The organism is Streptomyces sp. BPTC-684 (genome assembly GCF_030028635.1).
Classification (GTDB): domain Bacteria; phylum Actinomycetota; class Actinomycetes; order Streptomycetales; family Streptomycetaceae; genus Streptomyces; species Streptomyces noboritoensis.
This window is the reverse complement of sequence record NZ_CP124863.1, coordinates 398,214-453,463: the sequence shown is the minus strand read 5'-3', so window position 1 is coordinate 453,463 and position 55,250 is coordinate 398,214. Positions and strand designations below refer to the sequence as shown.

Here is a 55,250-nt window from a genome sequence, read left to right as displayed (position 1 = left end):
GATGACCGCGCTGGCCGCGATGAAGCTGCGGGCGGTCGTCATCCCCGCGACCCCGCTGCTCGGCCCGGCCGACCTGCGGGACCGGATCGAGCGCGGGCGCGCCCGGCACGTGATCGTGCGGGCCGAGGACGCGGCCAAGTTCGACGACGTGCCGGGGGACTACACCCGGATCGCCGTCAATCCGCAGGGTGCCGACCCCGTTCCCGGGTGGCTGGACTTCGACGGGGCGTTCGGGGCGGCCGCGCGGTTCGAGCCGGACGGGGTCACCCTGGCCGACGACCCGCTGATGCTCTACTTCACCTCCGGCACCACGGCCCGTCCCAAGCTCGTCGAGCACACCCATGTGTCGTACCCCGTGGGGCACTTGGCGACGATGTACTGGATCGGGCTGAAGCCCGGCGACGTGCATCTGAACATCTCCTCGCCCGGCTGGGCCAAGCACGCCTGGTCGAACCTCTTCGCCCCGTGGAACGCCGAGGCGACCGTCTTCATCTACAACTACACGCGTTTCGACGCGGCCCGGCTCATGTCCGCGATGGACGCGGCGGGCGTCACCAGCTTCTGCGCGCCGCCCACGGTGTGGCGGATGCTGATCCAGGCGGACCTGAGTGCGCTGCGGACCCCGCCCCGCGAGGTCGTCGCGGCCGGCGAGCCGCTCAACCCCGAGGTCATCGAGACGGTCCGGCGGGCGTGGGGCCGGGTCATCCGGGACGGCTTCGGACAGACCGAGACGGCCGTCCAAGTCGCCAACACACCCGGCCAGTTGCTCAAGACCGGCTCGATGGGCCGGCCCAGCCCCGGCTACAAGGTCGAGCTCCTGGACCCGGTGACGGGCGAGCCGGGCGCGACCGAGGGCGAGATCGCCCTCGACCTCTCGGCCCGGCCGGTCGGCCTGATGACCGGCTACCACGGCGACCCGGAGCGTACGGCCGAGTCGATGGCGGGCGGCTACTACCGCACCGGCGACATCGGATCGCGCGACGAGGACGGCTACATCACCTATGTCGGCCGCGCCGACGACGTCTTCAAGGCCTCCGACTACAAGATCTCGCCGTTCGAGCTGGAGAGCGCGCTCCTGGAGCACGAGGCGGTGGCCGAGGCGGCCGTCGTGCCCGCGCCCGACCCGCTGCGGCTCGCCGTGCCCAAGGCGTACATCGTGCTGGCGGCGGGCTGGGAGCCGGGCCCGGACACCGCGAAGGTGCTGTTCGAGCACTCGCGCGCGGTCCTCGCCCCGTACAAGCGCATCCGCCGGATCGAGTTCGGCGAGCTGCCCAAGACGGTCTCCGGGAAGATCCGCCGCATCGAGCTGCGCGAGGCCACGGCGGCGGGTTCGAAGGCCGAGTACGACGAGGGGGACCTGCGGTGACGGACCTCTCGTACGCCCACGGCACGAGCGGCACGCCGCTGCTCGGCGACACCATCGGGGCCAACCTGGACCGGGCGGTCGCCGCCTGGCCGGACCGCGAGGCGCTGGTCGACGTGGAGTCCGGGCGGCGCTGGACGTACGCGGAGTTCGCCGCGGCCGTCGACGAGCTGGCCCGCGGGCTGCTCGGCAGCGGGGTCCGCAAGGGCGACCGGGTCGGCATCTGGGCGGTGAACTGCCCGGAGTGGATGCTCGTGCAGTACGCCACGGCCCGGATCGGCGCGGTCATGGTGAACATCAACCCGGCGTACCGGGCGCACGAGCTCGCGTACGTACTGAAGCAGGCCGGGATCTCGCTCCTGGTCGCCTCGCAGAAGCACCGGACGAGCGACTACCGGGCGTTGGCGGAGCAGGCACGCCCCGAGTGTCCGGAGCTGCGGGCGGTGCACTACATCGGGGACGGGTCCTGGGACGAGCTCCTGGCGGCGGCTGCCATGGTGACGACCAGTCAATTTATCGACGCACAGGCCGAGTTGTCGTGCGACGACCCGATCAACATTCAGTACACCTCGGGGACCACCGGCTTCCCCAAGGGGGCGACGCTCTCCCACCACAACATCCTCAACAACGGCTATTTCGTGGGCGAGTCGATCTCGTACACCGAGCGGGACCGGATCTGTGTGCCGGTGCCGTTCTACCACTGCTTCGGCATGGTGATGGGCAACCTCGCGGCCACCTCGCACGGGGCCTGCGTGGTGATCCCGGCGCCGTCCTTCGACGCGGCGGCGACGCTGCGGGCGGTGGAGCGGGAGCGGTGCACCTCGCTGTACGGGGTGCCGACGATGTTCATCGCCGAGCTGAACCTGCCGGACTTCGGCTCGTACGACCTGTCCTCGCTGCGTACGGGGATCATGGCGGGGTCGCCGTGCCCGGTCGAGGTGATGAAGCGGGTCGTCGCCGAGATGAACATGGCCGAGGTGTCCATCTGCTACGGCATGACGGAGACGTCCCCGGTCTCCACCCAGACGCGCGTCGAGGACGACCTGGAGCGCAGGACCGGCACGGTGGGGCGGGTGCTGCCGCACATCGAGGTGAAGGTGGTGGACCCGGCCACCGGCGTCACGCTGCCGCGCGGCGAGGCGGGCGAGCTGTGCACCCGCGGCTACAGCGTGATGCTCGGCTACTGGGACGAGCCGGAGCGGACCGCCGAGGCGATCGACGCGGGGCGCTGGATGCACACGGGTGATCTGGCGGTGCTGCGCGAGGACGGGTACGTACAGATCGTCGGCCGGATCAAGGACATGATCATCCGGGGCGGCGAGAACGTCTATCCGCGAGAGATCGAGGAGTTCCTCTACGCCCACCCGAAGGTCGCGGACGTCCAGGTGGTGGGCGTGCCCGACGAGAAGTACGGCGAGGAGATCCTGGCCTGCGTGATCCCGCGCGACCCCGCGGACCCGCCCACGGTCGAGGACATCGGGTCGTTCTGCCGCGACCGCCTCGCGCACTACAAGGTGCCGCGGCGGCTGCGGATCCTGGCGGAGTTCCCGATGACGGTGAGCGGGAAGGTACGGAAGGTGGAGCTGAGGGAGGGGTACGGGGAGTAGGGGGCGGGGCGAGGGGGCCTTTGTGTTCGGCCCCCTCCGGCTCACGGGCCCGTGGCCACCAGCTCGTCCGCCGCGTCGTTGACCGGCTGGGGCGTACCCGTCAGATCCATCACGAACAGCGGGATGGACAGCTCGTCGCCACGGGCCCGGGCGTCCTTGGTGTACCCGGCGAGTGAGAAGTAGACGCCGGTGGACGAACTGCTGAGCGCGTTCAGCCACAGGCACTCCACCGCGCGCAGCGACGCCGGGCGGGTCGTCGGGTCGACCTGGGCGACCAGTCCGGGGCCGCGCAGATCGATCCCGGAGGCGGGGCGCGCCTCGGACTGCAGGACGTCGCGGAAGCCGAGCCATTTGAGGTAGAGCGCCGCCGCGGTCACCGCGTCCCGGGCGGTACGGATGGTCACCGGCCGGAACGCCGGGCGCGGGGGCGCGGCGGTCGGCGGAACCGGGATGTGGACCGGCAGCGGGGCGGGTGCCGCGCTGACCGGCCGTACCGGAATCCGCAGCACCGCGCCGCACGAGCACCCCAGCTCCGGCTGCGGCCACTGGTCCTGCCGCCCGCACGCGTCGCAGCGCACGACGACCCAGTCCTCGGTCCAGGTGCGGTGGGTGATCGGCTCGGGCGCGCCCCCGCGCTGGAGCGGCGGCGCGAGCGGGGCGCCGCAGGGGCAGGGGTAGGTGGTCGCGGCGTACCGGTGCTCACGCCGACATACGGGACACCGCACGGCGAGCGTCTCCCGCCCCAGCCCGGCCCTGGGGTATCCGGGGCCGGTGCGTTGCGTGGGGCCACTGGGGCCGCCGGGGTATCCGGCGCCGCCGGTCCCGCCCCCGGTCACCCCGCCGCGCCCCGCCGACCCACCGGGTCCTGGCGCCCCGCCGTACCTGCCGCCGACTCCACCGGCACTGTCGCCGATTCCGTCGATACCCATGTCGTCCACCCCGTGCTCGCCGCCCGTACGGTCCATCGTCCCCCACCTGCGGCCACCCGGGAGGCGACTTCGGGGATCCCTTGACGCGCCTGCGTACGCCCCCTATGTTACTTCCATATAGCAGAACTAAACTTCCGCATTACGGAATCAAGGCTCTCAGGTGGCGCGACAGAGCCCGATCCGCCAGGCCGAAGCAGGAGCACTCCATGCCTCGTATGACCGCTGCCCGAGCGGCAGTTGAGATCCTCAAGCGCGAAGGCGTCACCAACGCGTTCGGCGTGCCGGGCGCGGCGATCAACCCCTTCTACGCGGCCCTCAAGGCCGGTGGTGGCATCAAGCACACGCTGGCCCGCCACGTCGAGGGCGCGTCCCACATGGCCGAGGGGTACACCCGGGCCGACGCCGGGAACATCGGCGTCTGCATCGGTACGTCCGGCCCCGCCGGCACCGACATGATCACCGGGCTGTACTCGGCGATCGCCGACTCGATCCCGATCCTCTGCATCACGGGCCAGGCGCCGGTCGCCAAGCTCCACAAGGAGGACTTCCAGGCGGTCGACATCGCGAGCATCGCGAAGCCGGTCACCAAGGCGGCGACCACCGTTCTGGAGGCCGCGCAGGTCCCCGGCGTGTTCCAGCAGGCGTTCCACCTGATGCGCTCCGGCCGCCCCGGCCCGGTCCTCATCGACCTGCCGATCGACGTCCAGCTCACCGAGATCGACTTCGACCCGGACACGTACGAGCCGCTGCCGGTCTACAAGCCGTCGGCGACCCGCGCCCAGGTCGAGAAGGCGATCGGGTTCCTCCTGGAGTCCGAGCGCCCGCTGATCGTCGCGGGCGGCGGCGTCATCAACGCCGACGCGTCCGAACTGCTCGTGGAATTCGCCGAGTTGACGGGCACTCCGGTCATTCCGACCCTGATGGGCTGGGGCATCCTCGCCGACGACCACGAGCTGAACGCCGGCATGGTCGGCCTGCAGACCTCGCACCGCTACGGCAACGCGAACTTCCTGGAGTCCGACTTCGTCCTCGGCATCGGCAACCGCTGGGCCAACCGCCACACCGGCGAGCTGGACGTCTACACCAAGGGCCGCAAGTTCGTCCACGTCGACGTCGAGCCGACCCAGATCGGCAAGATCTTCGCGCCGGACTACGGCATCGCCTCCGACGCCAAGGCCGCGCTGACGCTCTTCGTCGAGGTGGCGAAGGAGCTGAAGGCCGCGGGCAGGCTCCCCGACCGCAGCGCCTGGGCGGCGTCCACGCAGGAGCGCAAGGCGCGGCTCCAGCGGCGTACGCACTTCGACAACGTCCCGCTGAAGCCGCAGCGCGTGTACGAGGAGATGAACCGCGCGTTCGGCCCGGAGACGCGGTACGTCACCACCATCGGCCTCTCCCAGATCGCCGGCGCGCAGATGCTGCACGTCTACAGGCCGCGCCACTGGATCAACTGCGGCCAGGCGGGCCCGCTCGGCTGGACCATCCCGGCCGCGCTCGGCGTCGCCACCGCCGACCCGGAGACCCCGGTCGTCGCGCTGTCGGGCGACTACGACTTCCAGTTCATGCTGGAGGAGCTGGCGGTCGGTGCGCAGCACAACATCCCGTACGTCCACGTCCTCGTGAACAACTCCTACCTGGGCCTGATCCGCCAGGCCCAGCGCGGCCTGGACATCAACTTCCAGGTCAACCTGGAGTTCGAGAACATCAACTCCCCGGAGCTGGGCGTCTACGGCGTCGACCACGTCAAGGTCGTCGAGGGCCTCGGCTGCAAGGCGATCCGCGTGACCGAGCCGGACCAGCTGCTGCCGGCCTTCGAGGAGGCCAAGAAGCTGGCCGCCGAGTACCGGGTCCCGGTCGTCGTCGAGGCGATCCTGGAGCGGATCACCAACATCTCGATGGGCGTCAAGATCGACGCGATCAACGAGTTCGAGGAGCTGGCGACGGAGCCGGGGCACGCGCCGACGGCGATCCGCCCGCTGCAGACGTCGTAGCGCGCTAGCCCGTACGAGACCGGCGGCTCCGGTGCTTCCCGTGGGGGGTGGCACCGGAGCCGTCGCCGTTCACTCGTTCGAGTTCATACGTCGGCGTTCCATCGGCGTTTCGGCGGCGTTCCGAGGGGCTCGCGGGCCAATCGTGTCGAATCCGAGACGGGGAGAGGCGGTGCGACCGGCCGCGACGGCGCATACTGGATAGACCATGACGCAGCCGTCCGCGCCGAGGCGCCACCTGCCCACCAGTCCCTTCAAAGCTCCGGTCGACCCGCAGGCCAAGACCTTCGCCTTGGGCGACCGGGTCTCCCACGACCAGTTCGGCCTGGGCAGGATCATCGGTGTCGAGGACGGAGTCGCCATGCTCGTCGACTTCGGCTCCCGCCGCGCCCGCATCCTGAGCCCCTACACCCGCATGCACCGTCTCTGACGACAGAGCCGCGCGCACTACAGCAAGGCCCCGCCCGCGAGCCGCGGACGGGGCCTTGAACATGTCTGGCGACGCGTTGCCGGAGGGCCCACAGCTGCCATGCCGGCAGCCTCGGCCCCGCACCAGGCGGCCACTCACCGGGACGCCGACTCCTTGTGCAAGGGGCTGCCTGGGGCCGGGCCACCCGGGCGAACGAGGTCACCAGTGCCCGGAAGCCGCCGTGGTCGTGGTGCCGGGCGGTGTGCCGGATCGCCCAGTCCTCCGGCCCGTCGCCGGTGTCGGAGGGCGGGGAGGTGTCGAGGCACGTGGTGCACTCCATCACGTAGATCGGGCCGGACGCGCCCGGAGTCGTGTCCGTGCCGAGCACCCATTCCGCGTAACGGATCACCGAGCGGGGGCTCACAGGGTTCGCTCCGTCTGCGGCATCTGCCGCAGCCTGGCCTGCCCCAGCGCCACCGGGTCGGCCACGGCCCGCGCAGAGCACATGCTGCCCACCGTGCTCGGTGGGAGTGCCCAGTACGGGCCGGGCCGGGCGGTCAGGTCGATGCGCGGCACCCCCAGCCGGGTTCCCGGCTGCAGACACTCCACGCCAGGCATCCGCCAGGCAGCATGTGTGCCCGGCGGGACCAGTGCGTAGTACCAGACGCCGACCCCGTACGCGTCGTGGATGACCGCCCCGTCATCGAGGACCTCGGCGAGGAACACGGCGACGGCGTCCGGGTCGTCGCTGCGGGCGGCCGCGTGGACCATCGGAGCCGGGAGGCGGAGCGCGTCGAACTTCGCGCCAGTCGGTAGCAGGGCGATGCCCACGTCGAACTCCCGCCGGGCTTGTGCGGGCACCTTGTGGGCTGAGGCGAGCCAGTCGGTGAGGGTTATCGCGGCCTGGTCGATCACGGCGTGATCACCTCGGCGCAGCCGCGGTGCGCGTAGCTGGTGTGGTCGCCACCGAAGTCGGCGACGAACATCCGGGTGGCGACGTCGGCGCCTGACTCGTGGCAGATCTCGCAGCGCCGGTACTGCGCCGGTTCGTCACTGGCTCGGGTGTCGGATCCTGCAGCTTCATCCATCGGGGCCTCCTCCGCCGTCGGCTACTGGCTGAGCGGCGCGTACGCATGGCCAGGGCGATGCGGCTGCCGCTGGTCATGAAGCTAGGAGCGCGGTCCGCACCACTTCCAGCAATGTGCATTGATGTTCATATCTATCTTTCGTCGTGTGGTGAACAACTGTGCGTTCTTGACGTGCTACCTGCTGCCATTGAAAGTGGTGTACATCCGTGCACACTTAGAGCGTCGGAGGCTGCGATGACCTTACGGTTCATCGGGATCGACCCCAACACGGGCACAGGCGAGAGCCCGACCGTGTGGGTTGACCAGACCAAGAGCGAGTTGGTCATTCAGGGATGGAAGGCCGGGCCGGAACTCGAAGCGGCCGTAGCCGCGTTCGACATGCCTGGGCACGCGGTTGGCATCCCCGAGCACGAGACCGTCGTCCGTATCCCGGCCCGCATGGTGCCGATCTTGAGGAAGGCGTGCGATGCCGCAGAACGTACCGAGCTTCGCTGAACTCCTGGACAGCGCCGAGCGCACCGCCGTCCACTTGGAGATGCGTGATGCCTACGGGGTCGCCGGTGAGGCTGCCGACTTCGCATGTTGGAAGAGAACCGGGGAGCGGGACATGGACCCCGGTTCGCCGGACTGGGCGCCATGGGTGGAGCTGATCCGCCGTACTGTCGCCCGCGGCGTGACCGTACGCCGGGCTCGCATCGTCTCCGAACCGGTCAGCGACTACATTCGCTTCGAGCACGCGGGCACTCCGGTCAATCTGGCGGCGGGCGAGCAAGTGCGATGGTTGCCCCGTCGCCGTGCATCCGACATCGCGCTCCCCGGCAACGACTTCTGGCTGATCGACGACCGGCGCATCCGGTGGAACCACTTCACCGGCGATGGCGCCTCCGGCGGAGGGGAGTTCAGCGAAGACCCGGCCGCTGCGACACTGTGTGCAAGCGCCTTCGAGGCAGTATGGGTGCGCGCGGTCCCGCACGAGGACTACAAGATCAGATGACGCGAAAGGCGCACAGGCCAGCTCATGCCCGCTTCTCCCTCATCCTCGGCGCAATTTGCGCGCGAACAAGTCGCGCAGCGTCTACGAGACTTGCGCGCCGATGCGGGGATCACCGGGACTGAGCTGGCCGTGCACTGCGGGTGGTCACATCCGAAGACCTCTCGCATCGAGAACGCACGCACGCCCCCGACGCCGGAGGACATCCGTCGCTGGTGCCGCGCCTGCGGAGCCGAAGACCAAGCCGCCGACATCATCGTCCAGTCCCGCGATGCCGAGTCGCAGTATGTCGAGTGGCGGCGGAAGGTCCGCGCCGGGTTGAAGCGTCTGCAAGACAGCTACGTGCAGCTCTACCGGTCGACGGCGCTCTTCCGCGTCTACTCGCCCACCTTGGTTCCCGGCCTGCTCCAGACAGAGGGGTACGCACGGGCTCTCCTGTCCGGCAGTGCTCGCCTCCTCGACCTCCCAGACGACGCTGAGGAGGCTGCAGCGGCGCGTCTCGAACGCTCCAAGATCATCCACGAGCCGGGGCGCCGATTCGTCATGCTGATCGAAGAAGGCGCCCTTCACTACCGGTTGGGTGACGACGACGCGATGGCCGCACAGTTGGGCTACCTGCTCACGGTCGGTGCCCTGCCGTCGGTCTCGCTGGGCATCATCCCGAGCGCGACCTCAGACAGGCTTCTGTGGCCACAGGAGCTGTTCCACGTCTATGACGACACTCTTGTGTCAGTTGAGCTGTTGTCCGCCCGCGTCCGCGTCACCCAGCCCAGCGAGATCGTCTTGTACCTCAAAGCCTTCGAGCAGCTTCAAAGCATGGCTGTGTACGGGGCTGAAGCGCGCGCCTTGATTGTGCGGGCCATCGATGCGCTGCACTGATCCTGAGTTGCGCGAGACGCTGTTCCCACGGTGTTCCCACGCCCCGAAACAGATCAAGGCCCCACCTGAAAGCACAGGCAGGGCCTTGATCATCGAGCGCTCGATTCGGGACCGTAAACCGAACCCAGCGCCCGGGCTCTGAAGTGGTGACCGCCCGACGGAACGAGGCTGGCGCGACAGGACGTTCGTGCCGCCGGGCGGAGCTTGGTGGGGGAGGGGAGCCGACGGACGGAGTCCGGCGCAGCCGGGCGAAGCCTGCGGAGCAGTGCGAGCGCGGCCGGAAGAAGTGGTCGTTCGTGCCGCCGGGCGGAGCTTGGTGGGGGAGGGGGTGCGGGCTCCCCGAAGCCCGTGCCCGGATTGCCGCGGGCCTCCAAGGCCCGTGGGCGGGATCGCGGCGGCGGGGCGATTGGTGTGTCCCGAAGTGTGCCCTTCTTTCAGGTCAAGAAGGGGCCGGGGCAGACCTTGACCACCGCACTGGCATCGTCGACGCCGCCGCGATCACCGTGTCGTCCGAAGCCACCGACCACCCCTCATCCGGGCCGGCGGTTCGGACAGCGCAGGGAATTTGACCTCCCGTCAGATTCCCTGCGCGGTATGGGAGGAGAAGAGGATCAGTCCTCGCGCAGGGCGCGGACCGCCTCCTCCACGCGCTTGCCGTATTCGGCGTCCGCCGCGTGGAAGTGGGCCAGGTTCTTCTCGATCACGTCGTCGCGGGAGACCTGGGAGAGGCCGCCGGCGATGTTGGCGATCAGGCGGGACTTCTCGTCGTCCGACATCAGGCGGTACAGCTCGCCCGCCTGGAAGAAGTCGTCGTCCTTGACGTGGGACGGGGCTGCGTGGGTGCCGGTCCAGCCCGCGATCGCGAGCGGGGCGGAGAGCGCCGCGTCCGTCTGGGACGGGCCCGCGTAGGAGTTGGGCTCGTAGTTCTTGTCCGAGCGGCGGCCGTTGCGGGTCGCCATCAGGCCGTCGCGGCCGTAGTTGTCGGCCTCCGTCGCCTTCGGGGCGTTCACCGCGAGCTGGGTGTGGTTGACGCCCAGGCGGTAGCGGTGCGCGTCCGCGTACGCGAACAGGCGGCCCTGGAGCATCTTGTCCGGCGAGGGGCCGATGCCCGGAACGAAGTTGTTCGGGGAGAACGCCGCCTGCTCGACCTCCTGGAACACGTTGTCCGGGTTGCGGTCCAGGACCAGGCGGCCCACCCGCTGGAGCGGGTAGTCGCTGTGCGGCCACACCTTCGTCAGGTCGAACGGGTTGAAGCGGTAGTCCGCGGCCTCGGCGGCCGGCATGACCTGGACGTACAGCGTCCAGGACGGGTTCACGCCCCGCTCGATCGCCTGGAGGAGGTCGGTCTGGTGGCTGTTCGCGTCCTTGCCGACCAGCTCGGCGGCCTGGTCCGAGGACAGGCTGCGGATGCCCTGGTTCGTCTTGAAGTGGTACTTGACGAAGAAGGCCTCGCCCTGCGCGTTCGTCCACTGGTAGGTGTGCGAGCCGTAGCCGTTCATGTGGCGGTACGACGCCGGGATGCCGCGGTCGCCCATCAGCCAGGTCACCTGGTGCGTCGCCTCGGGGGCGTGCGCCCAGAAGTCCCAGACGTTGTCCGGCTCCTGCTTGCCCGTGAACGGGTCGCGCTTCTGGGAGTGGATGAAGTCGGGGAACTTGATGGGGTCCTTGATGAAGAAGACCGGGGTGTTGTTGCCGACGAGGTCGTAGTTGCCCTCTTCGGTGTAGAACTTCAGCGCGAAGCCGCGCGGGTCCCGGACCGCGTCCGCGCCGCCGAGCGAGTCCGCCACCGTGGAGAAGCGGATGAACGTCTCGGTGCGCTTGCCGACCTGCGAGAGGAAGTCGGCCCTGGTGAAGCCGGTGACGTCGTCGGTCACCTCGAAGTAGCCGTACGCGCCGGAGCCGCGGGCGTGGACCACGCGCTCCGGGATCCGCTCACGGTTGAAGCGCGCGAGCTTCTCCAGCAGGTGCTGGTCCTGGAGGAGGATGGGGCCACCGACGCCGGCGGTGGCGGAGTTCTGGTTGTCGGCGACGGGGGCGCCGGACTCGGTCGTAAGCACGCGCTTCGACATCGTGACCTTCCGTACGGGAGCTGCACTGCTGAACGGTCTGCGGTGTCTGGAGCGTAGGTACGCCCCGAAGCGAACGTCAACAGTTTGTTGAAAATGAGGTGTGGTGTTCCGGGCGGCGGCGGCGCCTGGGCGCGACAGGACAGGTGTCAGCGCCACCGCCGCCCGGAAGTCGAGAGGAGCCCGAAGGCTCAGACCTGGGCGCCGGAGAGGCGCTCCACCGCGCGCAGCAGCGCCGAGTGGTCCAGGCCGCCGTCGCCCTGGGCGCGCAGCGAGGCCACCAGCTGGGCGACGACCGCGCCGACCGGGAGCGCCGCGCCGACGTTGCGGGCGGCGTCGGTGACGATGCCCATGTCCTTGTGGTGCAGGTCGATGCGGAAGCCCGGCGCGAAGTTCCGGTTGAGGAAGTTGTCCTTCTTGCGGGTCAGCACGGTCGAGCCGGCCAGACCGCCGTTGAGGACGTCGAGCGCGGCGGCGAGGTCCACCCCGGACTTCTCCAGGAAGACCACGGCCTCGGCGCACGCCTGGATGTTGACCGCCACGATCAGCTGGTTGGCGGCCTTCACCGTCTGGCCGGAGCCGTGCGGGCCGCAGAGCACGATGGTCTTGCCCAGCGCGTCGAAGATGCCCTTGGCCTCGTCGAAGTCGGCCTTGTCGCCGCCCACCATGATGGAGAGCACGGCCTCGATGGCGCCGGCCTCGCCGCCGGAGACCGGGGCGTCCAGGACGCGGACGCCCTTCTCCTTGGCGTTCTCGGCCAGGTCGACCGAGGTCTGCGGGGTGATCGAGGACATGTCGATCAGGAGGGCGCCCTGCTTGGCGTTGGCCAGGATGCCGGCCTCGCCGTAGGCGATCGCCTCGACCTGCGGGGACGCCGGGACCATGGTGATGATCACGTCCGCGTCCTTGACCGCGTCGGCGATCGAGGCGGCCGCGGTGCCACCGGCGGTGGCCAGGCGGTCCAGCTTGTCCTGCTCCAGGGTGAAGCCGATGACGGAGTAACCCGCCTTGATCAGGTTCTCGGACATGGGCGAGCCCATGATGCCGAGACCGATCCATGCGATCTTGGGAAGGTTGCTCATTGCGGTGCCTCTCTGACTGCGGTGTTACGTAAGGAAGTTCAGCGGGCCGCGCGGGCCTCGGCCGGGAGCCACTCGAAGGACGCGGCCGCGTCGGCGGCCTTGTACTCCAGGCCCACCCAGCCGTCGTAACCGGCCTTCGCGAGCTGGTCGAGCAGCGCCTCAAGGGGCAGCGAGCCGGTGCCCGGCGCGCCGCGGCCCGGGTTGTCGGCGATCTGCACGTGGCCGGTCTTGTCCGCGTAGGCCTCGATGACCTGGGAGACGTCCTCGCCGTTCATCGACAGGTGGTAGATGTCGAGGAGGAACTTGGCGTTGCCGAGGCCGGTCGCCGCGTTGACCTTGTCGACGACCTCGATCGCGGACGGGGCGCTCACCAGCGGGTAGAGCGGCGACTCCGGCTTGTTGAGGGCCTCGATCAGGAGGATCGCGCCGACCCGGTCGGCGGCGCGGGCGGCCAGCACCAGGTTCTCCAGCGCGAGCGCGTCCTGCACCTGCGGGTCGGCCCCCTCCACCCGGTTGCCGTAGAGCGCGTTGAGCGCCCCGCAGCCCACCGAGGCGGCGAAGTCCGCCGCGACCTCGATGTTGGCGCGGAAGCGGTCCGACTCCTCGCCGGGTACGGAGAGGGCTCCGCGGTCGGGGCCCGGCAGGGCGCCCGCGTAGAAGTTCAGCCCCACCAGCTGGGTGCCGGCGTCGTCGAGCGCCTTCTTCAGGGCGTCGAGCTCGGCCTGCGCCGGAGTGGGGGTTTCGATCCAGGGCCACCACAGCTCGACCGCCGTGAAGCCCGCCGCGGCGGCGGCCGCGGGGCGCTCCAGGAGCGGGAGTTCCGTGAAGAGGATCGAGAGGTTCACATCGAAGCGCTGGTCCGAGTATCCCATGAGGGTCGGCGCTCCTTCCGTATTGCGGAAGTTACTTTCTGCTTGATGGAAGGTTGCAGGGTGGGCGGCGAGCTTGTCAAGGGGGCCTCTCCGATTGGCCTGCCGGATTTCGGAATCCGCGCAGTAGGTTGTGCGCGTGCGATTGAGAGTGGAGTTCACGACCGAGCCCTTCGACCTGGACGAGGCGCCCCCGCATGCGGTGGTCGCCCGCGAGGTCCTGCAGACGGCGGCGCTCGACGCCGTGGACGTGGGCCCCTTCGGCAACACCGCCGAGGGCGGCGCCGACCAGGTGCTCACCGCCGTCGACGCGCTGCTGCGCAAGTCCCTGGCGGCCGGTGCCACCCGGGTGTCGCTCCAGGTCAACGTGGTCGGGGAGGGCGAGAAGTGACCGAACCTGCCGACCACCCGCTGGTCACGGCGGTCAAGCCGCTGGTGGACGCCATGGGCGCGGAGATACTCGGGCCCGACCAGGCCAAGGCCGACGACGTGGTGCTCAGCTGGGAGGGCGAGGACGTGATCGCGGTGCGGCTGCCGCAGCTGTCGGACTCCCTCGACCACATCCTGGCCGCCATGGAGCGCCGCCAGGGCAAGCCGCTGGCCGAGCTCGACCGCAAGGCCAAGCAGTCGGTCGTACGGACCCTGGAGGCGCGCGGCGCGTTCTCCGTACGCCATGGGGTGGAGACCGTCGCGTCCGCCCTCGGGGTCAGTCGCTTCACCGTGTACAACTACCTGAACAGGGAAAACGCCGCCAAAAGCGAGTGAGAACGCCCCTCTGTGAGCCGTGCTCGCGCCGCCGCCGTCCGGATCCCCGGGCGGCGGCTTTTTGTTGCTCCAAGTTTTCAACAAAGTGTTGACGGGATGTTTCCGAGGGCGTTAGCTATCCGCAGCCCGTCCAGCACCAAGGCCACGGAGGCCGTTCGTGACTTCGACCTCGACGCCGGGCCTCGCCCGGTTCAACACCTCCGACGACAGCACGGCGCTCGCCGCGCTCCACGAGGTGTGCGCCAGCTCGGTATGGGGGAGCAAGCTGCTCGCCCGGCGCCCCTACGCCACCGCCGACGAGCTCTTCGCCGCCGGCGACGCCGCCATGGCCGAGCTGACCGCGGCGGACCTCGAAGAGGCGATGGCCGGGCACCCGCCGATCGGGCGGCCGAAGCCGGGCGACCCGACCTCCGCCCGCGAGCAGCGGGGGATGGCCGGCGCCACGGAGGAGCTCAAGGCCGAGATGCTCGAACTCAACCTGGCCTACCAGGACAGGTTCGGCCACGTCTTCCTGATCTGCGCCACCGGGGCCACCGGTGAGCAGATGCGCGACGCGATGAAGGCCAGGATCGGCAACACCGCCGAGGCGGAGCGCGAGATCGTGCGCGCCGAACTCGGGAAGATCAACCGAATCCGGCTGACCCGTCTCGTAGAAGAGGACAACCACTGATGAGTACGGCCACGACCGCGTCGGTGTCGACGCACATCCTCGACACCAGCATCGGGCGCCCCGCCGAGGGCGTCGCCATCTCGCTCGCCGCCCGCTCGGGCCGCGACGCCGAGTGGGTGGCGCTCGGCGGCTCCGCGACCGACGCGGACGGGCGCTGCAAGGACCTTCCGGCGCTGCCGGAGGGCACGACCCACGTACGGCTCGACTTCGAGGTCGAGCAGTACTTCGAAAAGAAGCAAGCCGAGGCGCAGCAGGACGCCCCCCGCGTAAGGGACAGCGGTGCGTTCTTCCCGGAGGTGGCGATCACGTTCGCCGTCGTGCCGGGCGAGCACTTCCACGTACCGCTGCTGCTCAACCCGTTCGGCTACTCCGTTTACCGAGGGAGCTAGCAGACATGCCCACGATTCTCGGCCAGAACCAGTACGGCAAAGCAGAGAACCGCGTCGTCAAGATCACGCGGGACGGCGACACCCACCACATCAAGGACCTGAACGTCTCGGTCGCCCTCTCCGGCGACATGGACGACGTCCACTACTCCGGCTCGAACGCGAACGTCCTGCCGACGGACACCACCAAGAACACGGTGTACGCGTTCGCCAAGGAGCACGGCATCGAGTCCGCCGAGCAGTTCGGCATCCACCTCGCCCGTCACTTCGTGACGTCGCAGGAGCCGATCCACCGGGCGCGCATCCGCATCGAGGAGTACGCCTGGGAGCGGATCGCCACCTCCGACGCCAACTCCAGGTTCATCGGCTCGGACGAGGTACGCCACTCCTTCGCCCGCAAGGGCCAGGAGCTGCGCACCACCCAGATCACCTTCGACGGTGAGAACTGGGAGGTCATCTCGGGTCTGAAGGACCTGACGGTGATGAACTCGACCAACTCCGAGTTCTGGGGCTACGTCAAGGACAAGTACACGACGCTGAAGGAGGCGTACGACCGCATCCTGTGCACCGACGTCTCCGCCGCCTGGCGTTACAACTGGACCAGTGACGACGAGCGGATGCCCAACTGGGAGAAGTCGTACGAGCAGGCCAAGAAGCACATCCTGCAGGCCTTCGCCGAGACGTACTCCCTCTCCCTCCAGCAGACCCTGTACCAGATGGGTTCGCGGGTGATCAACAGCCGCAGTGAGATCGACGAGATCCGCTTCTCGCTGCCGAACAACCACCACTTCCTGGTCGACCTCGAACCGTTCGGGCTCAAGAACGACAACGAGGTCTACTTCGCGGCCGACCGGCCCTACGGTCTGATCGAGGCCACCATCCTGCGGGACGGCGTCGAGCCGCGGATCCCGGTCGACATGACCAACCTCTGATCCCGGAGCGCCCCCGGACCCCGCCGCCCGGGGGCGCTGTTCCACTCTCTCGGCACCCGTGGGTCACCCGGCCCCGGCACTCAAATCCTCTAGGGTCCTGCCGTGCCCACTCGTTTTTTCAGTGAAAGAAGAGGAAGCACGATGGCACCATCGGCAGCCCAGCGCACCGTCATCGAGAACTGTGCGATCGCGACCGTAGACGCCGACGACACCGAGTACGCCTCGGGGTACCTCGTCGTCGCCGGCAACAGGATCGAGTCGATCGGCGCGGGCAGGGCCCCGGAGGGCCTGGAGAACGTGGTCCGCCGCATCGACGGCACCGGCCACCTGGTGACCCCCGGCCTGGTCAACACGCACCACCACTTCTACCAGTGGATCACGCGCGGCCTGGCTACCGACCACAACCTCTTCAACTGGCTCGTGGCGCTCTACCCCACCTGGGCGCGCATCGACGAGCAGATGGGCCGCGTCGCCGCGCAGGGCTCGCTCGCCATGATGGCCCGCGGCGGTGTCACCACCGCGATGGACCACCACTACGTGTACCCGCACAACGCGGGCGACCTCTCGGGCGCCATCATCGGTGCCGCGAGCGAGATGGGCGTACGGTTCACCCTCGCCCGCGGCTCCATGGACCGCAGCAAGAAGGACGGTGGCCTGCCGCCGGACTTCGCGGTCGAGACCCTGGACGGAGCGCTCTCGGCGACCGCCGAGACCGTCGACCGGTTCCACGACGCCTCCTTCGGCTCGATGACCCAGGTCGCCGTCGCTCCCTGCTCGCCGTTCTCGGTCTCCACCGAACTCATGAAGCAGGGCGCCGAGTTGGCCCGCGCCAAGGGCGTACGGCTGCACACCCACGGCTCGGAGACCGTGGAGGAAGAGCAGTTCTGCAAGGAGCTGTTCGGCATGGGCCCCACCGACTACTTCGAGTCGACCGGCTGGCTCGGCCAGGACGTGTGGATGGCGCACTGCGTCCACATGAACGACTCGGACATCGCCGCGTTCGCCCGCACCGGCACCGGCGTTGCGCACTGCCCGTCCTCCAACGCGCGCCTCGCGGCCGGCATCGCCCGCGTCCCCGACATGCTCAAGGCGGGTGTCCCGGTCGGTCTCGGTGTCGACGGCACCGCCTCCAACGAGTCCGGCGAGCTCCACACCGAGCTGCGCAACGCGCTCCTGATCAACCGCCTCGGCGCCCACCGCGAGGCCGCGCTCAATGCCCGCCAGGCGCTGCGGCTCGGGACGTACGGCGGCGCCCAGGTACTCGGCCGCGCGGCCGAGATCGGCTCCCTCGAAGCCGGCAAGCTCGCCGACTTCGTGCTCTGGAAGCTCGACACCCTGGCCCACGCCTCCATCGCCGACCCGGTCACCGCCCTGGTCTTCGGCGCCGCCGCCCCCGTGACGGCGTCGTTCGTCAACGGCAAGCAGATCGTCAAGGACAACCGCCTCCTCACGGTCGACGAGGACGCCATCGCCCGCGCCACGCGGGACGAGGCGCAGCGCCTCGCGCGCATCGCCGCGCAGGGCTGATCCCGGCCCGGGATTCCCGCCCAGGAGTCCGGCCGAGGGGGACGGCCCTCGGCCGGTCGCCGTGGACCCGAGCGGGGTCCGCGGCAGCCGCGCCCGGGGGGTGCGCACCACATGGACGTGCGCACCCCCCGGGACGGTGACCCGTGCCCATCCCCGCACGGAGCACCGCCGTTCCGCCGCACCCCGTACCCGTACGAGACCCTGCCGTACGCCGTACGTAACACCGCCGCAGCACGCACGCGTCACACTGCACCACCTCCCTGACACCCGCGTCACCGCCGACGCGTAACCGACCGGAGGAACCGCCCGTGGCCCCGCAGCCCAGGTTTCGCAACGATGCAGTCACTCCCGACCCCGCCACTCAGAAGCACCCGGTCGACGAGACCCTGCCCCCGCTGAAGATGTTCACCAGCGGCCTCCAGCACGTGGCCGCGATGTACGCGGGCGTGGTGGCCCCGCCCATGGTCGTCGGGCCCGCCGTGGGGCTCACCCCCAAGGAGACCGCGTTCCTGATCGGCGCGAGCCTCTTCACCGCCGGGCTCGCCACCCTGCTCCAGACCCTCGGGTTCTGGAAGGTCGGCGCCCGCCTCCCGTTCGTCAACGGCGTCTCGTTCGCCGGGGTCACCCCGATGATCGCCATCGGCAAGGACCGCGGTCACGAGGGCATGGCCGTCATCTTCGGGGCGGTGATCGTCGCGAGTGTGCTCGGCTTCGTGCTCGCCCCGTACTTCAGCAGGCTGCTCCGCTTCTTCCCGCCCGTCGTCACCGGCACCGTGATCACCCTGATAGGCGTCTCGCTGCTGCCGGTCGCCTTCCGCTGGGCGCAGGGCGGCAACGCGGCCGCCCACGACTACGGTTCGATGAAGAACATCGGCATGGCCGCGCTCACCCTGGTGATCGTGCTGGCGCTGCGCAGGCTGCTGCGCGGGTTCCTCCAGCAGATCGCGATCCTGCTCGGCCTGGTCGTCGGCACCCTGATCGCCGTGCCGTTCGGCATGACCAGCCTCGACGCGCTCCGCGGCGCGGACGCGGTCGGCTTCCCCACGCCGTTCCACTTCGGCGCCCCGCACTTCGAGGCCGCCGCCATCGTCTCGATGTGCATCGTGATGCTGGTCTGCATGACCGAGTCGACCGCCGACATGCTGGCGCTCGGCAAGATCGTCGGACGCCCTGCCGACGAGCGGACCATCGAGGGCGGGCTGCGCGCCGACACCCTCGGCAGTGCGGTGAGCCCGCTCTTCAACGGCTTCATGGCCAGCGCCTTCGCGCAGAACATCGGCCTGGTCGCGATGACCAAGGTGCGCAGCCGCTTCGTGGTCGCCACCGGCGGCGGCATCCTCATCCTGCTCGGCCTGTGCCCGGTGGCCGCGTCCGTGATCGCGCTGGTGCCGCTGCCGGTGCTCGGCGGCGCGGGCATCGTGCTCTTCGGCTCGGTCGCGGCCAGCGGCATCCAGACGCTCTCCACGGCGGCCCTGGAGCAGGGCGAGAACGCCCTGATCGTCGCGGCCGCGCTCGGCATCGGGCTGATCCCGATCGCCGCGCCGACCTTCTACGACGCCTTCCCGGAGAACGTCCGGGTGGTCCTGGACTCCGGCATCTCCACCGGCTGCGTGGTCGCGATCGTCCTCAACCTGGCCTTCAACCACCTTGGTCGGAAGGCGAGTTCGGAGGATTCCGCCGTGCTCGCGGAACCCGTGGTGGCCGCGCACTGAGCCCGCCGCGCGCGAGCGGCGCGTACGACACCTGCCCGTGTCGTACGCGCCGCCGTGTCGTCCGGCCGGATCAGCCGATGTGGTACGGGTCGCCGTAGACGTGCCAGTCCAGCGGCGTGTTCAGGTTGAGGTTGCCCTTCTTCAGGAACACCCGCTGCTCGGTGTCGACGCGGCTGGTGTCGCTGTGCGCCTCCTCCTGCTTCATCGCCCAGACGCGGGCGTCGAGGAAGGCGCCCAGGTACTTCGTCTCGTCGCCGCCCTTGGCCGGCGGCTTCGCCTTGGCCAGCGCCTTCTTGCGGATGCTGCTGAAGCTGGTGGGGTCGGTGCCGTCGCCGTGCATGACGATGGCGTCGTAGTAGATGAACTGGCCGAGCGTGCCCACTCCGTCGGCCTTGCCCTGCTCGACGGCCGGGTCGAAGTAGACCCGGTCCCGCTCGTCGTTCTGGGCGTTCTTGAAGGCGGTCTCCGAGGCGGCCGTCTTCCAGTCCTTGGTGAAGTGGGGGTCGAGCCCGGCGTGCGAGTCGCTCCCGTTCACCTTGCGCAGCGCGGGCAGGTACTTCTGGAGCACGTTCCCCGGCTCGCGGGCCGCGTAGAGCTCGACGAGGTCGAGCATGTCGCCGGTGCCGGAGCAGAACCCGATGATGCCGGCGGTGTAGCCCCGGCCGTCGCCGATGTCCTCGATGTACTTGTACTGGGCCTTCCAGTTCAGTGAGGAGTTCTCCGCGCTGGAGACGAGCTCCATCGCTATTTCCTTCTTGGCCGGGTCGTCGAGCCCGGTCGCCGCTGCTGCCATGGGGGCATTGTGGCTGGTCGCGGCGGTGGCCGTGGCCGCGGGTACGGCGATCACGGCGGCGCCGAGCAGGACGGACGCGGTGATCCTGAGACGACGTGCGGTGGCGCTGAAGTGGGGGGTGAGCACCTGACCTCCTGGGGGGAGTTCGTCGTTCACTGTTTTGTTAGGAAACTTTCCTACCACTGGCCGAGCAGAGGCGTACAGCCTTGTGTCACAAGGAAGTTGAAGAATCCGGCCGCGTCCGGTTCAGTTCACCCGGTGAATGAATCGAGCCGGGTCGAGGCGTTCAGCGACGGCGTTTTCGCCATCGCGATCACTCTCCTGATCCTGGAAATCAAGGTGCCCCCGCACGCGGGCGACCACCTCTGGAGCGATCTGGGCCACCAGTGGCCCTCGTACGCCGCCTATGTGGTGAGCTTCCTGGTCATCGGCATCATGTGGGTCAACCACCACACGCTCTTCAGCTATGTGGCACGCGTCGACCGCACGCTGATGTTCCTCAATCTGCTGCTGCTCATGACCGTCGCGGCGATCCCCTGGCCGGCCGGGCTGATGGCCGAATACCTCAGGGAGGACAACGCGTCACATGTGGCCGCCGCCGTCTACAGCGGACTCATGGTCGTCATGGCCCTCAACTTCCAGGCGCTGTGGTGGCACGTGACCCGGACCGGCCGTCTCTTCGACGACCGCGTCGACTTCGCGGCCGCCCGGGCCACCCGCGCCCGCTTCGCGCTCGGCTCGCTCGCCTATCCGGCGACGGTGCTGCTCGCCTTCGTCTCGGCGCCGCTGACGCTCGCCGCGCACGGGGTGCTCGCGGTCTACTACGGCTTCAACCAGCTCAGGATCCCCACGAGGGAGGTGCGGGAGGCCGGTTGAGGTTCCCCGGACGGGAGGCCGCGGGCGCGAGCGGGCCCGCGGCCTTCACCCTGCGCAGCACCGGCGCGGTCTCCAGCGTGCGGATCGCCTCCAGCGCGCCGAGCCGGTGGGTGAGGTAGTGATGCAGCGCCGCCGGGTCGGGGCAGAGGGCCTGGGCGACCAGATTGCTCGGGCCGGTGGTCGCGGCGACGAAGGCGAGCTGGTCGTGGCGGGCGAGCTCGCGGGCCACCTCGTCGAGGTGCGCCGGGGTCACCGACATCCACAGCAGCGCCTGTGTGGTGGCGCCGAACAGCGTGTCGTCGATCTGGCGGGGAAGGTGATGCCGCCCGCCCGGGTGTCCCCGTCCCAATTGAGCAGGCCTGCCACGGCGCGGGCGGCGGGGCCGAGGTCGGGCCTGGGGGTCTGTGTCTGCGTATCCATGGCGGTGCAGACCGGACCGGCGACGGGAACTCATCGCGTCCGGCGGGATTTCCTTTACGGGGGCGGCGGGACCGGAACCGTCCGACCCCTTGCCGAGCGCGGCTACCTGTGCGATATAGGTCTGGACCATCTCGTACGGAGGGAGGGCCCGGCCGTGCAACGCCCCGCCGGATACGCCGTGTTGGTCTGTGCCGCCCTCGTCCTCGCCGCCTGCTCGGCGACCGCCGACGAGCGCGACGGACGGGCGCCGACGGTGCCGGGCGGGGTGACCGCGCAGGCGAGCAGCGCCACCTCCGTGCACGTCATGTGGGAGGCGTCGGCCGACGACAAGGGCGTCACCGGGTACGAGGTCCTCCAGCGGGGTACCCGGGTCAAGGCGGTGCCGGGCGAGAAGCACATGATCGACGTCGACGGGCTCGCCCCGGCGACCGCCTACAGCTTCACCGTGCGCGCCCGCGACGCCGCCGGGAACTTCTCGGCCCCCAGCGCCCCCGTGGCCGTCACCACGCCCGCGCCGAGCCCCGCCGACCACGGGCCGCCCACGGCGCCGGGCGCGCTGCGGGGCCGGGCCGACGGGAGCCGCGCGGCGACCCTGACGTGGCGGCGGGCGACGGACGACGTGGGCGTCACCTCGTACGACATCTACCAGGAGGACGTGCGGATCCACAGCGTCTCCGGGCACGAGACCAGTGCCCGCGTCACCGGACTGCGGCCCGGGACCGTCTACACCTTCACCGTGCGGGCGCGCGACGCCGCCGACAACTCCTCGCCGGACAGCGATGCCGTGGACCTGACCACCGCCTCGGCGCCGGGCGCGCCCGCCAGTACCGCGCCCACCGAACTGACCGCGCGTTACGGGAAGGTGGCGGGGGTGCCGACCGTCGAGCTGTCCTGGGTCCCGCCGGACACGGGCGGTCCGGTCACCTCGTACCAGCTCTTCCTCGACGGACGGCTCACCACCACGATCGTGTTCGGCGCGGCGCCGCCCCCGGGCCGGGCGTCGTACAGCCTCACCGTCTCGGCCGAGAAGCCGGGCACCCGCTACAGCGTCAAACTGCGCGCCCGGCTGCCCGACGGGAAGTGGGGCGACTTCTCGGCCCAGCGCACGGTCGTCATCGGCGGTTGACAGGCTACGAGTTGAGCTGGCGGCCGCCGAACGCGCCCGAGCCGTCCGCCTGTTGCCACCACTTCTCCAGACCGCTCTGGTCCATCGCGCTCCAGTCCGGCGTCCGCTCCACGAGGCCGATGCCGAGCTGGCGACCCAGCTCGACCATGGACCGGCCGCCGGCGGCCCGGCCCGAGTCGTACGCGCGCAGCGCCTCCTGCCAGTCCGGTGTGCTGGTGAGGCACGTCTCCAGAGCGGTGGCGTCCTGGAGCGCCTTGACCGCGCCGCCGCCGGTGTGCGGGCGGGCCACCGTCGCCGCGTCGCCCGCCAGGACCAGCCGGCCGGTGGCGTAGTGCGGCGCGGTGAAGTCGTACATCGGCTGGACGAAGAGCTCGTCGGCGGTGGTCGTGCGCACCAACTGGCCCCAATAGGGCGCCAGTTGGGTGTCGGCGATGTGGGCGAGCCTGGTGTGCAGGGTCGCGGCGAGGGTGCCGGGCGGCAGGCTGGTCGGGTTGTCGAAGCGCAGGTCGAGGTCCGGGGGAGGGGCGGTGTACAGCACCCAGTTGACCCGCAGCCCGCCCCGGCCGTCGGGGATGCGGTAGATGATGACGTGCCCGCCGGGGAACACGGCGTACACGCAGTCCTCGTCGGGCCACAGCTCCGGGGCCATCAGCCGGTCGGCCGCGAAGGCGCCCCGCCAGGCCAGATAGCCCGCGTAGCGCGGACGCACCTCGGGGCACGCGGCCGTGCGCACCGCCGAGCGGTAGCCGTCCGCGCCGATCACCAGGTCGAACCGCTCGCTCCCGGACCCGGTCGCCAGCTCCACGCCGTCCGGGGTGACCTCGACCGCGCCGACGGCCGTCCCGGACCGGAAGTCGGCCGACTCGGGCACCCGGCCGCGCAGTTCGTGCCACAGCGGTCCCCAGTTGTACGTGCGGAACGGGAACGGCAGCACCCCGATCCGCCGGCCCAGCGGCGCCGAGCCGTTCTTCACGTACCAGCACCGCCGGCCCAGCTGGAGCCACGGCATCGAGGCGTCCACATAGCCGGCCGCCTCCAGCTCCGCGTACCGGTCGTTGTGCATGGCGAGCCCCACGCCCCGGTCCGCCAGATGGCCCGAGGCCCGTTCGAACACGGTGACTTCCGCCGCGCCGCCCCGGTGTGCGGCCAGCGCCGCGGCACACCCGGCGATACTGCCGCCGACTACGGCGACCCTGCCTCCACGTAGCATCCGCTCATTCTGACAGGGCGGACACGGCGCGGGGCCGGAGGCGAAGGATTCGCCCCGGCCCCGCGTGGAGTGACGGTGGGTCAGCCGACCAGCTGCTCGTACGCGGGCAGCGTCAGGAAGTCCGCGTAGTCCGCGTCGAGGGAGACCTTCAGGAGCAGGTCGTGGGCCTGCTGCCAGCGGCCGGCCGCGAAGGCCTCCTCGCCGATCTCGGCGCGGATCGCGGCCAGTTCCTCGGCCGCGACCTCACGGGCCAGGTCGGCGGTGGCGAGCTCGCCGTTCTCGAACACCACACCCGCGTTGATCCACTGCCAGATCTGCGAGCGGGAGATCTCGGCGGTGGCCGCGTCCTCCATGAGGTTGAAGATGGCGACGGCGCCGAGGCCGCGCAGCCAGGCCTCGATGTAGCGGATGCCGACCTGGACGGCGTTGCGCAGCCCGTCGTAGGTGGGCTTGGCGTCGAGGGAGTCGATGGCGATCAGATCGCCCGGCGCCACCGAGACATCCTCGCGCAGCCGGTCCTTCTGGTTCGGCCTGTCGCCGAGGACCGCGTCGAAGGAGGCCATGGCGATCGGGACCAGGTCCGGGTGGGCGACCCAGGAGCCGTCGAAGCCGTCGCCCGCCTCGCGGTCCTTGTCGGCCTTGACCTTCTCGAACGCGACCTTGTTGACCTCGGCGTCCTTGCGGGACGGGATGAAGGCCGCCATGCCGCCGATGGCGTGCGCGCCGCGCTTGTGGCAGGTGCGGACGAGGAGTTCGGTGTACGCGCGCATGAACGGGGCCGTCATGGTCACCGCGTTGCGGTCCGGCAGGACGAACTTGGCGCCGCCGTCACGGAAGTTCTTGACGATCGAGAAGAGGTAGTCCCAGCGGCCCGCGTTCAGCCCGGCGGCGTGGTCGCGCAGCTCGTAGAGGATCTCCTCCATCTCGTACGCGGCCGTGATCGTCTCGATCAGGACGGTCGCGCGGACCGTGCCCTGCGGGATGCCGACGTAGTCCTGCGCGAAGACGAAGACGTCGTTCCAGAGGCGGGCCTCCAGGTACGACTCGGTCTTGGGGAGGTAGAAGTACGGGCCCTTGCCGAGCTCGATGAGGCGCTTGGCGTTGTGGAAGAAGTAGAGGCCGAAGTCGACCAGGGCGCCGGGCACCGGGCGGCCGTCGAAGCGCAGGTGGCGCTCCTCCAGGTGCCAGCCGCGCGGGCGCATCACGACGGTGGCGAGCTCGCCCGCGTCCTTGAGCGCGTACGACTTGCCGGACCTCGGATCGGTGAAGTCGATCCGGCGCTCGTACGCGTCGATCAGGTTGAGCTGGCCCGTGACGACGTTCTCCCAGGTGGGGGCGGAGGCGTCCTCGAAGTCGGCGAGCCACACCTTCGCGCCCGAGTTCAGCGCGTTGATGGTCATCTTGCGGTCGGTCGGGCCGGTGATCTCGACGCGGCGGTCGTTGAGCGCGGCGGGGGCCGGGGCGACCTTCCAGGAGTCGTCGGCGCGGATCGCGGCGGTCTCGGGGCGGAAGTCCAGCGTGGAGGTGCGGGCGATCTCGGCGCGGCGGTCCTGGCGGCGGAGCAGGAGCTCGTCACGGCGGGGCGTGAACAGCCGGTGCAGCTCGGCCACGAAGGCGAGGGCCGCGTCGGTGAGCACCTCGTCCTGCCGGGGCAGGGGCTCGGCGTCGACGATGGCCAGCGGGGACGGCGCTGGTGCGGACATGTGCTGTCACTCCTTCGCGGGCGGTGCCCTCACCGGCCGCCGGAAGTCAGAAAAGGCACTCAGTGCCAGGACCCCGGAATGCGACTGGGGGCGCCGTCTCAATCAATCGGGCGCTTCTGAACAGTGGATACTAGTTTCCTCATAGTGGAAGTTCAATGGTTTGTTGATGTCGAGATTCTCCGGGTCGACAGACCGTGGCGCTCGGTGCCACCACGTTCACTCCAGGTGTACCGGAGGATCAGTCCAGGCGCCCGAGATCCGCCGCCGTGTCGATGTCGTACGGCTCGGCCACGTCCCCGCACTCGACGAGCGTGATCTCCGGCTCGTGCTCCGCGAGATAGGCGCGCGCCCCGCGGTCGCCGCGCGCGCTCGCCGCGATCGGCTGCCAGCGGTCGGCGCCGAAGAGCACGGGGTGGCCGCGCTTTCCGTCGTACGCGGCCGCCGCGAGCGAGGACGGTGAGCGGTACGCGGCCCTGACGCGCCCGATCGCCTCCGCGCCGATGCCGGGCTGGTCCACCAGGCTGACCAGCGCGGCCCCCGCTCCCGTCCCGGCCAGTGAGGCGAGGCCCGCGCGCAGGGAGGAGCCCATGCCCTCGGTCCACTCCGGGTTGTCGACCAGCACGCAGCCGTCGAGGCGGGCGCGGGCGCGTACCTCGTCCGCGGCGGCGCCGAGCACCACGTGCACGGTGGCGCAGCCGCCCTCGCGCAGTACCCGTACCGCGTGCTCCACCAGCGGGCGGCCCCGGTGCGTCAACAGGGCCTTGGGCCGGCCGCCGAGGCGGCGTCCGCCGCCCGCGGCCAGCAGCAGGCCCACGACCTGCGCTTCGTCCTTCGTCGGTTGTGTCATGGCCCCACGTATACCGAATGCGCCCGCCGAATTCCGTCCACACGGTGGCGCGCGCCGGGCGCGATGGCGTTAACTGGCCCGCAACTCCCGTCAGTTGACCTTCGCTGACGGGCTGTGAGTACCGGCACGAAGATGTGCGTGGGGAAGGAATTTTGTTGCGACGCGTGGAGCAGTGGCCCGTGACCGGCAGTGCGGATCCCAGGGTGGCGGGGCTGCGGGTCGCCGTGGCGCGGCTGCGGCGGGAGCTGGCGGGGTACCCGGGGGAGTTTCCGGACCGGGCCGTCGCGGAGGACGAGCTCGCGGCGCTGGACGCGATGGCGGTGTCCGGGGCGCCGGAGGTGCTGCGCCTGCGGCGCTCGCTGCTGTTGATCGCGGGGTCCATCGGGTCGGTGAGCGCGCTTTCCGTCGCCGTGAAGGGGGTCCGGGAGGCGGTCGACTTATTCGGCGAGCCGACGCGCTGACGCGGTGCCCGGTCTTTGTCTGCGGGATGTCTGTGGCTGATCGCGCAGTTCCCCGCGCCCCTTTTGGCCCGGTGTTTGTCTGCGGGCCGGTGGGGGTTGCTCGCGCAGTTCCCCGCGCCCCTAGAAGCCCGTGGCTGAGCTGGGTTCTCCGGCTGCGGCGGACCACCTAAGGGGCGCGGGGAACTGCGCGAGCAACCCAGCACGGTCCGCAGACGAACACCGGCCCGATAAGGGGCGCGGGGAACTGCGCGACCAGCCACACACCACCCGCAGGGGGACGGCCCGGCTACGCCACCCAGTGGGGGCGGAGGGGCTCGCCCAGGGTTGTCGGCAGGCCTGCCGCCAGCGTGGCGGCGAGGCGGCGTACCGCCTCCCGGGTCACGTCCGGCGGCATGCAGTACGGGATCCGCAGACGGTGCTCGTGCGTGCCGGGGTCCGCCGCGAAGCGGGCCCCGCCCTGAAGGCGCACTCCATGGGCCAGCGCAGCCTCGCACAGCGCGCCCGCGATCGGACGGCCCAGGTCCACCCAGAGCGTCAGGCCGCCCGGAGGCAACTGCCAGCGCCACTCGGGAAGGTGGCGGGTCAGGGCGTCCGCCAGCGCCGCACGGCGCTCGCGCATCTGGGCCAGCCGTGACACCAGCACCTCGTCCATGCCGGGCAGCAGCTCGATCGCCACCAGCTGGTCCAGGACCGAGGACGCCATGTCCCGGTGGATCCGGGTCGCCGCCAGTTCGGTGATCAGCCGCGAACTCGCCCGCACCCAGCCGATCCGCAGTCCGCCCCAGTGCGTCTTGCTCAGCGAGCCGACCGTCACGACCTGCTCCCCCTCGCCGTGGCGCGCCAATGAGGCGAGCGGGGCGGGCGCCGGGACGTCCAGCGCCATCTCCGCCATCGTCTCGTCGACCAGCAGCCACGTCCCGGTGGCGCGCGCGGAGCGCAGCAGCCGGGCGCGCTGCTCGGCCTCCATCAGGGCGCCGGTCGGATTGTGGAAGTCCGGGATCAGATACGCGAGCCGGGGCGCGGTCTGCCGCAGCGCGCACTCCATCAGCTCGCCGTCCCAGCCCTCGTCCGTCACCGGCACGGGCGTCATGCGCAGCCCGGCGTACCGGATCGCGTCCAGGCCGTTGGCGTACGAGGGGCTCTCGACCAGGACGCGGTCGCCGGGGCGTCCGAGCAGCCCCATCACCAGGGAGAGGGCCTGCTGGGCGCCGGTGGTGACCAGGATCTGGTCGGGGAGCGTCGGCAGCCCCCGCCGGGTGTACCGCTCGGCGACGGCCGCGCGCAGCTCGGGCAGGCCGAGCGGGTGGTAGCCGGGGGTGCGCAGATGGCCGGGCAGCCGCGCCCCGGCGAGCGCCAGCGCCTCGGCGTACTCGGCCTCCGGCGCGGCGGGCGCCGCCATCGCCAGGTCGATGGTGTCCGCGCCGTCCGGGAAGCTGGCCACATTGGCCGGGCGCCGGCCGGCCGGCAGCTCGGTCCAGGTGCCCGCGCCCCGGCGGCTCACCGCGTACCCGCCCTCGCGCAGCAGGTCGTACGCGGCGGTCACGGTGGCCCGGCTCACCGCGAGCGCCCCGGCCAGCTCCCGCTCGGCGGGCAGCCTCGTGTGCAGCGGAATGCGCCCGTCCAGCAGGAGCGTTCGGACGCCCTGGGCGAGCGCGCGGTAGCCGGGGCGCTCCCCGGCGGTGGCGGCGACCAGGGTGGCCAGCTGACGGCTGCCCAGGGTCCGGCTGCTGTCGGCCACCCCGCCCAAGGAGTGGACCGATCCCATCCCCGCCATACCAACTCCCTTAGATTGGCCCTGCTGTCCAGGCCAATCACCCTACAGACTCCGGAGGTGTCAGCGCATTGGTCTGGAACGGCCGGAAAGGGCGAGAACCATGCAGGGCGAGGCGACGGTCACGGGCACGGTGACGGACCGGTTCGAGCGGGAGATGCAGCGGCGCCGCGAGGAGGGGCAAAGGCCCCTCTCCCTCGGCCGGCTGTGGGCCCTTCGGCCGTGGAAGGGGCGGGACAAGTGAACGGGCGGCACGGCGGGCCGGGCCCGGGGCGGGTGGTCGTGGGCGTCAGCGGGTCGCTCGGCAGCCTGGCCGCCCTGCGCGCGGCCGCCCAGGAGGCGCGGCGCAGCGGCCGCAGACTGGTCGCGGTGATCGCGTGGGAGCCGCCCGAGGGCGAGTACCTGTATCTGCGCCACCCCGACCCGGCGTGGGCGGCGCACTGGGAGCGGGACGCCCGGCAGCGCCTCGACGAGGCCTTCGCGGACGCGTTCGGCGGGCTGCCGCCCGGCGTCGAGGTCCGTAAGGCGGCGGTGCGCGGGCGGCCGGGGCCCGCGCTGTGCACGGTCGCGCACCGCCCGGACGACCTGCTGGTGGTGGGCGCGCGCACGGGCGCCTGGCGGGCCCGGGCGCGCCGGTACGTGCTGCGGCACGCGGAGTGCCCGCTGCTGACCGTACCGGCGCCGCGTGCCCCCAGGGGTGCGGCCCGGGAGCTGCGCCGGGCGACGGCGCAGGACTTCGCGCTGCGGGTGTGAGCCCCCGGCGGCCGGGGGCTCACGGGCGGTGTCCCGAAGGGCGTCAGCCCCCGCCCCGGTCGTCCTCCGCCTCGGGCGGCAGCACGTCCTGCGGGGCGTTCTCGGCGAGCAGCGCGAACAGCTCCGCCACCGGATACGAGCGGTCCGCCTCGACGCCCGGCGGGGCCGGGGCCGCCGGGACCAGGGTGTCCGAGGCGGGCGAGTGCAGCCAGACGGCGATCAGATGGACGGCCGGCAGGTGCAGCAGCCGCACCTCCGCGTCGCCCGGCTCACGCCCGGCGGCCGCCAGCGCGGCCGCCGTCCCGGCCACGAACGGCCCGTAGTTGAGCTGGCTGAAGACATGGCCGCCCGCCTCGTCCCGTACCGTCTCGGCGAGCGCCACCGGCCCCGAGTCGTGCTGGACGAGATAGCGCCAGGCGACCGGCCGGGCCCGGTCCAGGCCGCCCGGCAGATCGCCGAGGCCGATCACGTACATCTGGAGCGGATGCGCGAGCCGGAGCTCGTCGGCCGCGGCGGGCAGCAGCGTCGCGGTGCGGACCCGGCCGAGGCCCGCGAGGAGCTCGACCCCGGCCTCGGCGGCCGAGCGCGACTCCTGGGGTGGCTGCGGTACTTGAAGCGCCATGGTCCGTCCCTATGCCCGGGTGTAGTAGCTGTGGGTCCAGGTTCCACTGCCCTGGTAGTTGGTCGCGAGCGTGTTGTACACCTGGTCGGACCGGCCGTAGATCGGGTCGTCGACGGCCACGATCGCGTCCGAGCCGCTCAGCGGCGCGTCCACGCCCATCGCGGTGAAGAAGTGCCCGCCGCCGGTCGACCAGCCGACCCGGATGCACAGCGGACGGCCCGCCTTGATCTCGCCCTCGACGGCCGCGAAGTCCACCCGGTTGGAGACCATCCGGTCGAGGTGGCCGACGATCCTGAGCGGATTGTCCAGCGGCTGCTGCGAGTTGCAGCCCGCCCCGCTCGCTCCGCCGCCGCAGCAGTCGGTGCGCCCCGTCTGCGAGTTGGCCACCGCGCACTGGGTCCAGGTGCTGCCCGCGTTGTAGAAGAGCGCGATGCTGGTCGACACGGCCGCCCAGCACCAGTTGGTCTGCTGCTGCGCCTGCATCGCGAAGGCGAGGCGGCCGCCGTCCCACAGCCGGTAGACCGGCTTGTCGTCCAGGACCGTGATGTCGGTGACGATGTGCAGCGGCGCGCCCCAGTCGACGGTGACCACGAAGGTCACCCCGTGGTTGGGGTCGTACGGCGGGGAGTGCGGGCTGATGTTGCTGACCCGCACCGGCGCCGCGCCCACGAACCGGGGGCTGTGCTTGAGGTCGTTGGGGTCGACGCTGTACTCGGAGACCGTGACCACGACCGTCGAGTCGTGGTCGATGATGCCCCAGTTGAAGTTCAGCGCGGTACGGCCCTGGAGGCCGGCCCAGTACTGGCGTGCGGTACGCGGCATCGGCCCCCCTCAGCCGTTCTGGTACTCGATGGCGACCGGCGGGCCGTCCAGGACCGTGATGTCGGTGACGATGTGCAGCGGCGCGCCCCACTCCACGTTGACCGTGAACGTGACGCCGTGGTTGGGGTCGTAGGGCGGCGAGTGCGGGCTGATGTTCTCCACCGTGATCGTGGCGGCGCCGACGAACCGGGGGCTGTGCCGGGGATCGTTGTTGTCCACGCTGTACTCGGACGCGGTGACGATCACCGTCGAGTCGTGGTTGATGATGCCCCAGTTGAAGTTGAGTCTGGTGCGTCCTTGCAGATTCCACCAGTACTGGCGGGCTGTCTGTGGCATACGGGGCCTCCGCGCGGGTCAGGCCGGACACATGCCGCATGCATGCCCGTCCGGTGCGCCCGTGACGCGTGGGCGTAGCGGAAATCAGCCCGGCTGCCGGATCAGCCGGCGCGCGCCGGCCGCCGCGACCGCCGCCGTGCGCGACTCCACTCCCAGCTTTGCGTAAATATGCACGAGATGGGACTTGACGGTCGCCTGGCTCAGGAAGAGCCGTTTGCTGATCTGGAGGTTGGAGAGCCCGTCGCCGACCAGTTGCAGCACTTCGAGCTCCCGGCGGGTGAGGGCCTCGGCCGGGGTGCGCATCCGGTCCATCAGCCGGTGCGCCACCGCCGGGGCGAGCGCCGACTGCCCGGCCGCGGCCGTGCGCACGGCCGCCGCCAGCTCCTCCGGCGGCGCGTCCTTCAGCAGATACCCGGCCGCGCCCGCCTCCACGGCCGCCAGGATGTCGGCGTCCGTGTCGTACGTGGTGAGGACGAGCACCCGGGGCGCGCCCGGCCGCGCGGTGATCGCGGCGGTGGCGGCCGAGCCGTGCATCCCGGCGCCGAACTGAAGGTCCATCAGCACCACGTCGAAGCCGCCCGAGGCCGCCAGCTCCACCGCCCGCTCGGCGGTCGCGGCTTCCCCGGCCACCGTGAAGTCCGGCTCGGTGTCCAGGACGGCCCGCAGCCCCGCCCGTACGATCGGGTGGTCGTCGGCGAGCAGCAGCCTGATCGGTCCGGTGGTCACCGCGCCCCCGCTTCCCGTACCGGCAGCGGCAGGGTGATCGCGACCGCCGTGCCCTGGCCCGGCGCCGACTCGACGCTCAGGGTGCCGCCGAGCGAACGGGCCCGCGACCGCATCGCCGGGAGCCCGAAGCCGCCGGTTCCGGACGGGCGCTCGCGGCCCGGGTCGAAGCCCTTGCCGTCGTCGACGACATCCAGTGCCACCGAGGTGTCCATGAAGCTCAGCGTGATCTCCGCGCGCCCGGCCGCCGCGTGCTGGACCGTGTTGGCGAGTGCCGACTGGGCGATCCGCAGCAGCGCGACCTCGTACGGCGTGGGCAGCTCGACCGGGGTGCCGCTCACCCCGAACTGCACGGCGGGACCGGGCGTCGAGGCGCACAGCCGCTCCAGGGCGCCGGGCAGCGAGGCCCGCTCCAGACCGGGCGGGGTCAGCGCCCGGACGAACCGGCGGGCCTCCGCCAGGTTGTCCTGGGCGGCCGCGCGGGCCTGCTCGACGTGGGTACGGGCCGGGTCGTCCGGCGCGAGCGCGCGCTCGGCGGCCCGCAGCAGGAGCTGGATGGAGGACAGGCCCTGCGCCAGCGTGTCGTGGATCTCCCGGGCCAGGCGTTCGCGCTCGGCCAGCGTGCCCGCCGCGCGCTCCGCCTCGGCGAGCTCGGCGCGGGTCGACACCAGCTCCTCGATCAGCTCGCGCCGCCGCTCGCTCTCCCGGTACAGCGCGTCGTAGCCGAACACGGTCGCCACCGCCACGGCCGCGCCGAGCAGCGGCCCGATGAACGTGCCGGGCGTGACCTGCTCGCCGTGGAGCAGGAAGCTCGCGATGGCCGCGCCCGCCGTCGCCGCCACGGCGGGCAGGCCCCAGCGCTGCGGCAGCAGGTGCAGCTGGAGGAAGTAGAGGGGGAAGGCCACCCACAGGGCGTCCGGCGACAGGGCGAGCAGCACCAGCCAGACGGCGCAGAGCGCCCCGAGCCAGGCGGCGCCCGCGCGGGTGCGGGGCCGCACGGCGGGTGTTAGGGCCTGTCCGGCGGATCTGGTCGGCCTCGGCCCGGGAAGCGCTTCTCGGTGCTGGTGAGCGGGGGTCCGGTGCGTCCAGCTGCAAGGCGGAGGATCGAGTCGACGCGGAGCGTCGGCGATTGACGACAACGCGGCAGATGGGCGTGCCAGACCCCCGCGTGCCGACCAGATCCGCTGGACAGGCCCTAGCACCCCCGCCGCGTACACCGCCGCCATCGCGCCCGCCGCCGCCAGGACCGCCGCGTCGCCCACCGCCCGGGCCGCGACGAGCGCGAGCAGCCCGGCGAGCAGCGCGTGCAGACACAGGCGCAGCAGCCGGGCGACCGGGGTGTGGGGGCGGGAGTCCATAGGCCTTCCAGCGTAAGCGGGCCCGGCCCCGGCCCGGTCAACCGAAAGTTTGATGTGCGCGTCCGTCCTTCGATCCGGTCGATGTGTGCTGTGGCGCGATGTCCCGGCGGGCCCGGGCCGGAAGGCTGGAGCCATGTTCGTCGCATGGAGAGACCTCCGGTTCGCCAAGGGCCGGTTCGCGCTGATGGGCACGGTGGTGGTGCTCATCACCCTGCTCGTCGGCCTGTTGTCCGGGCTGACCGCCGGGCTCGCCCGGGACAACACCTCGGCCGTGGTGGGGCTGCCCGCCGACCGGCTCGCCTTCGCGGCGCCGCCCGGCGGCCGGGCGGTGTCGTTCACCAGCTCGGTGCTGCGCCCGTCCGTCTGGGAGGGGTGGGGCCGGACGCCCGGGGTGCGCGGCGCCGAGCCGATCGCGATCTCCACGGTGAACGCGAAGGCGGGGGAGCGGACGGAGGCGGTGTCGGTGTTCGCCGTCCGCCCCGGCTCGGTTCCGGCTCCGGTACGGGAGGGGGCCGTGGTCCTTTCGCGGGGCGCGGCGGACAGGCTGCGGGCGGCGGTCGGGGAAGCGGTCGTCGTCGACGGCCGGGCCCTGACGGTCTCGGCGGTGCGCGGCGAGGACTCGTACAGCCACACCCCGGTCGTCTGGACGGCGCTCGCGCCCGGGGCCCCGGCCACGGTGGTGGCCCTGACCCTCGGCGACGGCGTGGACCTCGCGGCGGCGGACCGGGCCCTGGGCACCACGACCCGCACCCCGGACGGCGCGCTCTCGGCGCTGCCGTCCTACCGGGCCGAGAACGGCTCGCTCCAGCTGATGCGCGGCTTCCTCTTCGTCATCTCGGCGCTGGTCGTGGGCGCGTTCTTCACCGTGTGGACGATCCAGCGCAGCGGGGACATCGCGGTCCTCAAGGCGCTCGGCGCGTCCACGCCCTACCTCCTGAGGGACGCGCTGGGGCAGGCCGTGCTGATGCTGTGCGCGGGGACGGCGGCGGGGACGGGGCTCGCGGCGGCGGTCGGCGGGCTGGTGGAGGGCGCGGTGCCGTTCGTCCTCGACGTACGGACCACGGTGATCCCCGCGCTCGTCCTGATCGTCCTCGGCGTGCTCGGCGCCGCCCTGTCCATCCGGCGGATCACCGCCGTCGACCCGCTGACCGCGCTGGGGAGTGCCCGATGACCGCGCCGCTGCTGCTGGACCGTGTGACGCTGACGTACCCGGACGGGGACGGGCGGCTGACCGCGCTCGACGAGGTGTCCCTGGCCGTGCCGCCCGGCACCCTGACGGCGTGCGTCGGGCCGTCCGGCTCGGGCAAGTCCAGCCTGCTCGCGGTGGCGGCGACGCTGATCGCGCCCGACCGGGGGCGGGTGGTGCTCGCCGGGGCCGAGACGGGGTCGCTGAGCGCGGCCGAGCGGGCGGTGCTGCGGCGGGAGCGCGTGGGGATCGTCTTCCAGCAGCCGAACCTGCTGCCGTCGCTGACGGCGGCGGAGCAGCTCCAGGTGATGGCGCATCTGGCGGGCCGGGGGCCCGGGGCGGCCCGGGCGCGGGCCCTCGACCTGCTGGACGCGGTCGGGCTCGCCGACCGGGCGGACCGGCGCCCGCACCAGCTGTCCGGGGGGCAGCGGCAGCGGGTCAACATCGCACGGGCGCTGATGAACTCGCCGTCGGTGCTGCTGGTGGACGAGCCGACGAGTGCGCTTGATTTTGTGCGGGGGGCGTCGGTGCTGGACCTTCTGGTCCGGCTCACCCGGGAGCGGGGCACGGCCACGGTGCTGGTCACCCATGACGTGGCCCACCTTTCGCGGGTGGATCACGTGGTGGAGATGGCGGACGGGAGGCTGGGTGTGGGGCGCGCGGTCGGCTGACGGTCGTCTGTGGCTGGTCGCGCAGTTCCCCGCGCCCCTGAAGATGCCGCTGCGCGGCAATCCCCTGGGCGCCCCGGAGGGGCGCACTTAGGGGCGCGGGGAACTGCGCGACCAGCCCCCACCGGCCCGCACCCGAAGCGCTCAGCCCTGGCCCGTGTTGGCCAGCGCGACGGACAGTTCCTCCGCGATGCCCTGCAGGATCGGGACGATCTTCTCCGTGGCCGCCTCCGTCACGCGGCCCGCCGGACCCGAGATGGAGATGGCCGCGGCCGTGGGGGAGTTCGGTACCGACACCGCGAGGCAGCGGACTCCTATTTCCTGCTCGTTGTCGTCGACCGCGTACCCCGCGTGCCGCACCTGCTCCAGCGCGTCGAGGAAGCCCTCCGGCGTGGTGATCGTCTTCTCGGTCGCGGCGGGCATGCCGGTGCGGGCGAGCAGCGCCCGGACCTCCTCCGGCGGGGTGTGCGCGAGGAGCGCCTTGCCCACGCCCGTGGAGTGCGGCAGCACCCGTCGGCCCACCTCGGTGAACATCCGCATGGAGTGCTTGGAGGGGACCTGGGCGACGTACACGATCTCGTCGCCGTCCAGCAGCGCCATGTTCGCCGTCTCGCCGGTCTCCTCGACCAGGCGGGCCAGATACGGCCGCGCCCAGGTGCCGAGCAGCCGCGACGCGGACTCGCCGAGGCGGATCAGGCGCGGGCCCAGCGCGTACCGCCGGTTGGCCTGCTGGCGTACGTAACCGCAGGCCACCAGCGTGCGCATCAGGCGGTGGATGGTCGGCAGGGGCAGGCCGCTGCTGGCGGAGAGCTCGCTGAGGCCGACCTCGCCCCCGGCGTCGGCCATCCGCTCCAGAAGGTCGAAGGCGCGCTCGAGGGACTGGACACCACCGCTTGCGGCGGATGGCTTGGAGGCGTCGGTGGTGCTGGCGCTGGACGTCGGCACGGCGCGGTCCTTTCAGCTGGCAGGCGAGGCAGCAGCCTACCTGTGTGTTCTTCGCCGTACAGTGCGTACGTAGGGAGTCCTTGCCGGTCAGAGCGGGTTTGTCCGTTCCGGTGGGGCACCCCGTGGCGATAGCTACATTCTGGGAAGTGAAAGTCTAATTCCATTCTGTGGAAACCTCCAAGACCCACGCCGTTGGCCGCCACCGGACCCGGGACACCCTTGACGGCTCCCTGATCGGCGTGAAGACTCCTTCAACAGTTCGTTGAATTTCGCTGGAAGGGGCTCGGGTGTCCGACGTCAACCTGGTACTGCGCTCGTCGCGCGTCATCACGCCCGACGGCACCCGCCCGGCCTCGGTCGCCGTCGCCGGCGGGGTGATCGACGCCGTACTGCCGTACGACGCCGAGGTGCCCGCCGGGGCGCGCCTGGAGGACTTCGGCGACGACGTGCTGCTGCCCGGCCTCGTCGACTGCCACGTGCACGTGAACGACCCGGGCCGCACCGAGTGGGAGGGCTTCTGGACCGCCACCCGGGCCGCGGCCGCGGGCGGCATCACCACCCTCGTCGACATGCCGCTCAACTCCCTGCCGCCGACCACCACGGTCGCGAACCTCCGCGTCAAGCAGGAGGTCGCCCGCTCCAAGGCGCACGTGGACGTCGGCTTCTGGGGCGGCGCGCTGCCCGACAACGTCAAGGACCTGCGGCCGCTCCACGACGCCGGTGTCTTCGGCTTCAAGGCGTTCCTCTCGCCCTCCGGCGTCGAGGAGTTCCCCGAGCTCACTCAGGACCGGCTGGCACAGTCGCTCGCCGAGATCGCGGGCTTCGACGGGCTGCTGATCGTGCACGCCGAGGACCCGCACGAGCTGGCGGCGGCGCCGCAGACGCCCGGCCCCAAGTACGCCGACTTCCTGGCCAGCCGCCCGCGCGTCTCCGAGAACACCGCCATCGAGTCCCTGATCGCCGCCGCCAAGCGGGTCGGCGCCCGGGTGCACATCCTGCACCTGTCGTCGTCCGACGCGCTGCCGGTGATCGCCGCCGCCAAGCGCGAGGGCGTCCGGCTCACCGTCGAGACCTGCCCGCACTACCTCACCCTCACCGCCGAGGAAGTCCCGGACGGCGCGAGCGAGTTCAAGTGCTGCCCGCCGATCCGCGAGGCCGCCAACCAGGACCTGCTGTGGGCGGCGCTCGCCGACGGCACCATCGACTGCGTCGTCACCGACCACTCGCCGTCCACCGCCGACCTCAAGACCGAGGACTTCGCCACCGCCTGGGGCGGTATCTCCGGCCTTCAGCTCAGCCTCTCCGCCGTCTGGACGGAGGCGCGCAGGCGCGGCCATACCCTGGAGGACGTGGTGCGCTGGATGTCCTCCGCCACCGCGGGCCTGGTCGGCCTGGAGCGCAAGGGTGCCATCGAGGCCGGCCGCGACGCCGACTTCGCCGTGCTCGCCCCCGACGCGACCTTCACCGTCGACCCGGCGGAACTCCAGCACCGCAACCGCGTCACCGCGTACGCGGGCAAGACCCTGCACGGTGTCGTCAAGTCGACCTGGCTGCGCGGCGAGCGCATCCAGGAGAACGGCACCCTCACCGAGCCCACCGGCCGCCTGCTCGAAAGGAACAACTGAAACCGTGAGCGAGATCCCTTCCTTCACCGGTGACGCCAGCCCCTACGGCGGCGGCGACCCGTACGCGGACTACCGCACCGCCGACTTCCCGTTCACGCAGTACGCGGACCTCGCCGACCGGCGTCTGGGCGCGGGCGTCATCGCCGCCAACGACGAGTTCTTCGCCGAGCGCGAGAACCTCCTCAAGCCCGACGCCGCCGAGTTCGACCCCGAGCACTTCGGCCACAAGGGCAAGATCATGGACGGCTGGGAGACCCGCCGCCGCCGCGGCGTCTCGGCCGCGCAGCCGCACCCCACCGCCGACGACCACGACTGGGCCCTGGTGCGCCTGGGCGCCCCCGGCGTGGTGCGCGGCATCGTCGTCGACACCGCCCACTTCCGCGGCAACTACCCGCAGGCCGTCTCCGTCGAGGCCACCTCGGTGGCGGGCTCCCCGTCGCCCGAGGACCTGCTCGCCGACGACGTGAAGTGGGTGACCCTGGTACCCCGTACGGCGGTCGGCGGCCACGCGGCCAACGGGTTCGCCGTCGACGTCGAGCAGCGCTTCACGCACCTGCGCGTCAACCAGCACCCCGACGGCGGCATCGCCCGGCTGCGCGTGTACGGCGAGGTCGCCCCGGACCCGAAGTGGCTCGCGGTCCTCGGCACCTTCGACCTCGCGGCGCTGGAGAACGGCGGCCAGGTCGAGGACGCCTCCGACCGCTTCTACTCGCCCGCCACCAACACCATCCAGCCGGGCCGCTCCCGCAAGATGGACGACGGCTGGGAGACCCGCCGCCGCCGCGACAAGGGCAACGACTGGATCCGCTACCAGTTGGCGGCGCAGTCCGAGATCCGCGCGGTCGAGATCGACACCGCCTACCTCAAGGGCAACTCGGCGGGCTGGGCGGCGCTCTCGGTGCGCGACGGCGAGTCCGGCGAGTGGCGCGAGATCCTGCCCCGCACCCGGCTGCAGCCCGACACCAACCACCGGTTCGTCCTCGACGCCCCGGCGGTCGCCACGCACGTGCGCATCGACATCTTCCCCGACGGCGGCATCTCCCGCCTGCGTCTGTTCGGCTCGCTGACGAGCGACGGCGCGGCCCGGCTGAACGCCCGCCACCAGGAACTGGGCGGCTGACGACACCCCCCCTTGCGCGGCGCCCCGCGCCCCTTAAGGGGCGCGGGGAACTGCGCGACCAGCCACGCACGGTCCGCGGCCAAACCACACCGCACTCCCAGCGGAGCGCCCCGCACGGCGAAAGTCTCGCACCGTACGACTTTGGTAGCGCGCCCCGCCCGGAACCCACCACCCCACCCATGGCCTGCGTAGCGTTGGTGGCATGACACGCGCTGGTCCCGAATACCGCTGGCTGCTGCCGTCCGCCGTCGTCGCCCCCGAGCTGCCGGGCGACCGGTCCGAGGGGCGCGGGCCGCGCCGTACCGTACGGGACTGGGTCGTCGACACCTGCGCCTTCCTCGGCGCCGCGCTGATCGGCGTGCTCGCCGCCGACGCCATGAACCAGGCGTCCGACTACTCCGAGACCCTTCAGGCGATCGACCAGCTGGTGGGGGCCCTCGCCTGCTGCGCGGTCTGGCTGCGCAGGCGGTGGCCGGTGGGGCTCGCCGCCGTGCTGGTCGTCGTCACCACCGTGGCACCGGTCGCCGTCGGGGCGCTGCTCGTCGCGCTCTTCGGCCTGGCCGTGCACCGGCCGCTCAAGCCCGCCGTCGCGATCGTCGGCGCCGCCGCCGTGGTCGGCTCGGTGCTGCAACCGGTGATCCGCCCCGACCCGAGCACGGGCCTGGCGGCCAGTGTCGTCATCGGCACGGTGATGGTCCTGTTCGCCATGGGCTGGGGCATGCTGGTGCGCGCCCGTCGCCAGCTCGTCGTGGCGCTGCGCGAGCGGGCCGTACGGGCCGAGGCGGAGGCCGCGCTGCGGGCCGAGAACGCCCAGCGGCTCGCCCGCGAGGCCATCGCCCGCGAGATGCACGACGTGCTGGCCCACCGGCTCACCCTGCTCAGCGTGCACGCGGGCGCTCTGGAGTTCCGCCCCGACGCGCCCCCGGCCGAGGTCGCCCGCGCCGCCGGGGTCATCCGCGACAGCGCCCACGAGGCCCTCCAGGACCTGCGCCAGATCATCGGCGTGCTGCGCAGCCCCGACGAGGGCGCCGAGGACCGCCCCCAGCCGACGCTCGCCACCCTGGACGCGCTGGTCGCCGAGTCCCGCGAGGCCGGGATGAAGGTCACTCTGGACAGCCGGATCGGGGATCCGGACGGCGTCCCGGCGGCCACCGGGCGCAACGCCTACCGCATCGCCCAGGAGGCCCTCACCAACGCCCGCAAGCACGCCCCCGGCGCCGAGGTCACCGTGACCGTCGACGGCCGCCCGGGCGACGGGCTCACCGTCGAGGTGCGCAACCCGGCGCCCGTCGGCGACGTACCGGAGGTGCCCGGGTCGGGCCAGGGGCTGATCGGGCTGACCGAGCGCGCCACGCTCGCGGGCGGCCGCCTGGAGCACGGGCGCACGCCCGATGGCGGGTTCGAGGTCCGCGCCTGGCTACCGTGGCCCTCATGACCATCCGGCTCCTGGTCGTCGACGACGACCCCCTCGTCCGCGCGGGACTCACCTTCATGTTCGGCGGCTCCGACGACCTGGAGATCGTGGGGGAGGCCTCCGACGGCTCCCAGGTCGAGGAGCTGACCGACCGGCTGCGCCCGGACGTGGTCCTGATGGACATCCGGATGCCGAACGTCGACGGGCTCACCGCCACCGAGACCCTGCGCGCCCGCCCCGACGCCCCCGAGGTCATCGTCCTGACCACCTTCCACGCCGACGAGCAGGTGGTACGGGCGCTGCGCGCCGGGGCCGCCGGGTTCGTCCTGAAGGACACCGCGCCCGCCGAGATCGTCGCCGCCGTACGCCGGGTCGCGGCGGGCGAGCCGGTGCTCTCCCCGGCCGTCACCCGCCAGCTGATGCACCAGGTCGCGGGCGCACCGGAGGGCTCCGGCGACCGGGCGGCCCGGGCCCGGGCGAGGATCGGGCAACTCGCCGAGCGGGAGCGGGAGGTGGCCGTCGCCGTCGGCCGCGGCCAGTCGAACGCGGAGATCTCCGCCGCCCTGTTCCTCAGCGTCCCCACGGTGAAGACCCACGTCTCGCGCGTGCTGGCCAAGCTGGGCCTCAACAACCGTGTCCAGATCGCGCTGCTCGTCCACGACGCCGGACTCCTCGACGAGGACGGCGACGTACGCTGAATCGAACAACCGAAGGGGGAACCGAGCATGCCGCTCGTCGATCTGCGCGACCACGGGGACTTCACCGCCAACCCGTATCCGTACTACGCGAAGCTGCGCGCGGAGGGGCCGGTGCACCGCGTCCGCACCTCTGAGGTGGACGAGGTGTGGCTGATCGTCGGACACGACGAGGCGCGGGCCGCGCTCGCCGACGCCCGGCTCTCCAAGGACTGGCGGGCGGTCTCCGAAGAGCCCGACGCCTTCACCGCGGTGAGCGCCAACATGCTGGACTCGGACCCGCCGCAGCACACCCGGCTGCGCAAACTGGTGGCCCGCGAGTTCACCTCGCGCCGGATCGAGGCGCTGCGCCCGCGCGTCCAGGAGATCGCCGACGGGCTGCTCGACACCATGCTGGCCGCCCCCGGCCGCACGGCCGACCTGGTCGACTCGTTCGCCTTCCCGCTGCCGATCACCGTCATCTGCGAACTCCTCGGCGTGCCGGACCTGGACCGGGAGACCTTCCGCAGACTCTCCAACGAGGCCGTCGCCCCCACCCAGAACGACGGCACGAACACCGCGATGCTGGAGATGGGCGCCTATCTGGTGCAGCTCATCGAGGACAAGCGCGCCACCGCCCCCGCCGACGACCTGATGAGCGCGCTCATCCGCACCCGGCACGAAGACGGCGACAAGCTGTCCCCCGACGAGCTCATCGGCATGGCCTTCCTGCTCCTCGTCGCGGGCCACGAGACCACCGTCAACCTCATCTCCAACGGGGTACGGGCGCTGCTCGCCCACCCCGAGCAACTGGCCGCGCTGCGCGCCGACTTCGACGGGCTGATCGACGGCGCGATCGAGGAGATGCTGCGCTACGACGGCCCGGTGGAGACGGCCACGTACCGGTTCACGAAGGAGGCCGTCGAGTGCGGCGGCACGGTCATCCCCGCCGGGGCGGCCGTCCTCGTCGCCCTCGCCGCCGCCGGGCGCGACCCCGCCCGCCACCCCGACCCGGACCGCTTCGACATCCGCCGGACCCCGCAGAGCCACCTCGGCTTCGGGCACGGCATCCACTACTGCCTGGGCGCCCCGCTCGCCCGGATGGAAGGGCGCATCGCGATCCGTACGCTCCTGGAGCGCGCCCCCGGCCTCGAACTCGACCCGGACGGGGGTCCGTTGGAGTGGCTGCCGGGGATGCTCATCCGGGGCGTGCGCCATCTGCCGGTGCGCTGGTGAGGCCCGGCGCTCACGCCTTGCGGGCCGCCGCCGCCCTGCGCCGGTGCTCGCCGCGCAGTACCAGGCCCGGCCACTCGTCCCCGTACGCGCCGCACGCCGAAACCGACCACAGCGACCACTGCTGCGGCACCGAGTAGTACGGCACCAGCATCCGCGCGGTGCGCAGCCGGGACACCTTCACCGGGACCAGCGCGGGCAGCACGTCCGGCTGCTGGCCCGCCAGGATCGCCTTGCGGCAGGACGGGCAGGCGGGGCGGCGGTCCGCCGCCGCCTCGCGCGGGCCGGTCCGGCGCCGGGCCCGCTGCCGGTGCTGTTTGCGCGCGGGCGGCCCGCCGCTCTCGGCCGCCGCGTGCAGCGGGTTGTAGTAGCAGCGCTCGGGCGGCCTCGGCGCAGGCTGCCCCGCGCGGCGGGCGTGCAGCGCGGCGAACCGGACCAGGGCGCGCTCGGCCAGGACCGCGGCGGCGGCCAGGTCCGGCAGGTCGGCCGCCTCGTCCAGGAGCTTGCCCGCGGCCTGGAAGGCGTCGAGCACCCACGCGTAGTCGTGCCCGTCCCGCGCGTCCCCGCCGGGCCTCGGCGCGTCCGGACCGCCCGGCCCGACCGGGAGTTCGGCCGCGCGCAGCACATCGCCGACGGCCGTCACCCGGGCCGACACCAGCCGCTCCAGGCGCTTGCGCGCCGTCTCCCACTCGTCGAGGACCCGCTGCTGCTCCTCCTTCGACGGTTCCCACGTCCGCTGTGCGGGCATGCCCGGACGCAGCACCCCCATGAACCACCAACGCTTCAGCACCGAGCCTCCCCTCGCTGTGACCAGGGTAGAAGCCCCCGAAGCTACTGGAGAGTTAGGGTGAGCCGCTCCGTCACGACGCCCTGAAAGGACCTGCGTTGACCAGCGAAGCCATTGAGGACGCCGTCGTCGATCTCGCCGCTCTCGGTGACGGGTTCACCCGCGACCCCTACTCCGTCTACGCCGAGCTGCGCGAGCGCGGCCCCGTGCACCGCGTCCGGATGCCCGAGGGCGCCGACGCCTGGCTCGTCGTCGGCTACGAGGCGGGCCGTGCCGCGCTCGCCGACCCGCGCCTGTCCAAGGAGTGGCGCAACGCCGACCCTGACCTCGGGGTGAAGCCGGTCGCCTCCGGCACCACCATGCTCAGCTCCGACGCCCCCGCCCACACCCGGCTGCGCAAGCTGGTGACCCGGGAGTTCACTCCGCGCCGGGTCGAGCTCCTCGCCCCGCGCGTCCAGGAGATGACCGACGCGCTGCTCGACGCCATGCTGGAGCGGCCGGACCGCAGGGCCGACCTCGTCGAGGCGCTCTCCTTCCCGCTGCCGATCACCGTCATCGGAGAGCTGCTCGGGGTGCCCGCCCTCGACCAGGACAGCTTCCGCGAGTGGTCCAACACCTCGATATCCGCGCCCGTCCTCGCGGACCGGATGGCGGCGGCCAAGTCCATGTCGGAGTATCTGACCGCGCTCCTGGAGAGCAAGCGCGAGCGGCCCGGCGACGACCTGATGAGCGCGCTGATCACCACCGCCGACGAGGACGGCGACCGGCTGTCGGGCCCCGAACTGCTCGGCATGGCCTGGCTGCTCCTGGTCGCGGGCCACGAGACCACCGTGAACCTGATCTCCAACGGCGTCCTCGCGCTGCTCAGTAACCCCGAGCAACTGGCCGCGCTGCGCGAGGACTTCGACGGGCTCATCGACAACGCGGTGGAAGAGATGCTGCGCTACGACGGCCCGGTGGAGACGCCGACGTACCGCTTCACCACCGAGCCGGTCGACATCGGCGGGACGCCGGTCCCCGGCGGCGGCCAGCTCGTCCTCGTCGCCATGGCCGACGCCAACCGCGACCCGGCCAAGTACGCCGAGCCGTCCCGCTTCGACATCCGACGCGACGCCCGCGGCCATGTGGCCTTCGGGCACGGCATCCACTACTGCCTGGGCGCGCCGCTGGCCCGCCTGGAGGCGCGGATCGCCGTCCGCTCGCTCCTGGAGCGCTGTCCCGACCTGGCGCTCGACATCCATCCGGCGGCGCTGACCTGGCGTTCGGGGATGCTGGTGCGCGGCCCGGAGAGCCTGCCGGTCAGCTGGTGAGCGTCACTCGGTGAACTCCGCCACGGCGACCGGGCGGCGCTCGTGCCGCGAGCGCTCGCACGCCTCCGCGACGCGCAGCGCGTGCAGCGCCTCCCGGCCGTCGCAGGGGTTCGCCAGCTCGCCCCGCACGACCCGTACGAAGGCGTCGAGCTCGGCCCGGTAGGCGGGGGCGAACCGCTCCAGGAAGCCGGGCCAGGGCTTCCCGGCGGGCGCGGGCGCCCCCGGCTCGGCCGAGGTCAGCGGGGTGCGCTCGCCGAGCCCCACGGCCAGCTGGTCGCGGTCCCCGGCGAGCTCCATCCGTACGTCGTACCCGGCGCCGTTGCACCGGGTCGCCGTCGCCGTGGCGAGGGTGCCGTCGTCGAGGGTGAGGAGGGCCGCGGCCGTGGAGACGTCGCCCGCCTCGCGGAACATCGCGGGTCCGGCGTCCGAGCCGGTCGCGTACACCTCGGTGACCTCGCGGCCGGTCACCCACCGCAGGCTGTCGACGTCGTGGACCAGGCAGTCGCGGTAGAGGCCGCCGGAGAGCGGCAGATACGCGGCGGGCGGCGGCGCAGGGTCCGAGGTGATCGCCCGTACGGTGTGCAGCCGCCCGAGCCCGCCCGCCCGTACCCGCTCGCGGGCCGCCGCGTACCCGGCGTCGAAGCGCCGCATGAACCCGATCTGCAGGACCGTCCCCGCGCTCTCGACCTCGTCCAGGGCCGCCATCGTCCCGGCCAGGTCGAGGGCGATCGGCTTCTCGCAGAAGACGGGGAGCCCGGCGCGGGCCGCGCGGGCGATCAGGCCGGCGTGCGCGGCGGTCGCCGAGGCGATCACCACCGCGTCCGGGCCGGCCGCGAAGAGCCCGTCGACCGTGGCGGCCGCGGCCCCGGTCCTCGCCGCGGCCTCGGCGGCCCGCGCGGGGTCGGCGTCGGCGACGACGAGCTCGGTGACCGAGGGGTGGCGGGCCAGCACCTCCGCGTGGAAGGAGCCGATACGTCCCGTTCCGATGAGTCCGATACGCATGGCCAAAAGGTGGCGGTGCCCGAACGTCCTGTCAAGAGTTTGTCCTGACAATCAGACTTCACGACTTCCCGTCAACATGCCCCGCGCACTACGCTCACCCCGTGTCCAAGCAGCCCAGAACCGTGCCGGATCCCGCCGTGCCGCTCCAGCTCAGCGTGGACCGCACCAGCCCGGTCCCGCTCTACTTCCAGCTGTCCCAGCAACTGGAGGCGGCCATCGAGCGGGGCACCCTCACGCCCGGCAGCCTCCTCGGCAACGAGATCGACCTCGCGGGCCGCCTCGGCCTGTCCCGCCCCACCGTCCGCCAGGCCATCCAGGCCCTGGTCGACAAGGGCCTCCTGGTGCGCCGCCGGGGCGTCGGTACCCAGGTGGTGCACAGCCAGGTCAAGCGCCCCCTGGAGCTGAGCAGCCTCTACGACGACCTGGAGGCGGCCGGGCAGAAACCCGCCACCAAGGTGCTGCGCAACACCGTGGAACCGGCCACCGCGGAAGTGGCGGCGGCGCTCGGCGTGCCCGAGGGCGGCGACGTCCACCTGGTGGAGCGGCTGCGGTACGCCCACGGCGAGCCGATGGCCGAGCTGCGCAACTACCTGCCGACCGGGCTGCTCGCGCTCGACACCGCGCATCTGGAGGCCACCGGCCTGTACCGGCTGATGCGCGGCGCGGGCATCACGCTGCACAGCGCCCGGCAGTCGGTGGGGGCGCGGGCCGCGACCGCCGCCGAGGCGGAGCTGCTCGCCGAGGCGGAGGGCGCGCCGCTGCTGACCATGCAGCGCACCACCTTCGACGACACCGGGCGGGCCGTGGAATTCGGCACGCACGTCTACCGGGCGTCGCGGTACGCCTTCGAGTTCCAGCTGCTCGTACGGCCGTGAGGGCGCGGCTCGTACGCCGTGCTCGTACACCCCATTCGTACATCACGTAAGAATGTTCGGACAAAGTATTGACGGGGTCGCGCGCCCGCCGCTAGAACTCACGTGCCGCAACCGGGCGGCCGGGACGGAAGGCGGACCTCATGCGCATACCCCGCACCGCGGCCACGGCGACGGCGGTCGTCGCGGCTCTCGCACTCACGGTCGCCGGATGCAGCAGCTCGGGCGGCAAGAGCTCGGAGGACAAGACAGAGGGCGCCTCGGGCGGCGGCAAGGGCGTCTCCACACCGCGGATGAAGATCGCGATGATCACCCATTCGGGCGAGGGCGACACCTTCTGGGACATCGTGCAGAGCGGCGCGAAACAGGCCGCCGCCAAGGACAACGTCGACTTCCTCTATTCGGCCAACAAGGAGGGCCAGCAGCAGTCGCAGCTGGTCCAGGCGGCCATCGATCAGAAGGTCGACGGGATCGTGGTCACCCTGGCCAAGCCCCAGGCCGTCCAGGACGTCGTCAAGAAGGCGGTCGCGGCGGGCATCCCGGTCGTCACCGTCAACTCCGGTGCCCAGTACTCCAAGCAGCTCGGCGCGCTCGGCCACATCGGGCAGGACGAGGGCGTCGCGGGCGAGGCCGTCGGAGAGCAGCTCAACGCGAACAGCAGGAAGAAGGCCGTCTGTGTCATCCACGAGCAGGGCAACGTGTCGCTGGAAGAGCGGTGCGCCGGAGTCAAGAAGACCTTCAAGGGCTCGGTCGAGAACCTGAACGTCGACGGGACCAACACGCCCGCCGCCACGTCCTCCATCGAGGCGAAACTCCAGGCGGGCAAGGACATCGACGCGGTGGTCACGCTCGGCGCGCCGATCGCGGCCGCCGCGGTCAAGGCCAAGGGCGACGCGGGCAGCTCCGCCGAGGTCGACACCTTCGACCTCAACGCCGCCGTGATCAAGCAGTTCAAGGCCAAGGAGATCGGCTTCGCGGTCGACCAGCAGCCCTATCTCCAGGGGTATCTGGCGGTCGACGAACTGTGGCTCAACAAGACCAACGGCAATGTCGTCGGCGGCGGCAGGCCGGTCCTCACCGGCCCCGCGATCGTCACCGAGAAGGACGTGCCGGCGCTGGAGAAGTACACCGCTCGCGGTACCCGATGATCCGCCGCCGACCTCACGTGACCCATACTTGGGCGGCCGGGGCAGGTCCGCACCAGTCCCGGACGCACCTGGGAGTACAGCAAGAGGAGCACGGCGTCGTGGCAAGGGTTCGGACAGGGGTACGCGCGATCGGCGCGGTGCTGGCGGCGGTGCTCGGAGCTTCCCTGGTGGGATGCAGCAGTACCGGGGGCAAGCGCGCCGAGGACGCGCGCAAGGCCGCCTCGGCGCAGGGCAAGGCGGCGGTGAACACGCCCCGCTGGAAGATCGCCATGATCACCCACTCGGGCGACGGCGACACCTTCTGGGACATCGTCCAGAGCGGCGCCAAGCAGGCCGCCGTCAAGGACAACATCGACTTCCTGTACTCGCACAGCGACCAGGGCCAGCAGCAGGCGCAGTTCGTGCAGGCGGCCATCGACCAGAAGGTCGACGGGATCGTCGTCACACTCGCGAAGCCCGACGCCATGAAGGACGTCGTCGCCAAGGCCGCCAAGGCGGGCATCCCGGTGATCACGGTGAACTCGGGCTCCGAGAAGTCGAAGGAGTACGGCGCGCTCACCCACATCGGGCAGGACGAGACCATCGCGGGCGAGGCCGTCGGCGAGGAGCTCAACAAGCGCGGCAAGAAGAAGGCGCTGTGCGTCCTGCACGAGCAGGGCAACGTGGGCCACGAGCAGCGCTGCGCGGGCACCAAGAAGGCCTTCAAGGGCGAGCTGCAGAACCTCTACGTCACGGGCACCAACATGCCCGACGTGCAGTCCTCCATCGAGGCCAAGCTCCAGGCGGGCAAGGACATCGACGCGGTGGTCACCCTCGGCGCGCCGTTCGCGGACACCGCCGTCAAGGCCAAGAACTCCGCGGGCAGCTCTGCCGAGGTCGACACCTTCGACCTGAACGCCAAGGTCGCGGCCGAGCTCAAGGACGGCACCCTCGGCTTCGCGGTCGACCAGCAGCCCTACCTCCAGGGGTACGAGGCCGTGGACCTGCTCTGGCTCTACAAGTACAACGGCGACGTGCTCGGCGGCGGGCTGCCCGTGCTGACCGGACCCCAGATCATCACCAAGGACGCGGCCGCCAAGCTGGAGGACTACACGAAGCGGGGGACCCGATGACCGCCACCGCCCCAGCGCCCGCGTCCGCGAAGGACGAGCGGCTGATCCACCGGTCGGTGCTGCGCAAGCTGCTCGGCCGCCCGGAGCTCGGCTCGGTCGTCGGCGCCATCGCCGTCTTCGTCTTCTTCTCGATCGTCGCGGACAGCTTCCTGCGGGCCTCCAGCCTCTCGACCGTCCTGTACGCGGCGTCGACCATCGGCATCATGGCGGTGCCGGTGGCGCTGCTGATGATCGGCGGCGAGTTCGACCTGTCGGCCGGTGTGCTGGTGACGACGTCGGCGCTGGTGTCGTCGATGTTCAGCTACCAGATGACGGCGAACGTCTGGGTGGGCGTCGGGGTCTCGCTGCTGACCACGCTCGCCCTCGGCGCCTTCAACGGCTTCATGCTGACCCGTACCAAACTGCCCAGCTTCATCATCACGCTCGGCACCTTCCTCATGCTGACCGGCCTCAACCTCGGCTTCACCAAGCTGATCAGCGGCACGGTCTCCACCAAGTCCATCGCCGACATGGAGGGCTTCGCCTCCGCGAAGAAGGTGTTCGCCTCCCAGCTGTCCATCGGCTCGGTCGACCTCAAGGTCACCATCCTGTGGTGGTTCGGCCTGGTCGCGCTCGCCACCTGGGTCCTGCTGCGCACCCGCTTCGGCAACTGGATCTTCGCGGTCGGCGGGGAGGCCGACGCGGCCCGCGCGGTCGGCGTGCCGGTCTACAAGACCAAGATCGGCCTGTACATGGGGGTGGCGTTCGCCGCCTGGATCTCCGGCCAGCACCTTCTTTTCTCGTTCGACGTGGTCCAGTCGGGCGAGGGCGTCGGCAACGAGCTCATCTACATCATCGCGGCCGTCATCGGCGGCTGTCTGATCACCGGCGGCTACGGCTCCGCGATCGGCTCCGCGGTCGGCGCGTTCATCTTCGGCATGACCAGCAAGGGCATCGTCTACGCCGAGTGGAACCCGGACTGGTTCAAGTTCTTCCTGGGAGCGATGCTCCTGCTGGCCACCCTGCTCAACGCATGGGTGCGCAAGCGGGCGGAGGCGACGGCATGACGGACGCGACCCTGACCAAGAGCACCGAGAGCCCCCTCGTGGAGCTCGACGACGTCAGCAAGTACTACGGCAACATCCGCGCCCTCGAAGGCGTCTCCCTGGAGGTGCACGGCGGCGAGATCACCTGTGTGCTGGGTGACAACGGCGCCGGCAAGTCCACCCTCATCAAGATCATCGCGGGGCTTCACCGGCACGACGCGGGCGCCTTCCGCATCGAGGGCGAGGACGTCTCGCTCAGCAACCCGCGCGAGGCGCTCGACCGGGGCATCGCCACCGTCTACCAGGACCTCGCGGTCGTCCCGCTGATGCCGGTGTGGCGCAACTTCTTCCTCGGCTCCGAGCCGACCAAGGGCGCGGGCCCCTTCAAGCGCCTCGACGTCGACCTGATGCGCCGCACCACCCGCTCGGAGCTGCTGCGCATGGGCATCGACCTGCGCGACGTGGACCAGCCCATCGGCACCCTGTCGGGCGGCGAGCGCCAGTGCGTGGCGATCGCCCGCGCCGTCTACTTCGGTGCCAAGGTCCTGGTCCTGGACGAGCCCACGGCCGCGCTCGGCGTCAAGCAGTCCGGCGTCGTGCTCAAGTACGTGGCGGCCGCCCGGGACGCGGGCCTGGGCGTGGTCCTGATCACGCACAACCCGCACCACGCCTACCTGGTCGGCGACCGCTTCGTCCTGCTCAAGCGCGGCACGATGACCGGCAGCCATCTGCGCACCCAGATCACCCTGGACGAGCTCACCCGCCAGATGGCGGGCGGCAGCGAGCTGGAGGAGCTCAGCCACGAGCTCCAGCGGGCCCCCGAGCCGAACCTCGGCGGCGGGGCCGCCGGCACCGGCAAGTAACGGCCGGGGCCGCCGGGGCGGCACGGGCACACGAGGTCGGGTCCCGGCCGGGGTGGCAGAATCGGGCACGGCGGGCGCCGTCCGCCGCCGGTCACCCCGGCTCCCCGAGACCTCCAGGGACGACACCAGTCGTGCGAGCACTCCAGGACACCCCTCTCCCTCCGCGAAGGGGTGCGGCCCGATGAACACCTACCGAGGCTCCGCCCGGGCCACCGTCCTGCGCACCGTCGGCACCCGCGAGCGCCGCTCGCACCTGACCGCCCCCCGCGTCCCCACCGTCGGCATCGACATCGGCGGCACCAAGGTGATGGCGGGCGTCGTCGACGCCGACGGCACCATCCTGGAGAAGATCCGCACCGAGACGCCGGACAAGTCCAAGAGCCCCAAGGTCGTCGAGGACACCATCACCGAGCTGGTCCTGGACCTCTCGGACCGCCACGACGTGCACGCCGTCGGCATCGGCGCGGCCGGCTGGGTCGACGCCGACCGCAGCACGATCCTCTTCGCCCCGCACCTCGCCTGGCGCAACGAGCCGCTGCGGGACGCCCTCCAGTCCCGGCTCGCCGTCCCGGTCATGGTCGACAACGACGCCAACACGGCCGCCTGGGCAGAGTGGCGGTTCGGCGCGGGCCGCGGCGAGGACCACCTCGTGATGATCACGCTGGGCACCGGCATCGGCGGCGCGATCCTGGAGGACGGCCGGGTCAAGCGCGGCAAGTACGGCGTGGCCGGCGAGTTCGGCCATATGCAGGTCGTGCCCGGCGGCCACCGCTGCCCGTGCGGCAACCGCGGCTGCTGGGAGCAGTACAGCTCGGGCAACGCCCTGGTCCGCGAGGCCCGCGAGCTGGCGATCGCGGACTCGCCGGTGGCGTACAACATCCTGGAGCGGGTCAAGGGCAACATCCCCGACATCACCGGGCCGCTGATCACCGAGCTCGCCCGCGAGGGCGACGCCATGTGCGTCGAGCTCCTCCAGGACATCGGCCAGTGGCTCGGCGTCGGCATCGCCAACCTGGCGGCCGCCCTCGACCCGTCCTGCTTCGTCGTCGGCGGCGGCGTGAGCGCGGCCGACGACCTGCTGATCGGCCCGGCCAGGGACGCCTTCCGGCGCCATCTGACCGGCCGCGGCTACCGGCCCGAGGCCCGTATCGCCAAGGCGCAGCTGGGCCCCGAGGCCGGCATGGTCGGCGCCGCCGACCTCGCCCGGCTGGTCGCCCGCCGCTTCCGCCGCGCCAACCGCCGCCGGGTGGAGCGCTACGAGCGGTACGCCCAGGTCGCCGAGGCCGTACGCAAGTCGAGCTCCGCCCGTACCACCCAGGGATCGCCGTGATGACCCCCGCAGAGCGGCCCGCCGTGCCGCGCCAGTCCCCGTCCCCGGACCAGCCGCCGGCCCCGGAGGACCGCCGCCACATGATCCGCCGCCGCTGGCTCACCGCGGTCATCATCGTGCTGCTCATCGGGGTCCCGGCCGGCTACCTGGCCATCTCCGCGGGGCAGAGCCGCGACAGCGGCCGCGACAAGGAGAGCGAGGCCTCGGCGACCGGGCTGCAGAACGACTGGCCGTCCAAGACCCAGCGGCGCATCTACGACGTGCCGGTCCCGTCGTCCGCCACGGACGTCAAGTACTTCGAGACCAACAGCTGGGCGGTCAGCAAGCTGTACGTGCAGTTCAGGACCACCGCAGCCGGTCTCGCCGAGTTCCTGAAGGACTCCGGTACCAGTACGGCGGCGCTGCGGCCCGGTTCGGTGGCGATCGGCGCCTCCGACGCGAAGACGGTCGGCTGGTCGTTCCCGTCGGGCCACGACTGGGCGGGCACCCGGCACGCCCAGAAGGACCCGCTGCCCACGCAGGACATCACGGTGGACGAGAGCGACCCCGACAACCCGGCCGTCTTCGTGGTCTCGACGGCGACGCCGTGACCGGACGGGGGCGTATCGCGACCCCCTGACCGGAGCACCCCGGTCCGCTCACTAGTCTGGAGCGAGTGAGCGAAGTGACTGCAACGCCTGAGACGACTGTGACACCGGAGCAGCCGAAGCCCCCGACCCTCCAGTACCGGATCGACGGCCCCGACGACGCACCGGTACTGGTGCTCGGCCCCTCGCTCGGGACGACCTGGCACATGTGGGACCGCCAGATACCCGAACTCGCCGGAAGCTGGCGGATCGTCCGCTTCGACCTCCCCGGCCACGGCGGCGCCCCGGCCCACCCGGCGGTCTCGGTCTCCGAGCTCGCCGACCGGCTGATCGCCACCCTCGACGAGCTGGGCGTGCACCGCTTCGGCTACGCGGGCAGCGCGATCGGCGCGGCCGTCGGCGCGGACCTGGCCCTGCGCCACCCGCAGCGGCTCGCCTCGCTGGCGCTGATCGCCGCCTCGGCCCGGTTCGGCACCGCCGACGAGTTCCGCCAGCGCGGCGTGGTCGTGCGCAGCAACGGCATGGACCCGATGGCCCGCAGCGCGCCCGAGCGCTGGTTCACGCCCGCGTACGCGGCGGCCCAGCCCGCCATCGTGGAGTGGGCCGTCCAGATGGTCCGCACCACCGACCCCGGCTGCTACATCGCCGCCTGCGAGGCGCTGGCCGCCTTCGACATCCGCGCCGACCTCGCCCGCATCGGCGTCCCCACGCTGGTCCTTGCCGGTGCCGAGGACCGGGTGACCGGGCCCGGCGACGCGCGCACCCTGGTCGCCGGGGTGCCCGACGCCCGGCTCGCGGTGGTGCCCGGCGCCGCGCACCTGGCGCCGGTCGAGCAGCCCGCCGCCGTCACCGACCTGCTGGTGCACCACTTCTCGACGGCCTGGCACGAGACGCTCCCGGCGATCCCGGTACCGCCCGCGCCGCCGGTCGCCGCCGCCCCGCCGTCGCCGCAGACCCTGCACGTGCCCGTCCCCATGGCCGCCGAGCCCGTACCGTCCCCGGCGCCCGAGGGCCCGGGGCGGCCCGACCCGTACGAGCAGGGCATGAAGCTGCGGCGCGAGGTCCTCGGGGACGCGCGCGTGGACGCGGAGACCGCCGACGCCGACGGCTTCACCGGCGACTTCCAGGAGCTCGCCACCCGCTACGCCTGGGGCGAGGTGTGGGCCCGCGACGGGCTCGACCGGCGCACCCGGGCCGTCGTCGCGCTCGCCGCGCTGGTGGCGGGCGGCCACCTCGACGAGGTCGCGGCCCACACCCGCGCCGCGCTGCGGGCCGGGCTCACCCCCGACGAGATCAAGGAAGTGCTGCTCCAGACGTCCGTGTACTGCGGCCTCCCGGCGGCGGGCGCGGCCTTCCGGGCGGCCGCCCAGGTCATCCGCGAGGAGACCACCCCGCAGCCCTGAGCCGTCCGGGCGGCACGGCGCGTGCCGTAGCAGGATGGGGTCATGAGCCTGAAGCTGACCAAGAAGACCCACGCGTGCGTCCGGCTGGAGAAGGACGGCCGGACGCTGGTCATCGACCCCGGCGCCTTCAGCGAGGCGGACGCCGCGCTCGGCGCGGACGCCGTCCTCGTCACCCACGAGCACCCGGACCACTTCGCCGAGGACCGGCTGCGCACGGCGATGGAGGCCAACCCGGCGGCCGAGATCTGGACCCTGCGCAGCGTCGCGGAGAAGATCTCGGCGGCCTTCCCCGGCCGCGTCCACACCGTCGGGCACGGCGACGCCTTCCGCGCGGCCGGGTTCGACGTCCAGGTCCACGGCGAGCTGCACGCGGTGATCCACCCGGACCTCCCGAGGATCACCAACGTCGGCTATCTGGTGGACGGTTCGCTCTTCCACCCCGGCGACGCGCTCACGGTCCCGGACCACCCGGTGGACACGCTGATGCTGCCGGTGCAGGCGCCGTGGAGCAAGATCTCCGAGGTGATCGAGTACGTACGGGAGGTCAAGCCGCGCCGCGCCATCGACATCCACGACGCGCTCCTGACCGACCTCGCCCGGCCCATCTACGACACCCACCTGGGCAATCTGGGCGGCGCCGACCACGCCCGGCTGAGCCCTGGGGACTCCACGGACCTGTGACACGGGTGAGTGTCGGACCCCGCCGTTAGGCTGTCTCGCATGCGCATCGCGACCTGGAACGTCAACTCGATCACTGCCCGGCTGCCCCGTCTCCTGGCCTGGCTGGAGAGCACCGGCACGGATGTGCTGTGCATCCAGGAGACCAAGACCACCCTGGAGGGCTTCCCCGCCGCCGAGCTCCGCGAGCTGGGCTACGAGTCGGCGGTCCACGCGACGGGGAGGTGGAACGGGGTGGCGCTGGTCTCCCGGGTGGGCCTGGACGACGTGGTGCCCGGCCTGCCCGGCGACCCCGGCTTCGAGGACACCCTGGAGCCCCGCGCCGTCTCGGCGACCTGCGGCGGAGTCCGCCTGTGGTCGGTGTACGTGCCGAACGGCCGGGAGGTCGGCCACGGCCACTACGCGTACAAGCTGGCCTGGTTCGAGGCGCTGAGGGCGGCCGTCGCCCAGGACGCGGCGGGGGAGCGGCCGTTCGCGGTGCTCGGTGACTTCAACGTCGCCCCGACCGACGAGGACGTCTTCGACGTGGCGTTCTTCGAGGGCCAGACCCATGTCACCGCGCCCGAGCGGGCCGCGCTCGCCGCGCTGCGCGAGGCGGGCCTGTCCGACGTGGTGCCCCGCCCCCTGAAGTACGACCGGCCGTACACGTACTGGGACTACCGCCAGCTCTCCTTCCCCAAGAACCGGGGCATGCGCATCGACCTGGTGTACGGCAACGCGCCGTTCGCGAAGGCCGTCAAGGACAGCTATGTGGACCGCGAGGAGCGCAAGGGCAAGGGCGCCTCCGACCACGCCCCGGTGGTCGTAGACCTGGAGATCTGAGAATCGCACTCCGCGTGCCCTGTGGTGGCAGGTCTGTGCGAATGGGACGCTTGACGCCATGAACATCCTGGACAACTGGCGCAAGCGGCACGGCTCGCGGCGGACGGCGGCGCTCGCCGAGGCGGTGGAGACCGATCCGGAGGGCGTGGGCGAGCTCCTCGCGGAGTGCGAGCTGCTCCGCGTCAGGGCGCAGCAGGCCGGGCTCGAACTCGACGACAGCCCCGCGTCGTTGGCGGCGCTCGACCAGCTGCCGCCGCACTGGCGGGACGACCCGGAGGAGCTGCCCTGGCTGGGCAACGACGCGGGGCTGTATCTGGGGACCGTGCTGGTGCGCACCGTCGAGGGCGCCTCCTGGCAGGTGTGGC

The 55,250-nt window shown here is 71.7% G+C and carries 58 protein-coding genes (2 of these 58 cut by a window edge); 38 read left to right on the top strand and 20 right to left on the bottom strand.

Annotated elements, in window-relative coordinates:
* A protein-coding gene (locus tag QIY60_RS02085; RefSeq protein WP_283140829.1) for an AMP-binding protein crosses the window boundary here: on the top strand, positions 1-1,366 show its 3' portion. 323 nt of this gene lie to the left of the window's left edge; the window shows 1,366 of its 1,689 coding nt (coding positions 324-1,689); its start codon lies beyond the left edge, outside the window; it ends in the stop codon at positions 1,364-1,366.
* A complete protein-coding gene (locus QIY60_RS02080; RefSeq protein ID WP_283140828.1) occupies positions 1,363-2,970 on the top strand; it encodes an AMP-binding protein in 1,608 nt (535 codons plus the stop codon). The genes QIY60_RS02085 and QIY60_RS02080 overlap by 4 nt, the downstream gene beginning before the upstream one ends.
* Positions 2,971-3,011: 41 nt before the next feature.
* Here QIY60_RS02080 and QIY60_RS02075 read toward each other — a convergent pair whose 3' ends face one another.
* A complete protein-coding gene (locus tag QIY60_RS02075; protein WP_283145794.1) occupies positions 3,012-3,716 on the bottom strand; it encodes a hypothetical protein in 705 nt (234 codons plus the stop codon).
* Positions 3,717-4,105: 389 nt separating this feature from the next.
* Between QIY60_RS02075 and gcl the strand changes: the two genes are divergently transcribed.
* Both gcl and QIY60_RS02065 read left to right on the top strand, forming a co-directional pair.
* Entirely contained in the window at positions 4,106-5,887 is a 1,782-nt protein-coding gene (gene gcl / locus QIY60_RS02070) for a glyoxylate carboligase (RefSeq protein WP_283140827.1), read from the top strand.
* Positions 5,888-6,092: 205 nt separating this feature from the next.
* Positions 6,093-6,314, top strand: a complete 222-nt coding sequence (locus QIY60_RS02065) for a hypothetical protein (protein ID WP_283140826.1) — start codon at positions 6,093-6,095, stop codon at positions 6,312-6,314.
* A gap of 399 nt (positions 6,315-6,713) precedes the next feature.
* Here the strand turns inward: QIY60_RS02065 and QIY60_RS02060 are convergent, their stop codons facing one another.
* Together QIY60_RS02060 and QIY60_RS02055 are read right to left on the bottom strand one after the other, a co-directional pair.
* A complete protein-coding gene (locus QIY60_RS02060) occupies positions 6,714-7,208 on the bottom strand; it encodes a hypothetical protein (protein ID WP_283140825.1) in 495 nt (164 codons plus the stop codon).
* Complete coding sequence (locus tag QIY60_RS02055) at positions 7,205-7,381, bottom strand: hypothetical protein (protein WP_283140824.1); 177 nt, start codon at positions 7,379-7,381, stop codon at positions 7,205-7,207. Before QIY60_RS02055 ends, QIY60_RS02060 begins: the two co-directional genes overlap by 4 nt.
* A 234-nt stretch (positions 7,382-7,615) precedes the next feature.
* On the opposite strand from QIY60_RS02055, the gene QIY60_RS02050 reads away from it, so the two are divergent.
* The 3 genes from QIY60_RS02050 to QIY60_RS02040 are packed head-to-tail and all read left to right on the top strand — an operon-like array spanning position 7,616 to position 9,251.
* The gene (locus QIY60_RS02050; protein WP_283140823.1) at positions 7,616-7,876 is read left to right on the top strand and encodes a hypothetical protein; all 261 of its coding nucleotides are present in this window, start codon (positions 7,616-7,618) and stop codon (positions 7,874-7,876) included.
* Entirely contained in the window at positions 7,848-8,375 is a 528-nt protein-coding gene (locus tag QIY60_RS02045; protein ID WP_283140822.1) for a DUF6879 family protein, read from the top strand. The genes QIY60_RS02050 and QIY60_RS02045 overlap by 29 nt, the downstream gene beginning before the upstream one ends.
* A gap of 24 nt (positions 8,376-8,399) precedes the next feature.
* Positions 8,400-9,251: a helix-turn-helix transcriptional regulator gene (locus QIY60_RS02040; protein ID WP_283140821.1), complete on the top strand. Its 852-nt coding sequence runs from the start codon at positions 8,400-8,402 to the stop codon at positions 9,249-9,251.
* Between the two features lie 611 nt (positions 9,252-9,862).
* On the opposite strand, the gene QIY60_RS02035 is transcribed toward QIY60_RS02040, so the two are convergent.
* The 3 genes from QIY60_RS02035 to QIY60_RS02025 form a co-directional block, all read right to left on the bottom strand.
* On the bottom strand, positions 9,863-11,320 hold the full coding sequence (locus tag QIY60_RS02035) for a catalase (protein ID WP_283140820.1): 1,458 nt from the start codon (positions 11,318-11,320) through the stop codon (positions 9,863-9,865).
* Positions 11,321-11,508: 188 nt separating this feature from the next.
* Positions 11,509-12,399, bottom strand: coding sequence for a 2-hydroxy-3-oxopropionate reductase (locus QIY60_RS02030; RefSeq protein ID WP_283140819.1), 891 nt, complete (start codon positions 12,397-12,399; stop codon positions 11,509-11,511).
* A gap of 38 nt (positions 12,400-12,437) precedes the next feature.
* On the bottom strand, positions 12,438-13,271 hold the full coding sequence (locus QIY60_RS02025) for a TIM barrel protein (protein ID WP_283140818.1): 834 nt from the start codon (positions 13,269-13,271) through the stop codon (positions 12,438-12,440).
* A gap of 136 nt (positions 13,272-13,407) precedes the next feature.
* Between QIY60_RS02025 and QIY60_RS02020 the strand changes: the two genes are divergently transcribed.
* The 7 genes from QIY60_RS02020 (at position 13,408) to QIY60_RS01990 (ending at position 19,260) form a co-directional block, all read left to right on the top strand.
* Positions 13,408-13,659, top strand: a complete 252-nt coding sequence (locus tag QIY60_RS02020; protein ID WP_283140817.1) for a hypothetical protein — start codon at positions 13,408-13,410, stop codon at positions 13,657-13,659.
* On the top strand, positions 13,656-14,033 hold the full coding sequence (locus tag QIY60_RS02015) for a helix-turn-helix domain-containing protein (RefSeq protein ID WP_283140816.1): 378 nt from the start codon (positions 13,656-13,658) through the stop codon (positions 14,031-14,033). Before QIY60_RS02020 ends, QIY60_RS02015 begins: the two co-directional genes overlap by 4 nt.
* A gap of 157 nt (positions 14,034-14,190) precedes the next feature.
* Positions 14,191-14,703, top strand: coding sequence for a 2-oxo-4-hydroxy-4-carboxy-5-ureidoimidazoline decarboxylase (uraD, locus tag QIY60_RS02010; RefSeq protein ID WP_283140815.1), 513 nt, complete (start codon positions 14,191-14,193; stop codon positions 14,701-14,703).
* The gene (gene uraH, locus QIY60_RS02005) at positions 14,703-15,092 is read left to right on the top strand and encodes a hydroxyisourate hydrolase (RefSeq protein ID WP_283140814.1); all 390 of its coding nucleotides are present in this window, start codon (positions 14,703-14,705) and stop codon (positions 15,090-15,092) included. Before uraD ends, uraH begins: the two co-directional genes overlap by 1 nt.
* Positions 15,093-15,097: 5 nt before the next feature.
* Positions 15,098-16,021, top strand: coding sequence for a factor-independent urate hydroxylase (pucL, locus tag QIY60_RS02000; protein WP_283140813.1), 924 nt, complete (start codon positions 15,098-15,100; stop codon positions 16,019-16,021).
* Between the two features lie 141 nt (positions 16,022-16,162).
* Positions 16,163-17,548 carry an 8-oxoguanine deaminase gene (locus QIY60_RS01995; RefSeq protein WP_283140812.1) on the top strand — a complete coding sequence of 462 codons (1,386 nt, stop codon included), beginning with the start codon at positions 16,163-16,165 and terminating at the stop codon, positions 17,546-17,548.
* A gap of 401 nt (positions 17,549-17,949) precedes the next feature.
* Positions 17,950-19,260 (top strand): nucleobase:cation symporter-2 family protein, encoded by a 1,311-nt coding sequence (locus QIY60_RS01990; RefSeq protein ID WP_283145793.1) that lies wholly within the window; start codon positions 17,950-17,952, stop codon positions 19,258-19,260.
* Positions 19,261-19,330: 70 nt separating this feature from the next.
* Here QIY60_RS01990 and QIY60_RS01985 read toward each other — a convergent pair whose 3' ends face one another.
* On the bottom strand, positions 19,331-20,107 hold the full coding sequence (locus tag QIY60_RS01985; protein WP_283145792.1) for a chitosanase: 777 nt from the start codon (positions 20,105-20,107) through the stop codon (positions 19,331-19,333).
* Positions 20,108-20,311: 204 nt separating this feature from the next.
* Between QIY60_RS01985 and QIY60_RS01980 the strand changes: the two genes are divergently transcribed.
* The gene (locus QIY60_RS01980) at positions 20,312-20,929 is read left to right on the top strand and encodes a TMEM175 family protein (RefSeq protein WP_283140811.1); all 618 of its coding nucleotides are present in this window, start codon (positions 20,312-20,314) and stop codon (positions 20,927-20,929) included.
* Here the strand turns inward: QIY60_RS01980 and QIY60_RS01975 are convergent.
* Positions 20,892-21,278, bottom strand: a complete 387-nt coding sequence (locus QIY60_RS01975) for an Lrp/AsnC ligand binding domain-containing protein (protein ID WP_283140810.1) — start codon at positions 21,276-21,278, stop codon at positions 20,892-20,894. The two genes, QIY60_RS01980 and QIY60_RS01975, sit on opposite strands and share 38 nt — an antisense overlap.
* 225 nt (positions 21,279-21,503) lie before the next feature.
* On the opposite strand from QIY60_RS01975, the gene QIY60_RS01970 reads away from it, so the two are divergent.
* Positions 21,504-22,475, top strand: a complete 972-nt coding sequence (locus QIY60_RS01970; RefSeq protein ID WP_283140809.1) for a fibronectin type III domain-containing protein — start codon at positions 21,504-21,506, stop codon at positions 22,473-22,475.
* A gap of 4 nt (positions 22,476-22,479) precedes the next feature.
* Here the strand turns inward: QIY60_RS01970 and QIY60_RS01965 are convergent, their stop codons facing one another.
* The 3 genes from QIY60_RS01965 to QIY60_RS01955 all read right to left on the bottom strand — a co-directional run bounded on the left by QIY60_RS01965 (position 22,480) and on the right by QIY60_RS01955 (position 26,235).
* A complete protein-coding gene (locus QIY60_RS01965; protein WP_283140808.1) occupies positions 22,480-23,685 on the bottom strand; it encodes an FAD-dependent monooxygenase in 1,206 nt (401 codons plus the stop codon).
* Positions 23,686-23,765: 80 nt separating this feature from the next.
* Positions 23,766-25,388, bottom strand: coding sequence for a malate synthase A (gene aceB / locus QIY60_RS01960; protein WP_283140807.1), 1,623 nt, complete (start codon positions 25,386-25,388; stop codon positions 23,766-23,768).
* 238 nt (positions 25,389-25,626) lie between these two features.
* On the bottom strand, positions 25,627-26,235 hold the full coding sequence (locus tag QIY60_RS01955; RefSeq protein ID WP_283140806.1) for a nucleotidyltransferase family protein: 609 nt from the start codon (positions 26,233-26,235) through the stop codon (positions 25,627-25,629).
* A 152-nt stretch (positions 26,236-26,387) separates the two neighbouring features.
* Here QIY60_RS01955 and QIY60_RS01950 point away from each other — a divergent pair, with 152 nt between their 5' ends.
* A complete protein-coding gene (locus tag QIY60_RS01950) occupies positions 26,388-26,696 on the top strand; it encodes a DUF5955 family protein (protein ID WP_283140805.1) in 309 nt (102 codons plus the stop codon).
* 286 nt (positions 26,697-26,982) lie between these two features.
* Here QIY60_RS01950 and QIY60_RS01945 read toward each other — a convergent pair whose 3' ends face one another.
* Positions 26,983-28,470 carry a PLP-dependent aminotransferase family protein gene (locus tag QIY60_RS01945; RefSeq protein WP_283140804.1) on the bottom strand — a complete coding sequence of 496 codons (1,488 nt, stop codon included), beginning with the start codon at positions 28,468-28,470 and terminating at the stop codon, positions 26,983-26,985.
* A gap of 100 nt (positions 28,471-28,570) precedes the next feature.
* Between QIY60_RS01945 and QIY60_RS01940 the strand changes: the two genes are divergently transcribed.
* Positions 28,571-28,711 carry a hypothetical protein gene (locus QIY60_RS01940; protein ID WP_283140803.1) on the top strand — a complete coding sequence of 47 codons (141 nt, stop codon included), beginning with the start codon at positions 28,571-28,573 and terminating at the stop codon, positions 28,709-28,711.
* The gene (locus QIY60_RS01935; RefSeq protein WP_283140802.1) at positions 28,708-29,220 is read left to right on the top strand and encodes a universal stress protein; all 513 of its coding nucleotides are present in this window, start codon (positions 28,708-28,710) and stop codon (positions 29,218-29,220) included. Before QIY60_RS01940 ends, QIY60_RS01935 begins: the two co-directional genes overlap by 4 nt.
* 43 nt (positions 29,221-29,263) lie before the next feature.
* On the opposite strand, the gene QIY60_RS01930 is transcribed toward QIY60_RS01935, so the two are convergent.
* The 5 genes from QIY60_RS01930 to QIY60_RS01910 form a co-directional block, all read right to left on the bottom strand.
* Positions 29,264-29,842 carry a hypothetical protein gene (locus QIY60_RS01930; RefSeq protein WP_283140801.1) on the bottom strand — a complete coding sequence of 193 codons (579 nt, stop codon included), beginning with the start codon at positions 29,840-29,842 and terminating at the stop codon, positions 29,264-29,266.
* Between the two features lie 9 nt (positions 29,843-29,851).
* Complete coding sequence (locus QIY60_RS01925; protein WP_283140800.1) at positions 29,852-30,664, bottom strand: papain-like cysteine protease family protein; 813 nt, start codon at positions 30,662-30,664, stop codon at positions 29,852-29,854.
* Between the two features lie 9 nt (positions 30,665-30,673).
* Positions 30,674-31,000 carry a hypothetical protein gene (locus QIY60_RS01920; RefSeq protein ID WP_101390813.1) on the bottom strand — a complete coding sequence of 109 codons (327 nt, stop codon included), beginning with the start codon at positions 30,998-31,000 and terminating at the stop codon, positions 30,674-30,676.
* An 84-nt stretch (positions 31,001-31,084) separates the two neighbouring features.
* The gene (locus tag QIY60_RS01915) at positions 31,085-31,726 is read right to left on the bottom strand and encodes a response regulator transcription factor (RefSeq protein WP_283140799.1); all 642 of its coding nucleotides are present in this window, start codon (positions 31,724-31,726) and stop codon (positions 31,085-31,087) included.
* A complete protein-coding gene (locus QIY60_RS01910; protein WP_283140798.1) occupies positions 31,723-33,081 on the bottom strand; it encodes a sensor histidine kinase in 1,359 nt (452 codons plus the stop codon). The genes QIY60_RS01915 and QIY60_RS01910 overlap by 4 nt, the downstream gene beginning before the upstream one ends.
* A 133-nt stretch (positions 33,082-33,214) precedes the next feature.
* On the opposite strand from QIY60_RS01910, the gene QIY60_RS01905 reads away from it, so the two are divergent.
* Together QIY60_RS01905 and QIY60_RS01900 are read left to right on the top strand one after the other, a co-directional pair.
* Positions 33,215-34,252: an ABC transporter permease gene (locus QIY60_RS01905; protein WP_283140797.1), complete on the top strand. Its 1,038-nt coding sequence runs from the start codon at positions 33,215-33,217 to the stop codon at positions 34,250-34,252.
* Positions 34,249-34,938 carry an ABC transporter ATP-binding protein gene (locus QIY60_RS01900; protein WP_283140796.1) on the top strand — a complete coding sequence of 230 codons (690 nt, stop codon included), beginning with the start codon at positions 34,249-34,251 and terminating at the stop codon, positions 34,936-34,938. Before QIY60_RS01905 ends, QIY60_RS01900 begins: the two co-directional genes overlap by 4 nt.
* A gap of 141 nt (positions 34,939-35,079) precedes the next feature.
* On the opposite strand, the gene QIY60_RS01895 is transcribed toward QIY60_RS01900, so the two are convergent.
* Complete coding sequence (locus QIY60_RS01895) at positions 35,080-35,880, bottom strand: IclR family transcriptional regulator (RefSeq protein WP_283140795.1); 801 nt, start codon at positions 35,878-35,880, stop codon at positions 35,080-35,082.
* Between the two features lie 287 nt (positions 35,881-36,167).
* On the opposite strand from QIY60_RS01895, the gene allB reads away from it, so the two are divergent.
* The 5 genes from allB to QIY60_RS01870 all read left to right on the top strand — a co-directional run bounded on the left by allB (position 36,168) and on the right by QIY60_RS01870 (position 41,949).
* On the top strand, positions 36,168-37,505 hold the full coding sequence (gene allB / locus QIY60_RS01890; RefSeq protein WP_283140794.1) for an allantoinase AllB: 1,338 nt from the start codon (positions 36,168-36,170) through the stop codon (positions 37,503-37,505).
* 4 nt (positions 37,506-37,509) lie between these two features.
* Positions 37,510-38,625, top strand: a complete 1,116-nt coding sequence (gene alc / locus QIY60_RS01885) for an allantoicase (RefSeq protein ID WP_283140793.1) — start codon at positions 37,510-37,512, stop codon at positions 38,623-38,625.
* Between the two features lie 202 nt (positions 38,626-38,827).
* Positions 38,828-40,060 carry a histidine kinase gene (locus tag QIY60_RS01880; RefSeq protein ID WP_283140792.1) on the top strand — a complete coding sequence of 411 codons (1,233 nt, stop codon included), beginning with the start codon at positions 38,828-38,830 and terminating at the stop codon, positions 40,058-40,060.
* Positions 40,057-40,737, top strand: coding sequence for a response regulator transcription factor (locus tag QIY60_RS01875; protein WP_283140791.1), 681 nt, complete (start codon positions 40,057-40,059; stop codon positions 40,735-40,737). The genes QIY60_RS01880 and QIY60_RS01875 overlap by 4 nt, the downstream gene beginning before the upstream one ends.
* 27 nt (positions 40,738-40,764) lie before the next feature.
* Positions 40,765-41,949, top strand: coding sequence for a cytochrome P450 (locus QIY60_RS01870; RefSeq protein WP_283140790.1), 1,185 nt, complete (start codon positions 40,765-40,767; stop codon positions 41,947-41,949).
* Between the two features lie 10 nt (positions 41,950-41,959).
* On the opposite strand, the gene QIY60_RS01865 is transcribed toward QIY60_RS01870, so the two are convergent.
* Positions 41,960-42,736, bottom strand: coding sequence for a hypothetical protein (locus tag QIY60_RS01865; protein WP_283140789.1), 777 nt, complete (start codon positions 42,734-42,736; stop codon positions 41,960-41,962).
* Positions 42,737-42,831: 95 nt separating this feature from the next.
* Between QIY60_RS01865 and QIY60_RS01860 the strand changes: the two genes are divergently transcribed.
* The gene (locus tag QIY60_RS01860) at positions 42,832-44,043 is read left to right on the top strand and encodes a cytochrome P450 (RefSeq protein WP_283140788.1); all 1,212 of its coding nucleotides are present in this window, start codon (positions 42,832-42,834) and stop codon (positions 44,041-44,043) included.
* 3 nt (positions 44,044-44,046) lie between these two features.
* Here the strand turns inward: QIY60_RS01860 and QIY60_RS01855 are convergent, their stop codons facing one another.
* Positions 44,047-45,045 (bottom strand): Gfo/Idh/MocA family oxidoreductase, encoded by a 999-nt coding sequence (locus QIY60_RS01855; protein WP_283140787.1) that lies wholly within the window; start codon positions 45,043-45,045, stop codon positions 44,047-44,049.
* Between the two features lie 155 nt (positions 45,046-45,200).
* Here QIY60_RS01855 and QIY60_RS01850 point away from each other — a divergent pair, with 155 nt between their 5' ends.
* The 11 genes from QIY60_RS01850 to QIY60_RS01800 all read left to right on the top strand — a co-directional run.
* Entirely contained in the window at positions 45,201-45,920 is a 720-nt protein-coding gene (locus QIY60_RS01850) for a GntR family transcriptional regulator (RefSeq protein ID WP_283145791.1), read from the top strand.
* A 140-nt stretch (positions 45,921-46,060) separates the two neighbouring features.
* Complete coding sequence (locus QIY60_RS01845; protein ID WP_283140786.1) at positions 46,061-47,065, top strand: sugar ABC transporter substrate-binding protein; 1,005 nt, start codon at positions 46,061-46,063, stop codon at positions 47,063-47,065.
* 128 nt (positions 47,066-47,193) lie between these two features.
* The gene (locus QIY60_RS01840; protein WP_283145790.1) at positions 47,194-48,177 is read left to right on the top strand and encodes a sugar ABC transporter substrate-binding protein; all 984 of its coding nucleotides are present in this window, start codon (positions 47,194-47,196) and stop codon (positions 48,175-48,177) included.
* Entirely contained in the window at positions 48,174-49,223 is a 1,050-nt protein-coding gene (locus QIY60_RS01835; RefSeq protein ID WP_283140785.1) for an ABC transporter permease, read from the top strand. The genes QIY60_RS01840 and QIY60_RS01835 overlap by 4 nt, the downstream gene beginning before the upstream one ends.
* Positions 49,220-50,065: an ATP-binding cassette domain-containing protein gene (locus QIY60_RS01830; RefSeq protein ID WP_283140784.1), complete on the top strand. Its 846-nt coding sequence runs from the start codon at positions 49,220-49,222 to the stop codon at positions 50,063-50,065. Before QIY60_RS01835 ends, QIY60_RS01830 begins: the two co-directional genes overlap by 4 nt.
* Positions 50,066-50,246: 181 nt before the next feature.
* On the top strand, positions 50,247-51,395 hold the full coding sequence (locus QIY60_RS01825; RefSeq protein WP_283140783.1) for an ROK family glucokinase: 1,149 nt from the start codon (positions 50,247-50,249) through the stop codon (positions 51,393-51,395).
* Positions 51,395-51,985 (top strand): hypothetical protein, encoded by a 591-nt coding sequence (locus QIY60_RS01820; protein WP_283140782.1) that lies wholly within the window; start codon positions 51,395-51,397, stop codon positions 51,983-51,985. Before QIY60_RS01825 ends, QIY60_RS01820 begins: the two co-directional genes overlap by 1 nt.
* 74 nt (positions 51,986-52,059) lie before the next feature.
* Positions 52,060-53,385: an alpha/beta fold hydrolase gene (locus tag QIY60_RS01815; RefSeq protein WP_283140781.1), complete on the top strand. Its 1,326-nt coding sequence runs from the start codon at positions 52,060-52,062 to the stop codon at positions 53,383-53,385.
* Between the two features lie 42 nt (positions 53,386-53,427).
* Positions 53,428-54,066: an MBL fold metallo-hydrolase gene (locus tag QIY60_RS01810; protein WP_283140780.1), complete on the top strand. Its 639-nt coding sequence runs from the start codon at positions 53,428-53,430 to the stop codon at positions 54,064-54,066.
* Between the two features lie 39 nt (positions 54,067-54,105).
* Complete coding sequence (locus QIY60_RS01805) at positions 54,106-54,885, top strand: exodeoxyribonuclease III (protein WP_283140779.1); 780 nt, start codon at positions 54,106-54,108, stop codon at positions 54,883-54,885.
* A gap of 58 nt (positions 54,886-54,943) precedes the next feature.
* A protein-coding gene (locus QIY60_RS01800; protein WP_283140778.1) for a DUF6278 family protein crosses the window boundary here: on the top strand, positions 54,944-55,250 show its 5' portion. It continues 128 nt past the right edge of the window; 307 of the gene's 435 nt are visible here — the first part of the coding sequence; its start codon is at positions 54,944-54,946; its stop codon lies off the right edge, out of view.

What these genes read in the sequence shown, in the direction of transcription:
- QIY60_RS01875 (WP_283140791.1), top strand. Translation starts at nt 40,057, where the DNA reads ATGACCATCCGGCTCCTGGTCGTCGACGACGACCCCCTCGTCCGCGCG.
- QIY60_RS01930 (WP_283140801.1), bottom strand. Translation starts at nt 29,842, where the DNA reads ATGGCGCTTCAAGTACCGCAGCCACCCCAGGAGTCGCGCTCGGCCGCC.
- QIY60_RS01945 (WP_283140804.1), bottom strand. Translation starts at nt 28,470, where the DNA reads ATGGCGGGGATGGGATCGGTCCACTCCTTGGGCGGGGTGGCCGACAGC.
- QIY60_RS01845 (WP_283140786.1), top strand. Translation starts at nt 46,061, where the DNA reads ATGCGCATACCCCGCACCGCGGCCACGGCGACGGCGGTCGTCGCGGCT.
- pucL (WP_283140813.1), top strand. Translation starts at nt 15,098, where the DNA reads ATGCCCACGATTCTCGGCCAGAACCAGTACGGCAAAGCAGAGAACCGC.
- QIY60_RS01990 (WP_283145793.1), top strand. Translation starts at nt 17,950, where the DNA reads ATGTTCACCAGCGGCCTCCAGCACGTGGCCGCGATGTACGCGGGCGTG.
- QIY60_RS01835 (WP_283140785.1), top strand. Translation starts at nt 48,174, where the DNA reads ATGACCGCCACCGCCCCAGCGCCCGCGTCCGCGAAGGACGAGCGGCTG.
- QIY60_RS01855 (WP_283140787.1), bottom strand. Translation starts at nt 45,045, where the DNA reads ATGCGTATCGGACTCATCGGAACGGGACGTATCGGCTCCTTCCACGCG.
- uraH (WP_283140814.1), top strand. Translation starts at nt 14,703, where the DNA reads ATGAGTACGGCCACGACCGCGTCGGTGTCGACGCACATCCTCGACACC.
- QIY60_RS01905 (WP_283140797.1), top strand. Translation starts at nt 33,215, where the DNA reads ATGTTCGTCGCATGGAGAGACCTCCGGTTCGCCAAGGGCCGGTTCGCG.
- gcl (WP_283140827.1), top strand. Translation starts at nt 4,106, where the DNA reads ATGCCTCGTATGACCGCTGCCCGAGCGGCAGTTGAGATCCTCAAGCGC.
- QIY60_RS01880 (WP_283140792.1), top strand. Translation starts at nt 38,828, where the DNA reads ATGACACGCGCTGGTCCCGAATACCGCTGGCTGCTGCCGTCCGCCGTC.
- QIY60_RS01900 (WP_283140796.1), top strand. Translation starts at nt 34,249, where the DNA reads ATGACCGCGCCGCTGCTGCTGGACCGTGTGACGCTGACGTACCCGGAC.
- QIY60_RS02050 (WP_283140823.1), top strand. Translation starts at nt 7,616, where the DNA reads ATGACCTTACGGTTCATCGGGATCGACCCCAACACGGGCACAGGCGAG.
- QIY60_RS02035 (WP_283140820.1), bottom strand. Translation starts at nt 11,320, where the DNA reads ATGTCGAAGCGCGTGCTTACGACCGAGTCCGGCGCCCCCGTCGCCGAC.
- QIY60_RS02055 (WP_283140824.1), bottom strand. Translation starts at nt 7,381, where the DNA reads ATGGATGAAGCTGCAGGATCCGACACCCGAGCCAGTGACGAACCGGCG.
- QIY60_RS01820 (WP_283140782.1), top strand. Translation starts at nt 51,395, where the DNA reads ATGACCCCCGCAGAGCGGCCCGCCGTGCCGCGCCAGTCCCCGTCCCCG.
- QIY60_RS01920 (WP_101390813.1), bottom strand. Translation starts at nt 31,000, where the DNA reads ATGCCACAGACAGCCCGCCAGTACTGGTGGAATCTGCAAGGACGCACC.
- QIY60_RS01955 (WP_283140806.1), bottom strand. Translation starts at nt 26,235, where the DNA reads ATGACACAACCGACGAAGGACGAAGCGCAGGTCGTGGGCCTGCTGCTG.
- QIY60_RS01925 (WP_283140800.1), bottom strand. Translation starts at nt 30,664, where the DNA reads ATGCCGCGTACCGCACGCCAGTACTGGGCCGGCCTCCAGGGCCGTACC.
- QIY60_RS01965 (WP_283140808.1), bottom strand. Translation starts at nt 23,685, where the DNA reads ATGCTACGTGGAGGCAGGGTCGCCGTAGTCGGCGGCAGTATCGCCGGG.
- QIY60_RS01940 (WP_283140803.1), top strand. Translation starts at nt 28,571, where the DNA reads ATGCAGGGCGAGGCGACGGTCACGGGCACGGTGACGGACCGGTTCGAG.
- QIY60_RS01825 (WP_283140783.1), top strand. Translation starts at nt 50,247, where the DNA reads ATGAACACCTACCGAGGCTCCGCCCGGGCCACCGTCCTGCGCACCGTC.
- QIY60_RS01830 (WP_283140784.1), top strand. Translation starts at nt 49,220, where the DNA reads ATGACGGACGCGACCCTGACCAAGAGCACCGAGAGCCCCCTCGTGGAG.
- QIY60_RS01810 (WP_283140780.1), top strand. Translation starts at nt 53,428, where the DNA reads ATGAGCCTGAAGCTGACCAAGAAGACCCACGCGTGCGTCCGGCTGGAG.
- QIY60_RS02045 (WP_283140822.1), top strand. Translation starts at nt 7,848, where the DNA reads ATGCCGCAGAACGTACCGAGCTTCGCTGAACTCCTGGACAGCGCCGAG.
- QIY60_RS02040 (WP_283140821.1), top strand. Translation starts at nt 8,400, where the DNA reads ATGCCCGCTTCTCCCTCATCCTCGGCGCAATTTGCGCGCGAACAAGTC.
- QIY60_RS02065 (WP_283140826.1), top strand. Translation starts at nt 6,093, where the DNA reads ATGACGCAGCCGTCCGCGCCGAGGCGCCACCTGCCCACCAGTCCCTTC.
- QIY60_RS01995 (WP_283140812.1), top strand. Translation starts at nt 16,163, where the DNA reads ATGGCACCATCGGCAGCCCAGCGCACCGTCATCGAGAACTGTGCGATC.
- QIY60_RS02030 (WP_283140819.1), bottom strand. Translation starts at nt 12,399, where the DNA reads ATGAGCAACCTTCCCAAGATCGCATGGATCGGTCTCGGCATCATGGGC.
- QIY60_RS01805 (WP_283140779.1), top strand. Translation starts at nt 54,106, where the DNA reads ATGCGCATCGCGACCTGGAACGTCAACTCGATCACTGCCCGGCTGCCC.
- aceB (WP_283140807.1), bottom strand. Translation starts at nt 25,388, where the DNA reads ATGTCCGCACCAGCGCCGTCCCCGCTGGCCATCGTCGACGCCGAGCCC.
- QIY60_RS01870 (WP_283140790.1), top strand. Translation starts at nt 40,765, where the DNA reads ATGCCGCTCGTCGATCTGCGCGACCACGGGGACTTCACCGCCAACCCG.
- QIY60_RS01910 (WP_283140798.1), bottom strand. Translation starts at nt 33,081, where the DNA reads ATGGACTCCCGCCCCCACACCCCGGTCGCCCGGCTGCTGCGCCTGTGT.
- QIY60_RS02025 (WP_283140818.1), bottom strand. Translation starts at nt 13,271, where the DNA reads ATGGGATACTCGGACCAGCGCTTCGATGTGAACCTCTCGATCCTCTTC.